At 27.8% G+C, this 57,671-nt stretch carries 63 protein-coding genes, 1 tRNA gene and 1 riboswitch; of the genes, 53 read left to right on the top strand and 11 right to left on the bottom strand.

Features of this window, described 5'->3' with window-relative positions:
- The first annotated feature begins 146 nt into the window (after nucleotides 1-146).
- On the top strand, nucleotides 147-1,055 hold the full coding sequence (locus QK892_RS01355; protein ID WP_317271723.1) for a PucR family transcriptional regulator: 909 nt from the start codon (nucleotides 147-149) through the stop codon (nucleotides 1,053-1,055).
- A 135-nt stretch (nucleotides 1,056-1,190) separates the two neighbouring features.
- On the opposite strand, the gene ade is transcribed toward QK892_RS01355, so the two are convergent.
- Complete coding sequence (ade, locus tag QK892_RS01350; RefSeq protein WP_317271722.1) at nucleotides 1,191-2,927, bottom strand: adenine deaminase; 1,737 nt, start codon at nucleotides 2,925-2,927, stop codon at nucleotides 1,191-1,193.
- A 42-nt stretch (nucleotides 2,928-2,969) separates the two neighbouring features.
- Nucleotides 2,970-3,071, bottom strand: a riboswitch (purine riboswitch).
- Nucleotides 3,072-3,237: 166 nt separating this feature from the next.
- On the opposite strand from ade, the gene QK892_RS01345 reads away from it, so the two are divergent.
- From QK892_RS01345 to QK892_RS01335, 3 genes are all read left to right on the top strand, one after another.
- On the top strand, nucleotides 3,238-3,732 hold the full coding sequence (locus QK892_RS01345; RefSeq protein ID WP_317271721.1) for an NAD-dependent dehydratase: 495 nt from the start codon (nucleotides 3,238-3,240) through the stop codon (nucleotides 3,730-3,732).
- A gap of 157 nt (nucleotides 3,733-3,889) precedes the next feature.
- On the top strand, nucleotides 3,890-4,288 hold the full coding sequence (locus QK892_RS01340; RefSeq protein WP_317271720.1) for a DUF2871 domain-containing protein: 399 nt from the start codon (nucleotides 3,890-3,892) through the stop codon (nucleotides 4,286-4,288).
- 96 nt (nucleotides 4,289-4,384) lie between these two features.
- Entirely contained in the window at nucleotides 4,385-5,080 is a 696-nt protein-coding gene (locus tag QK892_RS01335) for a Crp/Fnr family transcriptional regulator (RefSeq protein ID WP_317271719.1), read from the top strand.
- A gap of 104 nt (nucleotides 5,081-5,184) precedes the next feature.
- Here the strand turns inward: QK892_RS01335 and QK892_RS01330 are convergent, their stop codons facing one another.
- Nucleotides 5,185-6,417 carry an MFS transporter gene (locus QK892_RS01330; protein ID WP_317271718.1) on the bottom strand — a complete coding sequence of 411 codons (1,233 nt, stop codon included), beginning with the start codon at nucleotides 6,415-6,417 and terminating at the stop codon, nucleotides 5,185-5,187.
- A 532-nt stretch (nucleotides 6,418-6,949) separates the two neighbouring features.
- On the opposite strand from QK892_RS01330, the gene asrA reads away from it, so the two are divergent.
- From asrA to QK892_RS01260, 14 genes are all read left to right on the top strand, one after another.
- Entirely contained in the window at nucleotides 6,950-7,957 is a 1,008-nt protein-coding gene (asrA, locus tag QK892_RS01325; RefSeq protein ID WP_317271717.1) for an anaerobic sulfite reductase subunit AsrA, read from the top strand.
- A gap of 1 nt (nucleotide 7,958) precedes the next feature.
- On the top strand, nucleotides 7,959-8,753 hold the full coding sequence (gene asrB, locus QK892_RS01320; protein WP_317271716.1) for an anaerobic sulfite reductase subunit AsrB: 795 nt from the start codon (nucleotides 7,959-7,961) through the stop codon (nucleotides 8,751-8,753).
- A gap of 11 nt (nucleotides 8,754-8,764) precedes the next feature.
- Entirely contained in the window at nucleotides 8,765-9,727 is a 963-nt protein-coding gene (asrC, locus tag QK892_RS01315; RefSeq protein ID WP_317271715.1) for a sulfite reductase subunit C, read from the top strand.
- 236 nt (nucleotides 9,728-9,963) lie between these two features.
- Complete coding sequence (gene hemA, locus QK892_RS01310) at nucleotides 9,964-11,169, top strand: glutamyl-tRNA reductase (RefSeq protein ID WP_317271714.1); 1,206 nt, start codon at nucleotides 9,964-9,966, stop codon at nucleotides 11,167-11,169.
- Entirely contained in the window at nucleotides 11,127-11,795 is a 669-nt protein-coding gene (locus QK892_RS01305) for an NAD(P)-dependent oxidoreductase (RefSeq protein ID WP_317271713.1), read from the top strand. Before hemA ends, QK892_RS01305 begins: the two co-directional genes overlap by 43 nt.
- 11 nt (nucleotides 11,796-11,806) lie before the next feature.
- Nucleotides 11,807-12,682 (top strand): hydroxymethylbilane synthase, encoded by an 876-nt coding sequence (gene hemC / locus QK892_RS01300; protein ID WP_317271712.1) that lies wholly within the window; start codon nucleotides 11,807-11,809, stop codon nucleotides 12,680-12,682.
- A gap of 4 nt (nucleotides 12,683-12,686) precedes the next feature.
- Nucleotides 12,687-14,174 (top strand): uroporphyrinogen-III C-methyltransferase, encoded by a 1,488-nt coding sequence (gene cobA, locus QK892_RS01295; protein WP_317271711.1) that lies wholly within the window; start codon nucleotides 12,687-12,689, stop codon nucleotides 14,172-14,174.
- A 1-nt stretch (nucleotide 14,175) separates the two neighbouring features.
- On the top strand, nucleotides 14,176-15,147 hold the full coding sequence (gene hemB, locus QK892_RS01290) for a porphobilinogen synthase (RefSeq protein WP_317271710.1): 972 nt from the start codon (nucleotides 14,176-14,178) through the stop codon (nucleotides 15,145-15,147).
- Nucleotides 15,148-15,150: 3 nt separating this feature from the next.
- A complete protein-coding gene (hemL, locus tag QK892_RS01285; protein WP_317271709.1) occupies nucleotides 15,151-16,428 on the top strand; it encodes a glutamate-1-semialdehyde 2,1-aminomutase in 1,278 nt (425 codons plus the stop codon).
- 18 nt (nucleotides 16,429-16,446) lie between these two features.
- The gene (locus tag QK892_RS01280; protein ID WP_317271708.1) at nucleotides 16,447-17,229 is read left to right on the top strand and encodes a sirohydrochlorin cobaltochelatase; all 783 of its coding nucleotides are present in this window, start codon (nucleotides 16,447-16,449) and stop codon (nucleotides 17,227-17,229) included.
- Between the two features lie 114 nt (nucleotides 17,230-17,343).
- Nucleotides 17,344-18,126 carry a formate/nitrite transporter family protein gene (locus QK892_RS01275; protein WP_317271707.1) on the top strand — a complete coding sequence of 261 codons (783 nt, stop codon included), beginning with the start codon at nucleotides 17,344-17,346 and terminating at the stop codon, nucleotides 18,124-18,126.
- 217 nt (nucleotides 18,127-18,343) lie between these two features.
- Nucleotides 18,344-19,036 (top strand): response regulator transcription factor, encoded by a 693-nt coding sequence (locus QK892_RS01270; RefSeq protein ID WP_317271706.1) that lies wholly within the window; start codon nucleotides 18,344-18,346, stop codon nucleotides 19,034-19,036.
- Nucleotides 19,026-20,084, top strand: coding sequence for a sensor histidine kinase (locus tag QK892_RS01265; protein ID WP_317271705.1), 1,059 nt, complete (start codon nucleotides 19,026-19,028; stop codon nucleotides 20,082-20,084). The genes QK892_RS01270 and QK892_RS01265 overlap by 11 nt, the downstream gene beginning before the upstream one ends.
- The gene (locus QK892_RS01260) at nucleotides 20,084-21,508 is read left to right on the top strand and encodes a sensor histidine kinase (RefSeq protein ID WP_317271704.1); all 1,425 of its coding nucleotides are present in this window, start codon (nucleotides 20,084-20,086) and stop codon (nucleotides 21,506-21,508) included. The genes QK892_RS01265 and QK892_RS01260 overlap by 1 nt, the downstream gene beginning before the upstream one ends.
- Before the next feature lie 64 nt (nucleotides 21,509-21,572).
- Here the strand turns inward: QK892_RS01260 and QK892_RS01255 are convergent, their stop codons facing one another.
- The gene (locus QK892_RS01255; protein ID WP_317271703.1) at nucleotides 21,573-22,595 is read right to left on the bottom strand and encodes a branched-chain amino acid aminotransferase; all 1,023 of its coding nucleotides are present in this window, start codon (nucleotides 22,593-22,595) and stop codon (nucleotides 21,573-21,575) included.
- Between the two features lie 208 nt (nucleotides 22,596-22,803).
- Between QK892_RS01255 and QK892_RS01250 the strand changes: the two genes are divergently transcribed.
- Nucleotides 22,804-23,181, top strand: coding sequence for a RidA family protein (locus tag QK892_RS01250; RefSeq protein WP_317271702.1), 378 nt, complete (start codon nucleotides 22,804-22,806; stop codon nucleotides 23,179-23,181).
- 130 nt (nucleotides 23,182-23,311) lie between these two features.
- On the opposite strand, the gene QK892_RS01245 is transcribed toward QK892_RS01250, so the two are convergent.
- Together QK892_RS01245 and QK892_RS01240 are read right to left on the bottom strand one after the other, a co-directional pair.
- Complete coding sequence (locus QK892_RS01245) at nucleotides 23,312-24,055, bottom strand: TIGR03915 family putative DNA repair protein (RefSeq protein ID WP_317271701.1); 744 nt, start codon at nucleotides 24,053-24,055, stop codon at nucleotides 23,312-23,314.
- 12 nt (nucleotides 24,056-24,067) lie between these two features.
- On the bottom strand, nucleotides 24,068-25,417 hold the full coding sequence (locus tag QK892_RS01240; RefSeq protein WP_317271700.1) for a putative DNA modification/repair radical SAM protein: 1,350 nt from the start codon (nucleotides 25,415-25,417) through the stop codon (nucleotides 24,068-24,070).
- A gap of 215 nt (nucleotides 25,418-25,632) precedes the next feature.
- On the opposite strand from QK892_RS01240, the gene QK892_RS01235 reads away from it, so the two are divergent.
- The 4 genes from QK892_RS01235 (at nucleotide 25,633) to QK892_RS01220 (ending at nucleotide 29,604) form a co-directional block, all read left to right on the top strand.
- On the top strand, nucleotides 25,633-26,688 hold the full coding sequence (locus tag QK892_RS01235) for an ABC transporter substrate-binding protein (protein WP_317271699.1): 1,056 nt from the start codon (nucleotides 25,633-25,635) through the stop codon (nucleotides 26,686-26,688).
- Between the two features lie 103 nt (nucleotides 26,689-26,791).
- Nucleotides 26,792-27,352, top strand: a complete 561-nt coding sequence (locus QK892_RS01230) for a DUF3867 domain-containing protein (RefSeq protein WP_317271862.1) — start codon at nucleotides 26,792-26,794, stop codon at nucleotides 27,350-27,352.
- Nucleotides 27,353-27,493: 141 nt separating this feature from the next.
- Complete coding sequence (locus QK892_RS01225; RefSeq protein WP_317271698.1) at nucleotides 27,494-29,050, top strand: ABC-F family ATP-binding cassette domain-containing protein; 1,557 nt, start codon at nucleotides 27,494-27,496, stop codon at nucleotides 29,048-29,050.
- Between the two features lie 161 nt (nucleotides 29,051-29,211).
- A complete protein-coding gene (locus tag QK892_RS01220; RefSeq protein WP_317271697.1) occupies nucleotides 29,212-29,604 on the top strand; it encodes a bleomycin resistance protein in 393 nt (130 codons plus the stop codon).
- Nucleotides 29,605-29,812: 208 nt separating this feature from the next.
- Here the strand turns inward: QK892_RS01220 and QK892_RS01215 are convergent, their stop codons facing one another.
- Nucleotides 29,813-30,331 (bottom strand): hypothetical protein, encoded by a 519-nt coding sequence (locus QK892_RS01215; RefSeq protein WP_317271696.1) that lies wholly within the window; start codon nucleotides 30,329-30,331, stop codon nucleotides 29,813-29,815.
- Between the two features lie 547 nt (nucleotides 30,332-30,878).
- Here QK892_RS01215 and QK892_RS01210 point away from each other — a divergent pair.
- From QK892_RS01210 to QK892_RS01180, 7 genes are all read left to right on the top strand, one after another.
- Nucleotides 30,879-31,088 carry a helix-turn-helix transcriptional regulator gene (locus QK892_RS01210; protein WP_317271695.1) on the top strand — a complete coding sequence of 70 codons (210 nt, stop codon included), beginning with the start codon at nucleotides 30,879-30,881 and terminating at the stop codon, nucleotides 31,086-31,088.
- Nucleotides 31,085-31,435 (top strand): hypothetical protein, encoded by a 351-nt coding sequence (locus QK892_RS01205; protein WP_317271694.1) that lies wholly within the window; start codon nucleotides 31,085-31,087, stop codon nucleotides 31,433-31,435. The genes QK892_RS01210 and QK892_RS01205 overlap by 4 nt, the downstream gene beginning before the upstream one ends.
- 13 nt (nucleotides 31,436-31,448) lie before the next feature.
- Nucleotides 31,449-31,622, top strand: a complete 174-nt coding sequence (locus QK892_RS01200) for a KOW domain-containing RNA-binding protein (protein WP_317271693.1) — start codon at nucleotides 31,449-31,451, stop codon at nucleotides 31,620-31,622.
- Between the two features lie 29 nt (nucleotides 31,623-31,651).
- Nucleotides 31,652-32,500, top strand: coding sequence for an ABC transporter ATP-binding protein (locus tag QK892_RS01195; RefSeq protein ID WP_317271692.1), 849 nt, complete (start codon nucleotides 31,652-31,654; stop codon nucleotides 32,498-32,500).
- The gene (locus QK892_RS01190) at nucleotides 32,497-33,240 is read left to right on the top strand and encodes an ABC transporter permease (RefSeq protein WP_317271691.1); all 744 of its coding nucleotides are present in this window, start codon (nucleotides 32,497-32,499) and stop codon (nucleotides 33,238-33,240) included. The genes QK892_RS01195 and QK892_RS01190 overlap by 4 nt, the downstream gene beginning before the upstream one ends.
- 116 nt (nucleotides 33,241-33,356) lie before the next feature.
- Nucleotides 33,357-33,656, top strand: coding sequence for a hypothetical protein (locus QK892_RS01185; RefSeq protein WP_317271690.1), 300 nt, complete (start codon nucleotides 33,357-33,359; stop codon nucleotides 33,654-33,656).
- A 101-nt stretch (nucleotides 33,657-33,757) separates the two neighbouring features.
- On the top strand, nucleotides 33,758-34,291 hold the full coding sequence (locus QK892_RS01180; protein WP_317271689.1) for a DUF4269 domain-containing protein: 534 nt from the start codon (nucleotides 33,758-33,760) through the stop codon (nucleotides 34,289-34,291).
- A gap of 236 nt (nucleotides 34,292-34,527) precedes the next feature.
- Here QK892_RS01180 and QK892_RS01175 read toward each other — a convergent pair whose 3' ends face one another.
- Nucleotides 34,528-34,719, bottom strand: a complete 192-nt coding sequence (locus QK892_RS01175) for a hypothetical protein (protein ID WP_317271688.1) — start codon at nucleotides 34,717-34,719, stop codon at nucleotides 34,528-34,530.
- A gap of 356 nt (nucleotides 34,720-35,075) precedes the next feature.
- Here QK892_RS01175 and QK892_RS01170 point away from each other — a divergent pair, with 356 nt between their 5' ends.
- Nucleotides 35,076-35,375, top strand: coding sequence for an HNH endonuclease (locus QK892_RS01170; RefSeq protein ID WP_317271687.1), 300 nt, complete (start codon nucleotides 35,076-35,078; stop codon nucleotides 35,373-35,375).
- 19 nt (nucleotides 35,376-35,394) lie between these two features.
- On the opposite strand, the gene QK892_RS01165 is transcribed toward QK892_RS01170, so the two are convergent.
- From QK892_RS01165 to QK892_RS01155, 3 genes are all read right to left on the bottom strand, one after another.
- On the bottom strand, nucleotides 35,395-35,634 hold the full coding sequence (locus QK892_RS01165; RefSeq protein WP_317271686.1) for a hypothetical protein: 240 nt from the start codon (nucleotides 35,632-35,634) through the stop codon (nucleotides 35,395-35,397).
- Between the two features lie 93 nt (nucleotides 35,635-35,727).
- Nucleotides 35,728-36,363, bottom strand: coding sequence for an HNH endonuclease family protein (locus QK892_RS01160; RefSeq protein WP_317271685.1), 636 nt, complete (start codon nucleotides 36,361-36,363; stop codon nucleotides 35,728-35,730).
- Nucleotides 36,364-36,458: 95 nt separating this feature from the next.
- Nucleotides 36,459-36,534: transfer RNA gene (locus tag QK892_RS01155), tRNA-Met, on the bottom strand.
- Between the two features lie 283 nt (nucleotides 36,535-36,817).
- Here QK892_RS01155 and QK892_RS01150 point away from each other — a divergent pair.
- The 19 genes from QK892_RS01150 (at nucleotide 36,818) to QK892_RS01060 (ending at nucleotide 54,504) form a co-directional block, all read left to right on the top strand.
- Nucleotides 36,818-37,555 carry an SDR family oxidoreductase gene (locus QK892_RS01150; RefSeq protein ID WP_317271684.1) on the top strand — a complete coding sequence of 246 codons (738 nt, stop codon included), beginning with the start codon at nucleotides 36,818-36,820 and terminating at the stop codon, nucleotides 37,553-37,555.
- 118 nt (nucleotides 37,556-37,673) lie between these two features.
- Entirely contained in the window at nucleotides 37,674-38,663 is a 990-nt protein-coding gene (locus tag QK892_RS01145) for a questin oxidase family protein (RefSeq protein ID WP_317271683.1), read from the top strand.
- Nucleotides 38,664-39,233: 570 nt separating this feature from the next.
- Complete coding sequence (locus QK892_RS01140) at nucleotides 39,234-40,592, top strand: PTS sugar transporter subunit IIC (protein ID WP_317271682.1); 1,359 nt, start codon at nucleotides 39,234-39,236, stop codon at nucleotides 40,590-40,592.
- A gap of 222 nt (nucleotides 40,593-40,814) precedes the next feature.
- A complete protein-coding gene (locus QK892_RS01135) occupies nucleotides 40,815-41,573 on the top strand; it encodes an IclR family transcriptional regulator (protein WP_317271681.1) in 759 nt (252 codons plus the stop codon).
- A gap of 13 nt (nucleotides 41,574-41,586) precedes the next feature.
- Nucleotides 41,587-42,624, top strand: a complete 1,038-nt coding sequence (uxuA, locus tag QK892_RS01130; protein WP_317271680.1) for a mannonate dehydratase — start codon at nucleotides 41,587-41,589, stop codon at nucleotides 42,622-42,624.
- Nucleotides 42,624-44,060: a glycoside hydrolase family 1 protein gene (locus QK892_RS01125; protein WP_317271679.1), complete on the top strand. Its 1,437-nt coding sequence runs from the start codon at nucleotides 42,624-42,626 to the stop codon at nucleotides 44,058-44,060. The genes uxuA and QK892_RS01125 overlap by 1 nt, the downstream gene beginning before the upstream one ends.
- 11 nt (nucleotides 44,061-44,071) lie before the next feature.
- Nucleotides 44,072-45,787, top strand: coding sequence for a dihydroxy-acid dehydratase (ilvD, locus tag QK892_RS01120; protein ID WP_317271678.1), 1,716 nt, complete (start codon nucleotides 44,072-44,074; stop codon nucleotides 45,785-45,787).
- The gene (locus QK892_RS01115) at nucleotides 45,787-46,056 is read left to right on the top strand and encodes a hypothetical protein (protein WP_317271677.1); all 270 of its coding nucleotides are present in this window, start codon (nucleotides 45,787-45,789) and stop codon (nucleotides 46,054-46,056) included. The genes ilvD and QK892_RS01115 overlap by 1 nt, the downstream gene beginning before the upstream one ends.
- Before the next feature lie 66 nt (nucleotides 46,057-46,122).
- Entirely contained in the window at nucleotides 46,123-47,538 is a 1,416-nt protein-coding gene (ascB, locus tag QK892_RS01110; RefSeq protein ID WP_317271676.1) for a 6-phospho-beta-glucosidase, read from the top strand.
- 45 nt (nucleotides 47,539-47,583) lie between these two features.
- Nucleotides 47,584-47,886, top strand: coding sequence for a PTS sugar transporter subunit IIB (locus QK892_RS01105; RefSeq protein ID WP_317271675.1), 303 nt, complete (start codon nucleotides 47,584-47,586; stop codon nucleotides 47,884-47,886).
- Between the two features lie 169 nt (nucleotides 47,887-48,055).
- On the top strand, nucleotides 48,056-48,829 hold the full coding sequence (locus QK892_RS01100; RefSeq protein WP_317271674.1) for a molecular chaperone DnaJ: 774 nt from the start codon (nucleotides 48,056-48,058) through the stop codon (nucleotides 48,827-48,829).
- A 177-nt stretch (nucleotides 48,830-49,006) separates the two neighbouring features.
- Nucleotides 49,007-49,759 (top strand): GNAT family N-acetyltransferase, encoded by a 753-nt coding sequence (locus QK892_RS01095; protein WP_317271673.1) that lies wholly within the window; start codon nucleotides 49,007-49,009, stop codon nucleotides 49,757-49,759.
- 18 nt (nucleotides 49,760-49,777) lie between these two features.
- Nucleotides 49,778-50,164 carry an ACT domain-containing protein gene (locus QK892_RS01090; protein ID WP_394854994.1) on the top strand — a complete coding sequence of 129 codons (387 nt, stop codon included), beginning with the start codon at nucleotides 49,778-49,780 and terminating at the stop codon, nucleotides 50,162-50,164.
- Nucleotides 50,165-50,780: 616 nt separating this feature from the next.
- Nucleotides 50,781-51,104 carry a hypothetical protein gene (locus QK892_RS01085; protein WP_317271672.1) on the top strand — a complete coding sequence of 108 codons (324 nt, stop codon included), beginning with the start codon at nucleotides 50,781-50,783 and terminating at the stop codon, nucleotides 51,102-51,104.
- Between the two features lie 220 nt (nucleotides 51,105-51,324).
- The gene (locus QK892_RS01080) at nucleotides 51,325-51,939 is read left to right on the top strand and encodes a TraR/DksA C4-type zinc finger protein (RefSeq protein WP_317271671.1); all 615 of its coding nucleotides are present in this window, start codon (nucleotides 51,325-51,327) and stop codon (nucleotides 51,937-51,939) included.
- Between the two features lie 255 nt (nucleotides 51,940-52,194).
- Nucleotides 52,195-53,184 (top strand): hypothetical protein, encoded by a 990-nt coding sequence (locus QK892_RS01075; protein ID WP_317271670.1) that lies wholly within the window; start codon nucleotides 52,195-52,197, stop codon nucleotides 53,182-53,184.
- A 15-nt stretch (nucleotides 53,185-53,199) separates the two neighbouring features.
- Nucleotides 53,200-53,469: a helix-turn-helix domain-containing protein gene (locus tag QK892_RS01070; RefSeq protein WP_317271669.1), complete on the top strand. Its 270-nt coding sequence runs from the start codon at nucleotides 53,200-53,202 to the stop codon at nucleotides 53,467-53,469.
- Nucleotides 53,470-53,505: 36 nt separating this feature from the next.
- Nucleotides 53,506-54,189 carry a 5'-methylthioadenosine/adenosylhomocysteine nucleosidase gene (locus tag QK892_RS01065; protein WP_317271668.1) on the top strand — a complete coding sequence of 228 codons (684 nt, stop codon included), beginning with the start codon at nucleotides 53,506-53,508 and terminating at the stop codon, nucleotides 54,187-54,189.
- Nucleotides 54,190-54,279: 90 nt separating this feature from the next.
- Entirely contained in the window at nucleotides 54,280-54,504 is a 225-nt protein-coding gene (locus QK892_RS01060) for a DUF4318 domain-containing protein (protein WP_317271667.1), read from the top strand.
- A 75-nt stretch (nucleotides 54,505-54,579) separates the two neighbouring features.
- On the opposite strand, the gene QK892_RS01055 is transcribed toward QK892_RS01060, so the two are convergent.
- Nucleotides 54,580-55,059, bottom strand: coding sequence for a DUF6241 domain-containing protein (locus QK892_RS01055; protein ID WP_317271666.1), 480 nt, complete (start codon nucleotides 55,057-55,059; stop codon nucleotides 54,580-54,582).
- A 164-nt stretch (nucleotides 55,060-55,223) separates the two neighbouring features.
- Here QK892_RS01055 and QK892_RS01050 point away from each other — a divergent pair, with 164 nt between their 5' ends.
- From QK892_RS01050 to QK892_RS01040, 3 genes are all read left to right on the top strand, one after another.
- Entirely contained in the window at nucleotides 55,224-56,114 is an 891-nt protein-coding gene (locus QK892_RS01050) for an ABC transporter ATP-binding protein (RefSeq protein WP_317271665.1), read from the top strand.
- Nucleotides 56,107-56,907: an ABC transporter permease subunit gene (locus QK892_RS01045; protein ID WP_317271664.1), complete on the top strand. Its 801-nt coding sequence runs from the start codon at nucleotides 56,107-56,109 to the stop codon at nucleotides 56,905-56,907. The genes QK892_RS01050 and QK892_RS01045 overlap by 8 nt, the downstream gene beginning before the upstream one ends.
- Before the next feature lie 21 nt (nucleotides 56,908-56,928).
- Nucleotides 56,929-57,671 (top strand): DUF2812 domain-containing protein (locus QK892_RS01040; RefSeq protein WP_317271663.1); only part of this gene is annotated, 743 nt, incomplete at its 3' end.

Here is a 57,671-nt window from a genome sequence, read left to right as displayed (position 1 = left end):
TTTAATAATTTAAATAACATGATAAATAGTTATTATATGTAAATAAAGATAATTTTCAAAGTATTATTTCGAAAAATATTTAATTATCTGAATTTTAATATATAATATATATATGAAAAGGATTTATCGGTGAGGTGGAGAATTTTATGGGAGCAATAGTAGAATTATTAGATGAAGTATGTAAAAAAACTAATATAAAAATTAGATTGTTAGATTCCAATAACAATGAGATATATGATAATTTACCTACAACAGAATCTAAAGTTATGAGAAAAATATCTGTAAATAATAGAGAACATAAAATTATATTAGAAAAAGATGATATTAAAATAATACCTATGGTGGAATATGTATTAAATAAATGTATTATTAATGAAAATATAATCCTTGAGTTATTAGAAGGAAAAAAACAATGGGATGTCTTAAGTGAATCATTATTAACTAAATCAGATAAAATGCTATTAATAGAAACTAATAAGGAAGAGGAAGCGTTAGAGATAGTTAGAGATACATATATAAATACAGATATTTATGTTGGAGAGATATATGACAGAATAATTGTTATAGGGAACTTGGAGGATGAAAAAGATCATGCATTTTCATTGAAAGAAACAATACTACAAACTTTAGGGGTAAAGGCAAAAATAAGCATAAGCGATTTAGACTATACATTTGATGGGTTTAAAAATGGTTATAATGGAGCTGTACAAGCCTTGGAGATAGGTAAACTATTTGAAATTAAACCTGAAATATATTGTCTTAAAGATATGTACTTAGAAAAGGCAATATTTAATTTATCAAGTGAATATTCACAAGAACTTAAGGAAAAGTATAAGGACATATTTAAAGGATTTAACTATGAACTAATACAAACACTAGAGGAAATATTAAGATGTGATTTATCATTAACTAAAGCTTCTAAAAACTTATATGTTCATAGAAATACATTAATGTATAGAATTGAAAAGATTAAAAAAGAAACTGGATTTGATATACGTAACTTCAAAGAAGCTACCTTCCTTTATATCTTGTATATGAACAACAAAAGAAATTAATCAAAGAAAAATAATGGAGCTGCAACGAAACAGCCCCGAATATAAATAATCATTTTAGAAACTCCGAAAGGAGTTTTTTCCTTAATTATGCATTATGCACTGTGCATTGTGCATTGTGTATAGTATGTCAGCACACTAATCTGCTGTATCTATAAATTTAAAATTAGTTACATCAAACAATCCTTTATCAGTTATTTTTAGATCAGGAATAACTGGTAGTGATAAGAATGATAAAGTTAAAAATGGATTAAAATTAATATCTGGAGCAATTTCTCTTAGAGATAAGTGAAGTTTTTCTAAATCAGAAATAACTTCCCTAGACTCTCTAGAAGTTATTAGACCTGCAATCTCTAGTTGAATAGATGCTAATACTTTGCCGTTTTTAACAACTATGATACCACCATTTATTTTTTTAAGCTCTTCTATTGCAAATAATATATCTTCATCAGAAGTTCCACAAACTATTAAATTATGAGAATCGTGAGCAATAGTTGTAGCAATAGCCCCAGACTTTAGATTAAGTCCTTCTATTACTCCGAGTCCAATATTACCTGTATTGTTATGTCTTTCAATTACAGCTATTTTTAACAAATCTAAATCAACATCTGATTCAAAGACTTTTGAATTTTTTAAAGTATTTATATCAACTTTTTTATGGTTACTTTCGAGTTTATTTGGATTAATTTTTATTACATTAAGTTTTGTTTTTCTTTCTATATTTATTTCTAAATCTTTAGAAGTTAAGTTATTTATATTAATATTGTTTAATTTAGGGAATTCAAATTCTGTTTTTTCTGAGTTATATACTAATTTATTATCTTTAACTACTAATTTACCATTTTTATATACAGAGTTTATCTTAAAATCAGACAATTCATCTAGTATTACAAAGTCAGCAGTATAGCCCGGTGCAATAGCGCCTTTGTTTTTTAAGTTATAACATTCTGAAGGGTTTAATGTACACATTTGAATAGCTGTTTCAGGTGCTAGACCATAAGAAATAGCAGTTCTTATAGAACTATCCATACTTCCGTTTTCTATTAAGTCGTCTATATGTTTATCATCTGTGCAAAAACAAATTCTTCTACTATTAGAAATTGAAGCTACTTTTATTAAATCATTCAAGTTTTTAGCTACAGATCCTTCTCTAAGATGAACGTACATACCTCTTCTTAGCTTTTCAATAACTTGTTCAGCTAAATTTGATTCATGATCAGTAGAAACATTTGCTGTAGCATATACATTTAACATATCATTTGTGAATCCAGCACAATGACCATCGATAATAAAACCATTAGTTTTTGCGTCCCAAAGTTTATTAATCATATCTTCAGAACAGTTTTCAACAGCAGGAAAGTTCATAATTTCAGCTAATCCTAATACATTAGTCTCCTTATATAATGGATGCAAATCCTCACTTCCTAATATGGCGCCAGAAGTTTCAAAAGAAGTAGCTGGAACGCAGGAAGGAAGCATAAAGTAATAATCAAATGGTGTATCTTTAGCAAGATTCATGATAAGTCTAATGCCTTTAACTCCTAGTACATTAGCAATTTCGTGTGGGTCAATTACTATAGATGTGATTCCGTGTAATAATGCAGCTTTATAGTATTCCCTAGGAGTTACTAGTGATGATTCGATATGAGCATGGGCATCTATAAGACCAGGACAAATAAATTTACCAGTACCATCAATCTCAACTTGTCCTCTATAATTGCCAAAGCCTATAATAACTCCATTTTTTATAGCTACATTATCTATAAAAGAACTGTTTTGAAATACGTCAACAATAGTTATGTTATTAATAACTAAGTCACATATTTCGGCTTTACTTGAAGCCTTAATTTGTAATATAAAATCTTTTTTATTCATAAATCCACCTCTGAGTATATTTAAATATAATAATAAACAACCTCACCTGGATTAAAACTTCATAGTTATACTATTTACGGTAGTATAGTAGAGACGCCTGAACCATATTATCAAGCTTATAGGAAGGTTATTTTTATTTATTATATGCAATTACGGACAAGCTGTCAAAGGTAAAGTTATATTAATATAATATTATTTAATGCTAAATAAAGTACAAAGTATCCTTAAAGAACTGCATTTAATTCATAAAGTCACTTTTTTTATCTAAAATACTATAATAATTATATAAGCCATAAAAAATGGAGGAACTATGAAAGCTAGAATAATGGTAGTTGGAGATAATGATGGATTTTCAGTAGAACTTTGTAAATATCTTATTTCTAGGGATTTGGAAGTCTATTTGGCAGTGAAAAAAAATCAAGATCTAACTAAATTTCATGAAATAGAAAAATTTATTACAATAATAAAATATAATGATGATTTAGATGAAATAAAATTCATATTACAATCAATTGAGCCTAACTTTATATATACTCTATATGGATTACAACATAAGACTGATATTAAGAATTTAATAGAAAAAAGCTATTTTAAAAATATACTTTTATTAGAATCATTAAAGACATTTAAGAGTATAGTTTTGATTAATTTAATTGAAAGAACAGAAAGAGATGAGAAGGGGAATCCCTTAAATATATATACAGCAATTGTAGATTCTTTTAGTAAAGTAGCCTTATTTTATAAGAATATATATAAAATTGAGACTATAACAACATACAAGGATGAATATAGAAATATTATATAAATATAAAGTGTTACATCAACATTAGTGGATAAATATGATTAATTTGCTAAATTATAAAATATTTATCCATTATAATATTGTTAAAGTATTAGAAAGTAATTATAATATATAAATATAATGTTTATTAAGAAATAATTTATATTGATAGGAGGATATTATGAAAAAGTATTTTAATATAGCTACGATATATTTGGTTTTAGGACTAGCTATGGGCGTATTTTATAGGGAATTTACAAAGATTAATGAATTTGAGGGACAAACTGTTCTAGCAGGAGTACATACTCATACATTAACTTTAGGATTTATGTTCTTTATTTTAGTTTTACTTTTAGAAAAGAATTTCAGCATATCAAATGGGAAGGGCTTTAAAGGTTGGTGTATTCTTTATAATATTTCATTAATATATTTATTAGTGACGTTAACAATAAGAGGAGTATTACAAGTATTAGGCAATGATTTTACTGGATTTAGTCATATAGCAGGACTTGGACATGTTATTCTTTCAGTTTCATTAGTGTGGTTTGTAGTTTTGGTGAATAAGGCTATAAAAGAATAGAATTTATATAAAAATATTTAATAATTTTAAATTTCATTTGTTTTCTTTGGCTTAAATTCATATAATATAGTTTATATATTATAGGTTGGTGTGAAAATGAAACAATTAGTAAAAGATCAATTAAACAAAATGGAGTTATTTAATACTATAAGTGAAGATACAAAAGAAGCCTTATCTGATTTTGCAGAATCTAGATGTTACGTAAAAGGAAGTCACATATTTAGAGATAAGGAAAAGGTAAATAAGATATATATAATTTATAGTGGGAAAGTATCTCTCTATAAATTAAATGAATCTGCTCAAAAGAAGATAGTATTTATTTTAGGTAAAGATTCTATAATAAATGCAGTTGTTTTAGATGATTTACCTGCATCTATAAATTGTGAGGTTTTTGAGAAGGCAGAGATATTGGCTTTTGATAAAGGCAAATTTGAAGAGGTAATGAAAAGAGATTTTGAATTAACAAAAATAATCATTTCATCTCTAACAATTAAAGTAAGAAGACTTTATAGACAATTAAAGAATTCTACACCAATTAAGGTAGAAAAAAGGGTTGCTGCAAAGCTATGGAAATTATCTAAAGACTATGGGATTGATGTTGAAAATGGAACTTTAATTGATTTAAAGATTAGTATAACATACCTAGCAGATATGTTTGGAACACCTAGAGAAACTATTTCTAGAGCATTAAAGCATCTTCAAGAAAAAGATTTAATAATATTTGAAAAAAAGAAGATTATTGTAACTGATATGGATAAACTTGCAAGTTTCTTTAAGGGCACTTATAAATAGTAAAATTACTAATAAAACTGCTACACATAAAAACATATGATTAAAATAGTTGTAAAATAGGTTAAATTATGTAAAAAATAGGATTCAAATTTGAATCCTATTTTCTATTCATAAATTGACTTTTTATATTGTATTATTGAATATCCAATTAATAAATATCCCAGTAAACCTATTATTAAAAATATACCTGCTGCTACTGATACATTCATATTATTGGATAAAATTGTAAATAATAAAGGGGAAAATGCACTACCTATAGCATAAAATATACCGACTAATGCGAACTTTTTAGTACTATCTTTAGTTCCAAATACATCTACAGGAGTAAATGCTGGTGCAGATGTTAATGTAAAGATTGCTAATCCAGCAAAAAATGGAATAGCAAACCCTATAAAACTTCCATTTGGCATAAAAATCATAATTACTAAACCTATTGTTACAAATATACACGATATAATCATAGCTTTAAAAGTACCTAAATTATCAAATAGTTTTCCTCCTCCAACGTTACCTATTAAACAAGTAATTCCATATACTGAACCTGCTAAGCCTATTTTCGTATCTGTAAAACCTTTAATAGTTAAATAAGGAATAGATTGAGTTGCTAATGCAACACCTGCAAAGCATATAAGTAATGATGCTATACAGAATATTACAAAATATTTATTTTTAAGAAGCTCCTCATTTGATAGACCTTGGAAGTTTACTTTATGGGTATTATTTTCACTATCAATATGGTCTACTTCTATTTCGTCTTTTTTAGGATCTCTTATAAATAATAGCGCTATTGGTACACCTATAACGGCAATAACTATACCTAATATAATATAAGTCTTTTGCCATCCATATCTACTTAATAAATTAACTACAATTGGTTGCAAAAATACATTACCAACAGATCCACCTGATAATGCTATACCTAAGGCAGTACCTCTTCCACTATAGGGGAACCATCTACCTATAATTACAGGTAATGATAAGCCTACAACTAATACTGCTCCTAATTGTGTAATAATTGCACTTATATTAAACATAATATTATTTTTTGCAAGCCCAAATGAACCGAATCCAATTGCAGATAAAATTAAACCTGCAACATAGATATACTTTATTTTATATTTATCATATATTTTTGCAGTAAGTCCATTAAATAATACAGGAATAGTTCCTGTAAAATATATCATTGTAAATCCTACATCAGAAATAATCCCTGAATGTGATACGGGGATTTGCATTTGGGGTTGCAAATTTTGCGATATACAATAAGGTATTGCTCCAATTAAAAAGCAAATGAATACTATAAAATATTTTCCTTTATTTTTTTGTTTTTCTGGCATTTAATTCACTCCATTTTTTTGTAAAATATGTAATCTATAAAATATATTATTTAATATATCCAATTGTATATAATATATCCGTTCATAATACTAACTCCAATTACATAACTATAAGAAAAGTTAATTACGTTATGTATAGCATCTTATATAAAATACTGTAATACTTAACACTCAAGTCTTTTATTACGTTTCTTTGTGATTTTATATCAAATTTCTTAATGCACATAGAATTAAAAAATAATAAAAAAATTTTTTAATTGTGATTTTTATCACAGTTTTTATTTTTGTTTCAGATTATAATAAAGTCACAGATTGTTATTATTATAACAATTTTGGAAGGGGAAATAGATACTGAATGAAGAAATTATAGAAAACTTCAGAATTAGAAAATACCTTCTAGATTGTTATATATTCTATTAGAAGAATAATGAGTAATAAGTTAGTTTGATTAGCAGTATGGTGTAGTTTATTTGTAGCAATACCATATTTTATTATGTCAAGAAAGAAAAAAAGTAAACTAAGAGGTGTTAAAATGGGATATAAACTTAAAGTAGATGAATTCAACAAGGCTTTAGAAGAGCTTTCAAAAAAATACAAGATATATGCACCAAAGGTTTTTGAAGGACAAGGAAAATTTTCAGACACAGATATTGTAAGATATGGTGAAGTATCAAAAATAGAAGAAATAGAGTTTAATCAAAAGTCTAATTTTTCATATAAAGAAGTACTTCTTCCAATAACTCAAACCTTATTCTTCTTCACAGAAGATGAGACTAAGGAACCTAATATAGATGAAAAATCAATATTAATATTTTTAAGAAGCTGTGATATGAATTCTTTAAGAAGAATTGATGATATTTATTTAAGAAATGGCTTTGAAGATCCTTATTACAAAAAACTAAGAGAAAAAGCTAAATTTGTACTAATAGGATGTGAAAAAAGCTTTGATAATTGTTTCTGTGTAAGCATGGGAACTAATAAAACTGATGAATATAATGCTTATGTTAAACAAGATGGCAATGAAGTTTATATAGATATAAAAGACGAAGAGTTTGAAGGATTATTTAATAAATTAAATAATGAATCTGTAGAAGTTAATCCAGATTTCGTTGAAAATAATGATATTAAAGTGAATATTCCAGATAATATAGATTTAAATATTATTAAGTCTAAGGTATGGGATGAATACTCAGAAAGATGCATAGCTTGCGGAAGATGTAATTTTGTATGTCCTACATGTACTTGCTTTACTATGCAAGATATCTTTTATAAGGATAATGGAAAAGTAGGAGAGAGAAGAAGAGTTTGGGCATCTTGTCAAGTAGATGGATATACAGATATGGCTGGAGGTCATAGCTTTAGAAAAGAAAAAGGACAAAGAATGAGATTTAAGGTTCTTCATAAGGTTTATGATTACAAAAAGAGATGGGGATATCATATGTGTGTAGGATGTGGAAGATGTGATGATGCATGTCCTGAATATATTTCATTCTCAAATTGTGTAAACAAATTAGAAAAAGCTATGGATGAGGTGAAGTAATATGATTAAAAATGAATATATACCATTTATTTCAGAAATATTAGAAGTTATTAAGCATACAGAAATTGAATATACTTTCAGAATGGAATTTAAAGGTGATGTTAAGCCAGGTCAATTCTTTGAAGTATCACTACCAAAGTATGGGGAAGCACCTATATCAGTAAGTGGAATAGGTGAGAACTATGTTGACTTAACAATAAGAAGAGTTGGAAAGGTAACAGATGAAATCTTTAATAACTACGTTGGTGACAAGCTATTCTTAAGAGGACCTTATGGAAATGGCTTTGATATAAATAATTATAAAGATAAAGAAGTTATAGTAGTAGCTGGAGGAACAGGACTTTCACCAGTTAAGGGAATAGTAGATTATTTCTCAAACAATACTCAAGATTGCAAGAACTTCACTTTAATATCAGGATTTAAATCTCCTAAAGATATTCTTTTTAAAGAGGATATAAAGGAATGGGAGAAAAATATAAATCTTATATTAACAGTTGATGGTGCTGAAGAAGGGTATGAAGGAAAAGTTGGACTTGTAACTAAATATGTACCAGAACTTGAAATTAAAGATATGGAAAATGTACAAGTAGTTGTTGTAGGGCCACCTATGATGATGAAATTTACAGTTTTAGAATTCTTAAAGCTTGGAATTAAAGAAGAAAATATATGGATTTCACAAGAAAGAAAAATGTGTTGTGGAATAGGTAAATGTGGTCACTGTAAAATAGACGATACTTATATTTGTTTAGATGGTCCTGTATTTAACTATACAAAAGGAAAAGAATTAATAGATTAGGAGGAGACACTATGGATATCAATACTAAAAAGCTGAAAAAGAACGCCTTTAGAGTTACTAAAAGAAGAGGGATAACAGCTTCTAGAATAAGAGTTCCAGGTGGATTCTTAAAGGCAGAATACTTAGGATTAATTCAAGAAATTGCAGATAAATATGGTGATGGAACAGTTCATTTAACTACAAGACAAGGTTTTGAAATTCCAGGGATAGATATGGAAGATATTGCAGAGGTTAACATTCTCCTTCAACCTATAATTGAAGGATTAGAAATAAATCAAGAAGTTCCAGGTAAGGGATATACAGCAGCAGGAACAAGAAATGTATCAGCTTGTATAGGAAATAAAGTTTGTCCGTTTGCAAATTATAATACTACTAATTTTGCAAAAAAAATTGAAAAAGCAATCTTTCCAAATGATTTACATTTCAAAATAGCATTAACAGGTTGCCCTAATGATTGTATTAAATCAAGAATGCATGACTTTGGTATTATAGGAATGACTGAACCTCAATTTGATAAGGATAAATGTGTATCTTGTGGAGCTTGTGTTAAGGCATGCACTAAAAAGTCAACTGGAGCTTTACATGCAGAAAACTATAGACCAGTTAGAAATCATAGCAAGTGCATAGGTTGTGGAGAATGTGTAATTAATTGCCCAACTGGAGCATGGACAAGAAGCAAAGAAAAATATTATAGATTAGCTATTATGGGTAGAACAGGAAAGAAAAATCCTAGATTAGCAGAAGATTTTATAGTATGGGTTGATGAAGAAAGTATAATCAAAATTATTTTAAATACCTACAAATACGTTACAGAATATATAGCTAAAGATGCACCAGGTGGAAAGGAGCATATTGGATATATAGTAGATAGAACTGGTTTTATGGAATTTAAAAAATGGGCTCTTGATGGAGTTGAACTTTCAGATAAGGCTATACTTAAAGATAATATTTATTGGAGTGGTATAAGATACTAATATAAGTAAATACCTATAAATAAAATTTAAATTACCTATTAGACAATTATGATGTTAAATATGTAAAATAAGTATATGTAGTTTTAAGACCGCTATAATTAAATAGCGGTCTTATATATTAGCTAAAAATAATATAAATTTGTTAGAATCAATAAAATGAAAATTATAATTAATAGGAGTATAATAAGGGTAATATAATAAAAAGACATAATTATATTAAGTTTAGGAGTAAAATTATGATTCAGCTTTTAGGAATTAAGAAGAATACTGGAGTAGAAATAAGAGAAAAGCTAACTTTAGCTCCCAAAAAGAGAAAAGAATATACAAGAAAATTACTTGATTACTTTGATGAAGTAGTCATTTTAAGTACATGTAATAGAACAGAAATTTATTATAATGGCTCATTATTAGGTGAAGAGAGTATATATAAGATTTTTGAAATATTAGATTGGGATATTGCTCTTAAAGAAAATTGCTTTTATTTAGAAGAAGCAGATACAGTAAGACACCTAATGGAGGTAGTTTGTGGTTTCCACTCTAAAATATTAGGGGAAGATCAAATACTAGGTCAAATAAAAGATGCATATTCTTTATCAATGGAAGTTGAATCTATAGACTATGAATTACAAAGATTATTCCAAGAAGCTATTACGTGTGGTAAAAAGTTTAGGACAGAAGGAAAATTATATGAAATACCAGTATCATCTGCATCAATTTCAGTAAATGAAGCAATTAAAAATAATGCAAGAAAATTAATGGTTATTGGATATGGTGAAGTTGGAAGTCTTGTAGTAAAGTATGCACTTTCAAATGATATAGAAGTTTTAAATCTTGTAGTTAGAAATATAGATAAGGTTATAGGTATAGATGATAAAAGAGTAAAAGTTATGACATATGAAGATGCTAGAAAAATAGTAAATGATATGGATTGTGTTATATCATGTACATCGGCACCACATTTAGTTATAGAAAAGAAGCATATTAATGAAATAGGTAAAGAAATCATTATATTTGATTTAGCTATGCCTAGAGATATAGATGAAAGAATTAAGGAATATACTAGAGTAAAGCTTTATGACATAGATGAAATAAGTTCTATAGATGATGAAAATAAGAACTTGAGAAAAGAAAGAATGTTAGAGTTTAAGAATATAATTAAAGAATATATAGATAATTATTTTGAATGGAAAAATTTAAGAGAAGTATCTACCATAATAAAGGATATAAAAAATAATAGTTCTAGAGTGATTAAAGAGAGACAAAAAACATTGCAGAATAAATGCAGAGATGAAAAAGATAAGGAAATTGCTGAAATGCTTATAAAAAGCACTTCAGATTACTACGTCAATAGAGCCATAGAAGTTTTGAAGGAAGAGCAATTAAAGGGGAAAGGAAAAGAATGTGTAAAAATATTAGAGAAGATATTCCTAAAGAAAATATAGACTATACTTATCTTTCCTTGATTTCTAGAAAGACTAATATTGGGGTAATAGGTGGAGGTAAGGTTGGATACATAAAAAGTAAAAATTTCTTATCTAAAAATTGTAATGTAGAAGTATTATCCATAGATTTTATAGAAGAGTTTAAGAAATTAGATAATATTAAACTTATAAAAAATAGTTATTATAAAGATTTTATAAAAGATAAACATATAATTGTAATAGCAACTAATGATACGTTCTTAAATCAAAGAATAAAAGAAGATTGTGAAGAAGCCTATAAAATATACGTATATGTAGAAGATTATTTAGAGAGCATGGCAATAGTGCCTGTACAGAGAAATTTAAATAATATAAGCTTTGCTGTTAACACTAATTATGGAAATCCAAAAGGATCATTAATGATAGCGGAAAAAGTAATTGATACTTTAAGAGAATATGATGAATTTGTTGGCTATTCATCTTTAATTAGAAAGTCAGCTAAGGGTATAGTTGAAAAGAAAAAAGATATTATTAACTTTGTATGTAGTGAAGACTTTAAATATATTTATGAAAAGAAAAAAGATAAAATAGTTTTAGAGATGTTTTTTGGAAAAGAAGTTTTAAATGAAATATATAGGAATTTATAGGAGATATTTTTATGGAGATAATAATTGCAACTAGAAAAAGTAAATTGGCTCAAGTTCAAGCTGACAGAGTAATAGAGCTTATTAAGGAGAAAAATAATATAAATTCAAAAAAGCTATTAGTTGTAACTGAAGGAGATAGGAGATTAGATGTAACTTTAGATAAAATAGGAGGGAAAGGATTATTTGTAAAGGAAATAGAATATGCGCTTTTAAATAAAGAAGCACATGCAGCAGTTCATAGTATGAAGGATGTTCCATTTGAGTTACCTAATGGTTTTAAGCTTATTGCAATTCCAGAAAGAGAAGATATAAGAGATGTTTTTGTATCAAGAAACAATATTCATTTTGAAGATTTAAAAGAGGGGGCAGTTATAGGCACTAGTAGCATTAGAAGAGCTGCAATGCTTAGAAATCTAAGAAAAGATTTAAAAATAGTTCCTATAAGAGGAAATGTTCAAACAAGACTTCAAAAGATGGAAAATGAAAATATGGACGGTATTATTTTAGCTGCTGCTGGATTAAAAAGATTGAACATGGAAAGTTATATTACAGATTACTTTGATCCTAAAATATTCTTACCAGCCATAGGGCAAGGAGCTTTAGGTATAGAAGCACTTGAAAATGGAGAATTTAATTCTTATTTAAAAAAATTAGATAATACTGAAGTAAGAATAGCTTTGGAAGCAGAAAGAAGTTTTATGAAGGAATTAAATGGAGGATGTCATACTGTTATAGGTGTATATTCTGAAATTAAGGGTAAAGATTTATATATGATAGGTACTTATGATTTAGGTGATGGAAGAATAATAAAGAAAGATATCTTAGGTAATAAAGAAAACCACATTGAAATAGGTACTAAATTAGCAAAGGAAATAATGAAAGGATAACAAAATGAGTAAGGTTTATATTATTGGTACTGGACCAGGGGATGAGAATTTACTAACTTTAAAAGCAGTAGATTCTTTAAAAAAATGTACAGCAGTACTATATGATAGATTAGTTTCAAATAATATATTAAATTACTTAAGTGATACTTGTGAAATATATTATTGTGGGAAAGAACCAGGGGCTCATTATAAAACTCAAGAAGAGATTAATGAGTCTTTGATTAAATTAGCTAAGAAAGGTCATATAGTTGGAAGGATAAAAGGTGGAGATCCATATGTTTTTGGAAGAGGTGGAGAGGAAGTATTGGCCTTAATAGATGAAAACATAGAATTTGAAGTTATTCCAGGTGTAACTTCACCTATAGCTGTTTTAAATTATGCAGGTATTCCAATTACTCAAAGAGGAATGGCTCAGAGTTTTCATATAATTACAGGTATGACTGCTGGAGTGCAGACTATAAATTGGGAAGCTGTTGCAAAGGAAAAAGGAACCTTAGTATTTATGATGGGACTTAATAATCTTAATGAAATAATAAAAAATTTAATAGCTAATGGTAAAAATGAGAATACTAATGTAGCTGTCGTGATGAGGGGAACTTCATCTAAACAAAAAAAAGTAGCTGGAACATTAATAGATATAGAAGAAAAAGTTAAAGAAGCTAAATTACAATCTCCATGTATTATAGTTATGGGAGAGGTAGTAACTTTAAGTGATAAACTTAATTGGTATGAAAAGAAGCCTCTATTTGGATTAAATGTTTGTGTTACAAGGTCAAGAGAGCAATCTTCCAATTTAAAAAAGAAGTTAAGAGAATTAGGGGCCGAAGTAACAGAAGTAAATTCTATAAAAATTCAATCAACAAAAGAGAATTTGAAGGTAGTAGAAGAGAAGCTTTGTCATTATGATCATATTATTTTAACATCAGTTAATGGAGTAAATATATTCTTTGATTACATAATAGAAAATAAGATAGACATAAGATCCTTAAAAGCTAAATTTTCTGTAGTGGGTAAAGCTACTAGAAAAGCCCTTGAGAAAAGAGGAATTCAAGCCTTTATTATGGGAAGAGAGTTCGTTGGAGAAGGATTATTAAAAGAATTAAAGCCATATTTATTAAAGGAAGAAGAAGTATTAATTCCATGTTCCTCAGAAAGCAGAAGCTATCTGAAAGATGAGATTGAAAACTTAGGTTTAAATGTAGACAGAATTCATACATATAATACAGTTTGTGGTACAGTAAAAAATGCAAGAGCATTTGAAGAGGTTGATTATATTTTATATACTAGTCCAAGTACAGTTAATAATATGATAGCTTTATTTGGAGTAGATAAAATTAAAGAAAAATATAATATAGCTATTGGACCTCAAACTTTTAAATCATTAAAAGAAAATGGAGTAGACGCCTATACTTGCAGAAAACATTCAGAGGATGGTTTCTTAGATGAGATAGTAGATATATATAAAGCAAATAAAGAAAGCAAAGGTGAATAAAATGATTAAAAGGGGAAGAAGATTAAGAGCAACCTCAGCAATTAGAGATTTAGTAAGAGAAAATATATTAAGTTCAAATGATTTTATTTTCCCAATTTTTGTTGTTGAAGGAAATAATAAAAAAGAAGAAATATCGTCTATGAAAGGCAATTATCATTGGTCCTTAGATAGGCTTCCAGAAATAATTAACGAAGTTACTCAAAATAATATTAGAGGAATAATTCTTTTCGGAGTCCCAAATCATAAGGATGATTGTGGCTCAGAAAGCTATAATGATAATGGCATTGTGCAACAAGCAATAAGAAAAATGAGAGAAATTTCTAAAGATTTATACATAATTGCGGATGTTTGTATGTGTCAATATACTAGCCATGGCCATTGTGGAATATTAAATGGAAACGAAGTAGATAACGATAAAACTCTTGAAATACTAGGAAAGATATCTTTGTCTTATGCAAATGCTGGTGCAAATATGGTAGCTCCTTCTGATATGATGGATGGCAGAATAGGATATATAAGAGAAGTTTTAGATAAAAATCATTATGAAAATGTAGCTATTATGAGTTATGCAGCTAAATATTCTTCAGCTTTTTATGGACCTTTTAGAGAAGCAGCTCATTCTGCACCTCAATTTGGAGATAGAAAAACTTATCAAATGGACCCAGCAAATTCAGAAGAAGCTATAAAAGAAATAGAATGGGATATTAATGAAGGTGCGGATATAATTATGGTTAAACCAGCTATGTCTTATTTGGATATTATAAGAAGGGCAAAAGAAAAGGTGAATGTACCTATTTGTGCTTATAATGTTAGTGGAGAATTTGCTATGGTTAAAGCAGCAGCCGAAGCAGGTTTAATAAATGAAAAATCTGTAGCATTGGAAATGCTTCTTTCAATGAAGAGGGCTGGAGCAGATATAATAATTACATACTTTGCTTTAGATGCAGTAAGATGGTTAAAGGAGAATAATTAAGCTATGAGAAATGAAGTAATATTCCATGAGTCTAAAAAGTATATGCCAGGGGGAGTTAACTCCCCAGTTAGATCTTATAAAAATACTGGAATGACACCACCTATTATAAAAAGTGGTAAAGGTGCAATAATAGTAGATGAAGAAGGAAAGGAATATCTTGATTTTGTATTAGCATGGGGACCTATGATATTAGGTCATTGTGATAAAGAGGTTGTAACTTCTATTAAAGAGATTTCTGAATCAGCTATAGCTTTTGGAGCTCCTACAGAGCTAGAACTTATTATGGCTAAATTTTTATGTAAAAACTTAGAAAACATTGAGATGGTAAGAATGGTTAATTCAGGAACAGAAGCAACAATGAGTGCAATAAAGCTCGCTAGAGGCTATACTAAAAAAGATAAAATAATAAAATTTGCTGGATGTTATCATGGACATTTTGATGGCTTTTTAGTAGAAGCAGGATCAGGAGTATTAACTAATGGGATACCAGGTTCATTAGGTGTGCCAGAAGATAGTATAAAAAATACTTTAATTGCAGTTTATAATGATAAAGAAAGCATAAAAGCTTTATTTAGGGAATATGGTGATGATATAGCAGGAGTTATTATAGAGCCAGTTGCAGGTAATATGGGAGTAATTAAAGCAGAAGATGATTTCATGAATCTTTTAAGGGAACTTTGTGATAAACATGGGGCTTTATTAATATTTGATGAAGTAATGAGTGGATTTAGAGTATCATATGAAGGAGCACAAAAGTTATTCAATGTGAAGCCTGATTTAGTAACATATGCAAAGATAATAGGAGGGGGTCTTCCTTGTGGCGCATATGGTGGTAAAAAGCAAATAATGGAAAGTTTATCACCGGTAGGAGAAGTGTATCAGGCAGGAACTATGTCAGGAAATCCAATAGTTATGGCTGCTGGACTTGCAACATTAAATAAGTTAAAAAATAATAATAAAGAGTATTATGAGAAAATTAATTACTTAGGTAAGCTACTAGAAGATGGAGTAACTGAAATAGCAAAGGAAAAAGAAATTCCAATAATTGTGAATAGGTATGGTGGAATGTTTACTATTTTCTTTACAGATTTAAAAGAAGTTAAAACATATGCTGATGTTAAAACTTGTAATGAAGAGATATTTATAAAATACTTTAAACATATGATAGAAAGTGGAATTAATATACCACCATCACAGTATGAAGCATTATTTTTAAGTGTTACCCATACGGAAGAACATATTAATAGGTTCTTAGAGGCTTTCAAAAATTTTAAAAAATAATAGAAGAGAGAGTGTCATATGGCAAAAGCAATTGTAATTGTTTCTTTTGGAACAGCTAATTTAGAAGGATTAAAAATATTAGAAGACTTTGAAAATAAAATAAGAGAAAGTTTTAATGGAAAATATCATGTGTGTAAGGCATTTACATCTAGTATGATATCTAATATTTTGTTTACTAAATACGGTAAATCAGTTCCTAGGTTAGAAGAAGTATTATTTAATTTAAGTAATGACAGATATAAGGAGGTATATATTCAACCTCTACACATAATAGAAGGTAGTGAGTACTTATCAATAGTAAAAACTATAGAAGAATACGATTATTCATTTTCAAAAATAACCTTAGGTAGGGTTATTATGGGGGAGAATGAAGGGCGACTAATGGAAGGATGTAACTTAATAGTTGATTCCATGGAAGAAGATTTAAATAAGTCCAAAAATTTAGTATTAGTAGGTCATGGATCAAAGGTTATGGACACAGAAGGATATAACTTATTAAAAAATACTTTTCTAGAAAGAGGTTTCAAAAGTGTTTTTATAGGAACTTTGGATGGTGAAAATAAAAGGGAAGATGTAGTAAATGCTCTTATAGATAATAAGATAAATGAGACTATAATGGCACCTATACTAATGCTTCCAGGAAATCATATAGTAAAAGATATTTTTGGTAATAAAAATTCTTGGAAGTCACTATTTCAGGAAAACAATATAACAGTAGAATCTAGTGAGAAATCTTTGTTAGAATATGATGAAATAAGAAATTTTTATATTGAATTAATAGATAATAATATTAATAGGTAAGTAAGAGCGAAGTTTTGTTTGCAAAACTTTGCTTTTCATTGTAAAATATTTTAAGTATAAATAGAAGTTACTTATGGTAAAGGTTATTAAGATTAACGATAAGAGGAGAGCATTATGTACAGTAAAGAAATTCATAGTTTAGCCCATTCAGCAGAAGTTAAAAGAAATTTATTAAAAAGGAGCAAAGCAAGATATATTATAAGTGCAATGCTTGGTAGTCTATTTGTAAGTTTAGGTATTATGTTAATTTATTCAATAGGTGGAATAATGCATCATAATGGTGTTGATACTTATAAAATTTTAATGGGAGCATCTTTTGGTGTCGCTCTTAGTTTAGTTCTAATGGCAGGTGGAGATTTATTTACTAGTAATGCCATGATTATGACTATGGGAGCTTTAGAAAAAACAGTAACATGGATAGATGCAATTAAGATATGGTTCGCAAGTTGGATTGGAAATATATTAGGCGGAATACTTGGAGCAGTTCTATTCGTTGGTGCAGGTTTAACAAGTGGAAAGAGTGAATACATAGGAGAATTTATTGTAAGTAATGCTTTAGCTAAGGTAAATGCTCCAGCAGGACAGTTAATTATAAAGGGAATATTATGTAACATATTAGTATGCTTAGCAGTTTGGATGTGTTATAAACTAAAAGAAGAAACTGCAAAGATATTAATGATATTTTGGTGTTTATTTACCTTTATAACAGCAGGATTTGAACATAGTGTAGCTAATATGAGTTTTTTAGCTATGGGATACTTAATAGATCCTTCTACAATAACTTTAGGAGGATATGCATATAACATAATTTTAGTTTCACTTGGTAACTTTATCGGTGGAGTATTATTTTTAGCTTTACCATACTACTTTATTACTAGTGGAAGTCAAGAAAAGTAATAATTATAAATTAATATATTAAATTTTGAAGTAGATAAAAAATATATTGTGTTGACTATGAGCTTTAGTTAGTACAAGCAATATATTTTTATCTACTTATTTTTTTAAGAATTTTGTTAGAAAGTATATAGATTAATTTTAGGATTTTAAATTATTATTAAAGAGTAGATGCTATAATTTATATATAACATTAATAAAGAGGAAGAAGTGGATATTTATGGGGAAGTATAAGGTTTTAGTAGTGGATGATGAAAAGGAAATAACTGATGCTATAGAAATATATTTAAAAAATGAAAATATAGATGTAATTAAGGCTTATGACGGAATTGAAGCTCTTAATATAATAAAGAAAGAAGATATACATTTAGTTATAATGGATTTAATGATGCCTAAAATGGATGGAATGAGGACAACTATGAATATAAGAGAAGATAAAAATATACCAATTATAATTTTATCTGCAAAGTCACAAGATACAGATAAAATTTTAGGGCTTAACATAGGTGCAGATGATTATATAACTAAACCTTTTAATCCTTTAGAGCTTATTGCAAGAGTTAAATCTCAACTTAGAAGATATGTAGATTTAGGAAACTATCCAAAAGAAGAAAATGATATTTTAGTTTATGGAATAATAAAGTTAGATAGAAATAAGAAATTACTTGAGGTGGATGGCAAAGAGGTAAAAATAACTAAAACAGAATATGGAATTTTAGATTTACTGTTAAGTAGTCCAGGAAGAGTATTTTCTTCAAAGGAAATATATGGAATAGTCTGGAATGAACCTTGTTTTAATGCTGATACAGTAATGGTTCACGTAAGAAGAATAAGAGAAAAGATAGAAGTAGATCCTAAAAAACCAAGATATATAAAAGTAGTATGGGGAGTGGGATATAAGTTTGAAAAATAATATAAACATATTAAAATATATTTTACTTTCCTTAATGTTATTTAGTAGCGTTCTAATAATGAGCATATTACCAGAACATAGAGGGTTAATATTAATTATTTCTATATTATTGATAATAAATATAATAATGTTTACTAAGCTTATAAGGAATAATCAAATGACTTCTTATATTTGGAGAAAAATTGAAGAGTGGATAATAAACTTTAAAAAAGAGGAAAAGGATAGTATTTATATCAAAAGGGAAGTGTTTAATAGTGTGGATATTAATTTTCCTTTGGATAAAAAATATTTAGAATTAGTAAAGAAGATTAATTACATATCTTTAAATTCAAAAAAATCTGCAATGAATATTAAAAGAAATGAAAAAGTTAATATGGAGCTTATAAATAATTTAACAAGAAAATTAAATAAACCTATAGAAGATATTATTGAAAATATAAGTAAACTTGAGACTGATGAAAAGAGTTTTGATACAATAAATACTTTGAAGATTAAATCCAATAACTTAAATAAACTAGTTGAAGAATTATTTGAGGCTTCGAAAACTGCAAATGGTGATATGAAAGTAGAACTTAATGAAATAGAAATAGTTGAATTTTTAAAACAAGCTATAGTAGAAATTGAAGATAAAATGTTAGAGAACTCAATAATTTTAAAAAATAGTTTTCCTAATGAAGCAATATATATAAATTCTAGCGGGGAAATGCTATGGAGAGTATTCGAAATACTGTTTGACAATATTTCAAAACACTCTTTAGAGAAAACCAGAGCTTATTTAGATGTTAAAAGAGTAGATAAAAAAATATATATTATATTAAAAAATACTTCAAGAAAGGAACTAAATATAGAGCCTAAGGATTTAGTTTATTTAATTAATGAAAACACAAGTGAAGATGTTTCTGGACTAGGTTTAGAAATTGCTAAAAACTTAGTTTTATTGCAAAAAGGTGAGTTTAAAATAAATATAGATGGTGATTTATTTAAAGTAATTATTAGTTTTGATATTAGTTCTTTATCAGAAGCACCTTTAGATAAGGTGGTGAATTAATGTTATTAGATAAGATGATATTAAAGGAGAAGATTACCTGGCTTAAGGATGAAGAAATAAAAAACTTAGGGTTAATTAATGAAAATGTATTTATAGAAACAATAATAGGGAAGATTTTAGTATTAATCAATTATTTTGTAGTGAAAAAGTTAGTTAATACTACAGGAGGAGAGTTTTTACCTAATTATACCTCCGAAGGTCCAAAGTATATAGTTTTACTAACTTGGATTGTATTTTCCATAATAGTAGCTATATCGGTAATGCAAATAGTTTTGAAATGTAGAGTATATAATAAAAGTGATATAGAAGAATATGAAAAAGATTTCTATAAAATTAAAGTATTTGACAGGTTTGTAAAAGTGGTTATTTTAGTAGTTCTTTATATGATTATGTATCAAATTATCTTTCAGTTAGAAATGAAAGAAATAGATATAAAGAATACCATACTAGTATGGGTTGTAATATTAAATACTATAATTGCAATATATCTTTTTATAAGCTTAATGAAAAATAGAATAATTGTAGATAAATTAAATCTAGTGTTAAATGAAACTATTAAGAGTTTAGAAAATGGAAATTTTAATGAGGTATTTAGTTTACTAAATAAAATAAAATTTAAGTATGCATTACTTAATGGTATTGAATTCAACATAATGAATAGAGCAATTTATGATATTATTTCTTTAGCAAAGGAAATGGAGGATAGAGAATCATTTTCAAACTTAAATAAAGTAGATCTAATTACTAATATTTCTCATGATTTAAGAACTCCTCTAACTTCAGTTATTAATTATGTTGACTTCCTTGGGAAGGATTGCTTAAGTCGTGAAGAAAAATTAAAATATTTAGATGTATTAGAGAGAAAAGCAAAAAGAATAAAAGTTTTAATAGATGATTTAAAAGAATCTCTCATGGCTAATTCAAGTGATATTGTATTAGATATAAAGGAAGTGGATTTAAGAGAAGTTTTGAATCAAACACTCTTAGAAGTTAAGGATAAGCTTTTAGAAGAACAGTTTACAATTAATTTAAAACAATTTATTAATTCAAAAGAAGTAGATATAAATGATGAAAGGAAAATAGTAGTTAGAGGTGACTACAATAAGATTCTCAGAATATATCAGAATTTAATTTCCAATATTATCAAATATTCATATAAGCCTTCGGAAGTCTTCATTATAATAGAATATTATGAAAATAAGGTAAATAAAAAGAGTAGAGTTATATTTATTAACGAGGTAGAAAAAGATATAAATATTGATGCAGATAAGCTGATTGAAAGATTTAGAAGAGGCGATATATCAAGAAATACAGAAGGTACTGGTCTTGGGTTAGATATTGCAAAAGGTTTAACAGAGGCACATGGCGGGGACCTAACTGTTGAAATTAAAGATAATATGTTTATTGTAAATGTTAGCTTATAATAAAGAAATCCATAGAAACTAATGATGTTAATACTTAGTTTCTATGGATTTTTATTGAAGGAAACTATACTTCAAAAACCCAACCTTCAGGACCTTCAATATCACCAAATTGAATTCCACAAAGGATTCTATAGAGCTCTTTTGTAACAGGGCCAACTTCTTTTTCACTATAGAAAACATGAAGCTTATCCTTATATTCTATCCCTCCAATTGGTGTTATAACAGCAGCTGTACCACAAGCACCAGCTTCTTTGAACTCATCAATATTATCTATATAAACATCTCTTTCATAAACAGGCATTTTCAAATAATCTCTAGCTATATCCATTAGAGAATATTTAGTTATACTTGGAAGGATTGATGGTGATTTCGGTGTAATAAACTCATCATTCTTAGTTATACCAAAGAAATTAGCAGCACCAACTTCCTCTATTTTAGTGTGAGTTGCAGGATCAAGATATATACAATCTGCAAATCCTCTTTCTGCAGCTATTAAATGAGGGTGTAATGAAGCAGCATAGTTACCACCAACTTTTTGTCCACCTGTTCCATATGGGGCAGCTCTATCATAATCAGATATCATAAAGTTACATGGTGATAATCCATCTTTAAAATATGGACCTACTGGAACTGCAAATATAGAGAAAATGTATTCAGGTGCAGGTTTTACTCCAATATTATCTCCAACACCTATCATAAATGGTCTTAAATATAAAGTAGCACCACTTCCATAAGGTGGAACGTAATGCTCATTAGCTCTTACAACTTGCATACAAGCATCGATAAACTTTTCAACTGGTATTTCAGGCATAAGTAGCCTCTTTGTACTTTCATTCATTCTATTTGCATTTCTATCAACTCTAAATAATTGAATTTTACCGTCTTTTCGCCTGTATGCCTTTAGTCCTTCGAAGCATTGTTGACCGTAATGTAAAGCAGTAGATGCTTCACTTATTCTTAGCATATTATCTTTAGTAAGTTTTCCCTTGTCCCATTTCCCATTTTTCCAAACTGATATATATCTATAATCAGTTTTGATATAATTAAAACCAAGGTTATCCCAATCAATTTTAACATGTTTACTCATAAATGTACCTCCCTTATGTTTTTATACTATTTTAACATTTGTTAATATAATAATAAACTTTTTATAAAAAAATAAATAAATTAATTTAATATATAGGTTTTAATAAAAAACATATAGTTAACTTAAGGAAAATAATGTATGATAATTATTATATGATTAATTTTAATGGTGTTTATAATTTTTATATATAGAAAGGATGTACATTATTATGCAAAAAGAAATTATTTCAACAAGTAAGGCTCCATCAGCAATAGGCCCATATTCTCAAGGAATTAAAATAGGAAATATGGTATTTACATCAGGTCAAATTCCAGTTAATCCTGCAACAGGAGAAGTTGTAACTGAAATTAAAGCAGCTACTAAACAATCATTAGAAAATGTTAAGGCGGTTTTAGAAGAGGCAGGAAGTAGCTTAGACAAAGTAGTAAAAGTAGTAGTATTTATTAAAGATATGAATGATTTTGCTCAAGTTAATGAAGTTTACGGACAGTACTTTACAGAAAATCCACCAGCAAGGAGCTGTGTGGAAGTTGCTAGACTTCCAAAAGATTGCGTTATTGAAATAGAAGCAGTAGCAACTGTTTAGGAATGAAAGAATGAAATTTTGGCTTACGCCAAATTAAAGAATGAAAAAATGAAATAAATGAGATAATAAATAATTTCGTGTAATTAGCTATTATCTCATTTATTACTTATTTATTTTTATTCATTACCTTTTATTTATCTTCTATTTCAGTTAAGTGTTTCCAATATCTTTTTGGCATAAATTGTTTTTGAAGTTTTGGATTAGTTCTTTCTTTTATAGCTGTAGATATAAAGTAATTTTTCCAAAGATCTTCGAATTCATCATTATAATTCTTTAAAGAATTATATATTTCACTATTCATTTCTGTTATTTCCCAGGCAATTTTATTGTAAACAGAAGCAATATTCCTTTTAGTATCGTGAATAATCCAGTATTCATTAGAAAATCTATTAGCAAAATGATTAGAAATAAGTTCTAATATATTATTATCAGGTTCAATAGAGGAATATAAGAATTTATCATTAATTAGAGAAAATCTAACAAACCCAACAAATCTATGAGCCTCCATAGAAACTCTTTTTTCTATTAAATCTAATTCACGAACTATATCTAAATATAAGTGCTTATGTACGTTACTACCAAGTTTAAAAGCAGTTTTTAAATATTTGTAGCATAGAATTCCTTTTTTCTTATGATTAGATAAATAAAGTTTATATATTTTATTTAGTGCAAGAGGGTCGATTTTAGTAACAATAGAATCTTTAACTTTTTTGTATTTTTCTACATCAGTTTTTAAATATTCAATGGTAGTTAACATATCAATATCAGATGAATTATCTGCCTCTATAGAAATTATTTCATCTTTTGAGTAAAAAGCATAATAAATCGCAGTTAGAAATCCTTCAAAAGAATCTTCGTAAATCAGTTTTAACATTATTTCACCACCTTATATTTCCCCAGTTATAGATGTGTTTTTATCCTTAGGTAAGATAATTTGCTTAGCTTCAGGAAGATAAATATTACTTTTAGAATTAGTATAAATATTATCAAAAAAAGATATTTGTTCTGAATTTTCATCATCTAACTTTGGTTTATCTATATAAAGTAATCTTGTTCTTATTATCTCATCGTTAAAAGGTACATCACCATAATATTTTCCTCTGCAGGTAATAAAATATTTAGCTCTTTTTAGAACTACACCAATCTTTTTCAAATCATCAAATGAAAGGGAATGAACCCTTCTTGCAATGGCTATTTTTCTTGCAGAACGGACTCCTATACCTGGGATTCTTAGTAATTCATCATAGGATACCTTATTTACTTCCATAGGGAAATTATTAATATTATTTAAAGCCCAAGAAGTTTTAGGATCAAAATTTAAATCAAAGTTTTCATTTTCATCTTTTAATAATTCTTTTGCTTTAAAACCATAAAATCTAAGTAGCCAATCTGCTTGATAAAGTCTATGTTCTCGAACTAAAGGTGGATGTATTATGTCTGGAAGAGCTTTTTCATTTTTAACTACAGGAACATAGGCAGAATAATAAACTCTTTTTAAATCAAATTTGTTATATAAATTTTCCGATAAATTTAATATTTTATAATCACTTTCTGGAGTTGCACCAACTATTAATTGAGTACTTTGTCCTCCAGGAACAAAAAGTGGGGTTGATTTTATATTTCTTTTTAAATCTTTATGTTCTATTATAGAATTTTTAATAATACCCATAGGAGCTAGAATATTTTCCTTGGTCTTTTGAGGGGCAAGAAGCTTTAAACTTGAAGCAGATGGTAGTTCTATATTTACGCTCATTCTATCAACATACTTACCAGCTTCTTTTATTAACGCTTCATCAGCACCAGGAATAGCTTTAAGATGGATATATCCATTAAAGTTTTCTTCAAGACGCAATTTCTTTACAACTGAAAGCAAAAGCTCCATTGTGTGATTTGGGTTCTTGAAGATGGCAGAACTTAAGAAAAGCCCTTCTATATAATTTCTTTTATAAAAGTTAATAGTTAAATCTACCACTTCCTCAGGTGTAAAAGCAGCTCTAGGTACATCTTTTGAAGAAGCATTAATACAATACTTACAGTTGTAAATACAGTAATTAGTCAATAGTATTTTTAAAAGAGAAATACAGCGACCATCAGCAGCAAAACTATGACATATACCACTACTAGCTGCATCTCCTAAACCATTATGTGTATTTTTTCTCTTAGAACCTGAAGATGAACAAGAAACATCATATTTAGCTGCAGCTGAAAGAATATTAAGTTTTTCTTTTATATTCATAAAATCACCTACTTAAAGAACTTAATATAATTATTATACAGAACATATGTTCTGAATTCAATATCAATACATATATAATTTTTGTATTTAATGAATTTAAATGCATAATTTTTTTGCAATTTAGTATATTTCAATATATAATTTACTTGCAATTAAGGAAGAAATATTATGATAATATTGCCATAACTTTACAGAGTATGAAAGGAAGATGATAAATGAATAAATTAACTAAAATATTTGCTGTATCACTAAGTTTAATTTTAACTTTTGGACTTTTTACAGGATGTAAAAAAAGTGATAAGAAGACTATAAATGTATTAAATTATGGAGAAAATATAGCAGAAGGAATTATAGAAGAATTTGAAGATAAGTACAATGTAACAGTAAATGAAAGATATTTTGATGACATGGAAACAATGTATATAGAAGTTGCTTCAGGAAAAACTACTTGGGATGCTGTTTTGGTAGCTGATTATATGGCTGATAGAATGATACAAGAAGGGTTACTTCAAAAAATTAACAAAGACAATATTCCTAATTTAGAACAAATGAATGAGAGCGATATGGGGCAACCTTTTGATCCAAACAATGAATATACTGTACCTTATATGAATGGAACTATAGGTATTATATATAATAAAGACTTAGTAGATGAGCCAGTTGATAGCTGGGATGCAATGTGGGATGAAAAATATAAAAAGCAGATTTTCGTCTTAGATGCACAAAGAGATGCTATAGGTATGGCATTAAAGAAATTAGGATATTCATTAAATTCAACTGATGAAAAAGAACTTGAAGAAGCTAAGAACTTATTAATAGAGCAAAAACCTTTAGTATTAAAATATGGTGCTGATGAAGTAAAAGATTTAATGATATCGGGTGAAGCTTCTATAGCTATGATATGGTCAGGTGAAGGATTAAATTTAGCTGATGAATATGATAATTTAGAGTATGTAATACCAAAAGAGGGAGCTAACTATTGGTTAGATTCTTGGGCAATACCAACAAATGCAAATGATAAGGAAACAGCTGAAGAATTTATAAATTTTGTTAGTGATAAGGATAATGCTTATAAAATTGCAGAAGAAATTGGTTATACAACTCCAAATAAATTAGCTATGGAAGAGCAGCCAGATGAAGTAAGAAACAATGAAGGTGCATATATGCCTAAGGAAGTTATGGATAGATGTGAAATATATAAATACTTACCTCAAGATAAACTAAAATTATACGAAGAAGTTTGGAATACAGTAAAAACAGCTGATTATTAAAAATTGATAAAAAATTATTAATATTACATTAATTAATAGAATATAGAAAACAATAATAGTATAATATTAATAACATCTATTAAGGATATAGGAGTTGATTGGTATTATGGATAGAATTATAGATTTTAATGAAATTAAAAACAGAGTGAATGATAAAGATGTAGATAAATTTGAATCTTATATTTATAACTTATATTATGATATGTCTTCAGGAAAACTAAATATGGCAGACTTTACAAAAAAGATGATGGAGTATATGGAGGAAAATAACATATCTCAAGATAAGTTTCTTAAGATGCAAACAATGCTTATGGAAAGATACGGCTTTGATGCTTCAGGTATTGAGGCACAACTTAAGACATTAGGATTAAATAATGTTATTCCAGGTGCTGAAGATATAGAAAAAATCAGAAAAAGTATGAGTTTTCAAGAAAAGTATAAGGATAAATTAAGAGTTTCAACAGTAAATAATTATTCTATTGCTAATGATAAAAATAACTTAAAAATTTTAACTGAAGGTGAAAAAGTTATTTTAACAAGTGAAGGCAAGATAGATTTAAATGATTTAGAGTTAAATGAGTTTTTATGTTCTTATAAGAAGGTAGTTGAAGATAAAAATTTAATTATTACTATCTGTGAAAATATTAAAGAATATGAATACTAAAATTACTAAAAAAAATCTATTTATTTTCTAAGATTATAGTTTATAATAAGTAAGGTATGAGTTATCATGCCTTATTTTTGTGTGAAAGAAATTATTATGAAAACTAATTATCTTATAGATATAAACACAGGAGGATAATAAATGAGTGTATTAACAGTTAAAGATATGAGTCATGGTTTTGGAGATAGAGCCATTTTTGAAGATGTATCCTTTAGACTATTAAAGGGGGAGCATGTTGGCTTAATTGGTGCTAATGGGGAAGGGAAATCAACTTTCATGAGTATAGTTACTGATAAGCTTATGCCAGATGAAGGAAAAGTTATTTGGTCAAATAATGTTAGAGTTGGATATATGGATCAGCATGCAGCATTAGAAAAGGGACAAAGTATAAGAGATGCATTAAGAGATGCATTTAAATATCTTTTTGATTTAGAAACAGAAATGAATTCTCTTTATGAGAAAATGGGTGATTGTACACCAGAAGAATTAGAAAAAATGCTAGATAGAACTGCAGTTATTCAAGATCTATTAGATCATAATGGATTTTATATAATAGATGCAAAGGTAGAAGAAGTTGCAAAGGGACTTGGACTATTAGACTTAGGTTTAGATAGAGATGTAGATGATTTATCAGGGGGACAAAGAACAAAGATACTTTTAGGTAAGTTATTACTACAAAATCCTGATATATTACTTCTAGATGAGCCTACTAACTACTTAGATGAAGAACATATAGAATGGCTTAAGAGATACCTTCAAAATTATGAAAATGCATTTATTTTAATTTCTCACGATATACCATTCTTAAATTCAGTAGTTAATTTAATATATCATGTTGAAGAAAGAAAACTTACTAGATATGTTGGTGATTACAATGAATTCAGGAGATTATATGAAGAAAATAAAAAGAGATTAGAGGCTGCTTATGAAAAGCAACAAAAAGAAATAGCTAGATTAGAAGACTTCGTTGCAAGAAATAAAGCAAATGTTGCAACAGCTAATATGGCTAAGTCAAGACAAAAGAAATTAGACAAAATGGAAGTTATAGAGCTGTCTAAAGAAAAACCAAAGCCAGAGTTTAACTTCAAAATAGCAAGAACTTCAGGTAAGACAATCTTTGAAACTAAAGATTTAGTTATAGGATATGATTCACCACTTACTAAGCCTTTAAATCTTTATATGGAAAGAGGACAAAAAATAGCATTAGTTGGTGCTAATGGACTTGGTAAATCTACATTATTAAAAAGCTTACTTGGAAAAATACAGCCTTTAAGTGGAGAAGTTCATCTAGGTGACTATCAACATATAGGATACTTCGAACAAGAAGATAGAGATAAAAATACAAACACTTGTATAGAAGAAGTATGGCAAGAGTTCCCAAGTAAAACTCAATACGAAATCAGAGCAGCTTTAGCTAAATGTGGATTAACAACTAAGCAATTAGAATCAAAGATAATGGTATTATCAGGTGGAGAAGCTGCAAAGGTTAGACTATGTAAGATATTAAATACAGAGACAAATATATTAATCCTAGACGAGCCTACAAATCACTTAGACGTAGATGCCAAAGAAGAATTAAAGAGAGCCTTAAAAGAATACAAGGGCTCAATATTACTAGTATCACACGAACCAGAATTCTATAGAGATGTAGTAACTGAAATATGGAACTGTGAGGATTGGACTACTAAAATCGTGTAACGATTTAGTGAATAAGTAAGAAGTAAAAGTGAAGAGTTTTGGAGGAAATTCATTCTGAATTTCTTTTAATTGTTGAAGAGTTAGTGTAAAAGCTAACTCTTTTTTATAAGAGTTTTATTATATGATAATATAAGTATATATTGGCTAGGGGGATAAGAATAATGAAGTTTAATAGTTTAATACCAGAATTATCAGTGATGAATATTGAAGAATCTAAGAAATTCTATATGGATATTTTAGGGTTTAAGTTAGAGTATGAAAGAGTAGAAGATAAATTTGCTTTTTTATCATTGGAAGACGTACAAATTATGATAGAAGAGGTAAATGGATATTGGAATACAGGTGAGCTTGAATATCCATTTGGGAGGGGAATCAATTTTCAGATTGAAGTACCTAATGTTGATGAAATAAGAGAGAATCTTGTTAAAAATAATATTGAATTATTTAGAGATATAACTATAAGTGAATATGAATGTAATGGAAAAATAATATTACAAAAAGAATTTCTTGTACAAGATTTAAATGGATATTTACTAAGATTTTGTTCAGAATAAGTAGTTCGTTAGAATATAGACTAAAGGCAAAATAGATATTAAAGTTGGATACAATCTTGAGTAATTTTTTATGGGTTGTCATAAAGGTATGAAGATTGGACTACAAAAATTGTTTAATGATTAGTTAAGAACTAAGATGTAAAAGTGAAGAGTTTTGTAGGAAATTCATTCTGAATTTCTTTTAATTGTTGAAGAGTTAGTGTAAAAGCTAACTCTTTTTCATTTTAGATAATTTAAAATTAATAATTAATAATGACATAAATAAAAATAAAATTACAATAGGAAGAAGTAAAAAATAGAGAGCGTTTTTTCCTACATATGTGTCGTCTCTAAATATTGGAGGGAGGGCTGCATCTGAATATTTAACATCAAATAGTGGGATTTCACCTTCTGTATCATCAATATATGTTCCAATTATTTCTCCATATAGATTGAAGTCTCCTAACATAACAGGATCATTTACGGCATGATTTGGAGTATTTCCAGTAATTTTGATATATCTAGGATTAGAATTTGGGTAAGTATCTTTAATAATATCCCAAACTTTATCTTTATCTTCCTTTAAAAAATAAAGTGGTCCAGTTGTAACCTGTAAATGAACTCTTATTTTTATATCATTTTCCGAGAGAGTTTCTTTAGGTGTAATTCTAGTAGGGGTAAAGCAATAGATTGCTATTAATATAGATAATACTAAAAATGTAATAATAACTCTTTTAATTTTCTTCATAATATAAATCCTCCTGAAATAAGCATAATAATAGTGTACAGTTAATGGGAAAATATTACAAGTTGAATTAATTCATCAAAATGAAATAATATGATAGTATTCAAAATGAATGGATACATGAGAAGTGAAGAATTAAGAGAGAAAAGTGAAGAGTTTTGGAGGAAATTCATTCTGAATTTCTTTTAATTGTTGAAGAGTTAGCGTAAAAGCTAGCTCTTTTTCATTTTAGATAATTTAAAACTAATAATTAATAATGACATTTGTATATTTATTATATATGGGGACACTAAAGGTAGATATACATTACTGAATTAATTTTTATAATCTTCATTAAAAAAATATAAGAAGATTATTAGTTAAATTCTTATTGAATAAATTAAATAGCTATAGTTAAAAGTAGTAAGCTTTTAGTTGTAAGGCTAAAGTTACCATTCTTTTTAAGTTATGGACTATTGACAAAATGTAATCATGTAGTTACAATTAGAGATGTAATGAGGTGGTTACATAAAGAAAATAAAACATTACATTAAGAAAGGAATGAGTTATATTGATAAAAAATCGGCTTAAGGTGTTGAGAGCTGAAAGAAACTGGACACAGGCAGATTTAGCTGAAAAAGTCGGGATATCTAGGCAAGCAGTGATTTCAATAGAAAAATATAAATATACTCCATCATTAGAGTTAGCTTTTAATATTGCAAAAGCTTTTGGAGTTGAAATTAATGATGTATTCGAACAAGAGGAGGAAGAAAATAGATGAGTTATATTATTAAAACTGGCATATTTATATCATTAGCTGCTATAGCAATTTTGGGAAACTATTATGAAGCTAGAAAGAGAAATGAGTATAAAAATGATGAACGTTGGAAAATGATTGTTAGTAAATCTAATAATTTTACATTAAATCTACTAGTTGGGTTATCAACCATAATTTTATTCATATCCATAGTCTATGATAATGATTTCCTTCTTCAATTTACTTTCTTTAAAGAATACTTTTTCCAAGATAATATTTTTAAATTACTTTATGTATGGGGAATAGCAACACCATATATATTAATTACTTCAAAAACTATTGCATTATATGTTTATGATAAAAGAATATAAAAGGAGAATGAAAATGGGAAAATTTAAAGTTGGCGATGGAGTTACTGTTATTGATGGACCTATGAAAGGAATTTATGGTACAGTTATTTATTTAAATAAGAAAAAAGAACAATATTTAATTCGTTTTACAGCAAACCAGCAGTTTTATTATTATGAGGATCAAATCAAACTTTGGGAAAGTAAATAATCCAAAAATATTGACAAGGGGGAATTGCAATGGGAAAATTGCTAGAATTAAATAATATTTCTAAGAAATTTGGACATAAAGAAGCTTTAAAGGATATTAGTATAACTATTAAAGAAGGTGAGATTTTAGGCTTTTTAGGGCCATCTGGATCAGGAAAAACTACCACTATCAAAATTATAACTGGACAATTGATGCAGTCAGGAGGTTCAGCTTTTATTTTAGGAATAGATACTCGTAACATAGATGAAAAAATATATGAGAAAGTTGGAATTGTCACAGATACAAGTGGATTTTATGAAGAGTTCACGGTTTATGATAATCTTAAATTATTTGCAAAGTTATTAAATGTTGGATTAAAAGAAGTTGATATTCTATTGAGACGTGTTGGCTTAGAAGAACAAAAAAACTTAGTTGCCAGTAAACTTTCTAAAGGACAAGGACAACGGTTAGTTTTAGCCAGAGCTATTTTACATCGTCCTCAATTATTATTTCTTGATGAACCTACTTCTGGATTAGATCCATCTACAGCACTGGAAATTCATAAATTATTACTGGAATTACGTGACCAGGGTATGGGAATATTTTTAACTACTCATAATATGGAAGAGGCAACGAAACTTTGTAATTATGTGGCATTATTGAATGAAGGACGAATTGTTGAATTTGGCACTCCACAAGATATTTGTTTGCGCTACAACAACAATAAGCAATATGATGTGTTATTAGAGTCCAAAGAAAAAGTAGTGTTGGATCAATCCAGTAGTTCAGCAGAAAAAATTAAAGAATGGTTATTAGCGGATGAAATTGCTGCAATCCATTCATGTGAACCAACATTAGAAGATGTCTTTTTGACTGTTACGGGGAGGGAATTACAGTGAAACGTTCATTAATAAAAATAAGCTCATTAACAGAATTTAAAATAAAAGAAATCATGAAAAATAAAACATTTCTATTTTCGTTAGTTACTGCACCTTTGATTATTTTGATTTACAGATTTGCTTTTGCAGAAATGATGGGTGGAAAACTAGATAGCAATATGATAGGGGTACTAGTGAAGCTTGGTTCATCTGTATCGATGGCAACAGTGGCATTAACATTTCCAGCAACCCTTTTAGCAAAAGATAAAGAGAAGAATACATTAAGAACTTTGATGACTTCTTCAGTAACGGGTATAGAATATTTAATTAGTGTACTTGTTCCAGTGGTAATTTTATCAATTATAGTCAATGTAGCAATTCTCTTTATTAGTGGTATCGAACTACAAAATATTAATATTCCATATTTTCTTCTAGCTATTAGTTTTGGATGTTTAGCTTCAGCAATTTTAGGTACAATTGTCGGGATCTTTTCAAAGAATCAAATGGCGGCAACATCTAATTTAACAAGTTTTATACTGTTGCTAACAATGATTCCAGTGTTCTCAGATTCAGTGAGCTCCTTGAAAAAAATAAATGATTTTTTATTTACAGGAATAATTACAAATATGTTTTCTGGATTTGTAGAAGGTAATAAAAATCCCTTAACTATATTAAATTGGAGTGTTTTGGTAGGGAGTTGTGTAGTGCTGATAATAGCTTTTGCAGTTTGTTACAAGCGTAATGGATTTGAGAATGATTAAATTATAGTTGAATATAAGAAAATTCATTATGAATTTCTTCTGATTTTTGAAGAGTTAGTGTAAAAGCTAACTCTTTTTGTTATAATTTCATTAAAATGTTTATTTAAGAGGTGAATATGGATAAAAAGGAAGTAATAAGAAAGGTTAAAAGCTTAAATTTAGATTTGAATGAAGTATGGGTTACCTCAAGTGCTGTATTAGTTTTGCATGGAGTTAAAAATATTGCAAGAGATATAGATTTAGGGTGTTCACTTAATTTATGGAATGAGTTAATTTTGGAGGGGTATAATTACAAGCAATTTGAAGATAGATCTCTTGCAATAGAATTAGGGTCAGATATAGAAATAATTAAAGAATATTATGTGGATGATATAGTAGAAATAGAAGGAATTAAAGTTGGAAGCCTAGAAGCATAAAGAAGCAAAAAGTAAGGTTAGGAAGAGAAAAGGACTTAAAAGATATAGAATTAATAGATAAGTATTTAAACAAAACTCAAAATTTTATAAATATGGATTATTTGAAATTTGGAAATAGGAAACAACAAAGTGCTTTCAAATTATTAAATACTATACATATATTTGATATTCTTAAAAAGTATAATCCTATTTTAGTAGGGACTATACCCATAGGAATTGATATAGACAGTAGTGATCTGGATATTATATGTGAAGTGTATAACTTAGAAGAATTTGAGAGATTGATGAAAGAAAACTTTTCATGCTTTAATAAATTTAAGATAAAAAAAGTAAATGATGAAATTTTAATAGTTAATTTTCTTATAGATGAGTTTGAAATAGAAGTATATGCACAAAATATAAAAACTACAGATCAAAATGGATATAGGCATATGATAATTGAAAATAGAGTATTAAAACTAGGAGAAGATTTAGTAAGGGAAAAAGTTATAGATTTAAAGAAAAGTGGACTGAAGACTGAGCCAGCATTTGCTAAGCTTCTAAACTTGCCAGGAAATCCATATGATGAACTATTAAAACTTGAAGAGTTGAATGATGCAGAAATAAGAAATTTATTAGATTTTACTATAGAATAATCATAAATATTAGAAATAGATTAACTTATAAAGGATTTAGAAATTAGCAGTTAATGTTTTAAATACAAATGTAATTAAAATAGTATATAAAATAAGTGGTGGTGTTATTAGTATATTGTGAAATAGTAGAATTTGCTTAATAACAAATTGAATTGAGTATAATATAAATGATGAAGGAAGATTTAAATATAAAAGCATTACTGGAATTTGTTAGTTCCAGTAATGACCATTAAGAATTAATTGTTTTTTACATTTAAATTAGCATTAGCATCTATTTCGCTTTCATTTTCAGTTTCAGCTTCATTTTCGGTTTCAGTTTCAGTATCGGTGCTAACATTTGTTCCGTTAACAGTGATATTTAAAGTTATTGTGTTACCGTTACTAGTAGTATCAGTATTAGAAGTTTCTTGAGCCTGAAGTTGAGCCAATATTTGATATATCAATCTTAAATAATTGTAGTCGTCTAAGTCATTGAGACCATCATAACGATAGCTACCAAAACTACTATCGTTATATGAATTATTATTTTGATTTTCAAAATTAGGGTTTTCTTAATATTTACCCATATAAATTCCTCCATATAATTTTATCATTATATTTAAGCACAATTAATAGCACACTGTATAATATTCTATACAGTGTAAATACGATACATATATTTATTTATGTAATTAAAAATTTATAAGAGTTAGTGTTATTGATAATTCTTTTTTTGAGATAATAGGAATCATATATTGGGCATAATAAATTATAAATATATAATTTGATTGTAGGAATGATAATTATGGAAAATAAATATATATGTAAATTATGTAGAAGAGAAGGAGTACCAAAAGTTACAGAACATCATCTTATTCCAAGAGAAGAGGGAGGTAAAGATGGTGAAGTAGCTTGGCTATGTGAGAGTTGCCATAAACAAATACATGCATTATACACTAATAAGGAACTTGCTATAAGATTAAATACATTAGATAGTTTAGAAAATGATGATAAGATAAGTAAATATTTAAAATATATAAGGAAACAACCAGCAAGTAAAAAAGTGAAAGTAAAAAAATCTAAAAATGTACGTAAAAAGGTATGAGAAAAATCTCATACCTTAATTAATAATTAATACCTGCATCTTTTATGTTATTTATATCATTTTGAGAACATGGAGTGATTGCATAAGTCATTTTACAATTTTGACACACAGTTACAAAAGTCTCCATTGTAACACTATCTCCACATGAACATTTTATTTCATAAGGAGTATTTAATTTTAAATTTGCTTTTCCCTTTTCTCTTAATCTATCAACAATTGCTTTCCCATCTTTACTACTTGTTCCACAGCCACAACTCATATTTTTACCTCCTGAAGTTTTAATTAATAGTTCCTATTAACAATTATACACAAAAAAATTAATTTAGTATGTAACAATAGTTACCAAGGAGTACTATTCAATTATTTTCTTTTCTAAGTTACTACGTCTACAATCTAGAGGATTTAAGTTTATGTGATGCACAATTTCAGATTCATTAGGGCTCATTATAAGTTTATCTAAATGAATTCTACCTTGTGGAGTATTTGCGATAACAGTAATAGTACCATTTTTCTTATATTCAACCCAACTAAACTCATCAGTTATAACGGTATTTAAATCTTCAAAAGAAATTAATGCCTTAGACTGTGGGATATCGTATTTATTAGTTAGAATTATAGCAATAGTGTTATCATCAACTTTTTCGTATTGATTCTTTTGAGCTCTTTGTACTATTTCTAAATTGGACTTTCTGTTATCTAGCTTATTTCCATTGATATGTTTAACAGGAGCTTTTGAGCTGGTATTTAAAACAACTGTTTGAAGACTTTGCTTTAATGGCTTAGTTCCTTTTGAATTACTTATGTTTTGAATTATGTAAGCATTAAAATCCTTATGCCATTCAGCAAACCAAGTTCCCATAGCTTCTATTCTTTCAACGTCTTCAGCATCTATTTCAAAAACTAATTCACTTCCATCTTTCTTTAAAACGGTGCCATAAGCAATAGGACCTTTAACTTCAAATTTATTTTTAAAAGTTTTATAATTCATTAAATATTTCCCTCTTTCATAATGATCTAAATGATTTAAAATTTTTATACACTTTTTTAAATAATAAAAAAACCTTACAGTAAGAGTAAGGTTTTTGGTAGCGGGAGCAGGACTTGAACCTACGACCTTTGGGTTATGAGCCCAACGAGCTGCCAACTGCTCCATCCCGCGATATTAAGTTTACATATTAGTTTTGCTAACTTGTATCCTTAGTATATGCTTAGCAAGGCTTAATGTCAAAATGATATTACATCATATTATGGCATATGATGACAAGAGGTGTCTTAGGGTATCATATCATGCTAAATACTACAAAATAAGAAAAGTTAAATTGAAATATAATATCTTTAAGGATACTTAATAAGTGTATAATAATAATTAGTAATAAATATATTAGGGTGATATTTAGAAAAGATTAAAAAAGAAATTAAAGCTAATGAGAGGAGAGAGGTATATGCAAAGAGGCGTTATAGTAACTGGTGGGGGACATGGTATTGGAAAACAAATATGTTTGGATTTCTTATCTAAAGGAGATAAGGTTTGTTTTATTGATATTGATAAAAAAAACTCAAGAGAATTTGAAAGTGGTCATGAAAATTTATTTTATTATTATGGTGACGTAGCTAATCCAGATAGTTTAAAAAACTTTGTTGATTTTTCAATGGAAAAGTTAGATAGAATTGATGTACTTGTAAACAAGGCGTGTAAGGGGAATAATGGTATTATATCTAATTTAGATTATAATGGCTTTGATTATGTTCTTTCAGTAGGTTTAAAAGCTCCTTATGAATTAAGTCGTCTATGCAAAGATGAGCTAATAAAGAATAAGGGGAGAATCATAAATATTGCATCTTCAAGAGCCTTCCAATCAGAACCTGATAGTAAGGCTTATGCTAGTGCAAAGGGGGGGATAGTTGCATTAACACATTCTTTAGCTATTTCCCTAGGACCAGATGTATTAGTAAATTGTATAGCACCTGGATGGATAAATGTCAATGAAGAGGAAAATTATACTGAAACAGATAAAGCTGCAATTCCAGCTGGAAAGGTCGGAAATCCAAAGGATATTTCAAACATGGTTATGTATCTTTGTAATAGTGATTTTATTACTGGAGAAACTATAACCATAGATGGTGGTATGAATAAGAGAATGATATATCATGGTGATTGGAATTGGGAATATAATAAATAGAGATAAATATAAGAGTTAGAAAATGTCTAGCTCTTTTTTATTTATTAAATAAATTATTTGACAAGTATTACCAGTATAGTAAAATATAATTGAAAATAATTTTCAATGGGAGGAGATTATGTTTAAACAATTTTTTAACAAATATAAGGATTACGCAAGTGATTATAATGGAGGATTATCTAGTCATATACCAATGGTTAGTTATTCACTTTATGAACTAGAAGTGCCTTTTAATGAGATAGAAAAATATTTAGATGACACAATCGGAAGAATAAAGATTTCTAAAGAGAATTTTATAAAGATATATAATATAAATGATGATAATTTTGAAGAATATTTAGGTCTTAATGATTCTTTTGCCTCATATTATGAGTATTTTTCAAAAAAAATAAATGAATCTAATTATTTAGATGTGATAGGAGAATTTTTGCCCCAATTAATTAAAGGAGTTGCAGCACGCGCTTTCCATCCTTTAATTAGGTTATCTTTTGCTGTAAGAAGTGAAAATGAAGAAGAGGTTATAAGATCACTAAGCTATTTTGCTGAGACCTTTATAACAAACGAATTTGATATTTTACCTCCTAAGTCAGAAAATCTATTAGAAGATTTAAAAGTGCTAGTAGAATCAATTAAAAATGAGGATTATAGTGGGAATTTAATTGCAGATAGAATAAGAAATATCTATGGATTTGATGGCTTTAAGAAAAATGCTTTTACTTTAAAAGGAAATTATGAAGATATAGTATTACAATTAGATAAAATTATAAATAAATTATTTGTTCAAACTAAGAATTTTACAATATTACATGGAGTGACATCTAAAGAAGCTATTAAAACTTTATTACCTTTAGTTAAAGATAAGGAATATGTGTTGCAAAATTATTGGATAGCAATTTTAGGAGCTTATATTTCAATAGGTAGTCCTGAAATTAAAGATTTAAATATTGATATTCCTAAGAATTTGCCTGACTTTAAAGAAATAATAAGAGCTAACATTAATTCTAATAATGATCATTCAATTAAACTTGCAAATACTTGTAGGATCGAATTTGAAAGATCAGGAGATTCAGTATATAAATATATGGCGTTTTTAAGAGCATATAGTTAAAGATAGGAGCTGCCTAGGCTCCTTAATTAAAAGTGTAGAATTATTGATATAATTCCAAACGAATTACTAAAAATATATATATTTTAGAAACTCTTAGCAGAGTTTCTTTTTTATTTTACATTTTAAGAATATAGTAAGCATATTAAATGTTAAGTAAAATTAGGCAATATATTAAGTGCATGCTATATGTATATTATAAAAATTTCTGAAAATAATATTAGTGTAGAGTAAATTCAAATGTATTAATAAGAATAAAAGTTAACAGATAGTATTTGTCTTTTATAGGTTTTTTATTTATATAAAACAATATATTTGATATTAAAAAAATATTAATTATAAATGAATTTACTAAATAAATCCTAAAGGAAACTAATGTATTAAGAGCCATATAAAAGTAAAAATATATAAAGAAATTCGCAATTACAAACAGAATTATTCGTAAATATGGACAATTCAAAAAATATAAAAAATTTAAAAAAACATGTTGACAATGTTTACATTTTCGGAGTAAACTGTGCTTGTACAAAATAATGAACGCAATACGAATATGCGGATAAAGGGGAGTTTAAAATGAACATTTCAGAAGTAGCAACTGAGAAGTTGCTTATGATTGCTAATAAAATTAGTAATCAAAAACATATGAGTGCAATAAAAAATGCATTCTCTGCATTAATGCCAGTAATAATAACTGGAGCATTCTGTACACTTATTACTAATGTTGTATTATCAACAACTACAACAGGAATATCTCTTGCAAAAGTAAATGGTTTTGCTTGGTTAGAGTATTTAACACCTATATTTAGTGCTGCAAATTATGCAACGTTAAATTTCTTTACAATGGGAGCTGTAGTGTTAATTGGTCTTGAATTGGGGAAAAAGAATGGGGTCAACCACTATACAGCAGCTATTATAGCAATGTGTTCATTTGTTGCTTGTTTACCAACTTTTGTTAACTTTACACAAGCTGATGGAGTTGTTGTTGCTATAAATAATGTTATAGGTAAAGACTATACAGCAGCAAGAGGATTATTCCTTGGAATGATTATAGCTTTAATATCAGTAGAAATTTTCTCAGCAATTGTTAAATCAGGAAAATTAAAAATTACAATGCCAGAATCAGTACCATCAAATGTTGCCACATCATTTAATGTTTTGTTCCCATTCATGGTTACAATTATATTAATGGCAGCAATAAACTTTGGAGTAACAAAACTTACAGGACTAAATTTATACGATATTATTTATACTATGTTACAAAAACCTTTAGAAGCAGTTATGCAAGGATTACCAGGACTACTAATTTTAATGTTAGTATCACAATTATTCTGGATAATCGGAATTCATGGTAACCAAATAATTAAACCAGTTAGAGAGCCATTACTAAATGCAGCTATTTTAGCAAATACTGATTTAGTTCAACAAGGAGTAACTGAGCTTAGTAAATTAAACATAATCAATATGTCTTTCTGGGACGTTTATATGTCAATAGGAGGATCAGGAGTTACAATAGGTCTTGTTGTTGCAATCTTCGTATTTAGTAGGAGAGAAGATTACAGAGGAATAGCAAAACTATCAGCGGCTCCAGCTATTTTTAACATAAATGAAACTATGACATTTGGATTACCAATAATGTTAAATCCAATTATGGCAATTCCATTTGTTATTACACCACTTATAACAGGAACTATTGCATATGTACTTACAGCTATAGGTTTTGCAGACGTACTTGTTTATGCAATCCCTTGGACAACTCCACCTATATTAAGTGCATGGCTTGCTAGTGGTGGAAGTTTAACAGCAGTTATTACTCAAGTAATATGTATAGCAGTTTCAATACTTATATATATTCCATTTGTAATGATGGCTAATAAACAATTAAATCCATATGCAGATACAGATTTAGATAATAAAGAAGCTATGACAAAATAATTAAATAAAAAATGAGTTATATCATAACTCTAAATGCAAAATGTAAAATATATCCATTCAAGAAACTCCTTAGGGAGTTTCTTCCTTAATTTTACATTTTACATTATTAATTTTATATTTATTACAGCACATTTTTTAAAATATGAAATGTTCGATTTGATTTAAAGTGTTATATTTAATATAGAATATTTTTAATATTATAAGCAGTAGAGGATGAGAGAAATGAAATTAAATCGTACATTATTAAGATCAATAGAAATTTTAGAATTAATATCTAAAAGTAAAGATGGATACACTTTAGCTGAAATAGTTGAAATTGTGCAGGCACCTAAATCAAGTGTTTTTGATATTTTGAAAACTTTAGTTCACACTAGTATGTTAGAAGAGGAATTTTCTAATGGAAAGTTTAGATACAAAATAGGTTTGCATAGCTTTTTAATAGGAAGCAATTATGTAAATGGGGTAGATACTGTTAAGGTAGCCAAAAGATATCTAAATCCATTAGCAGATAGAATGAAGGCAACGACTTTTATGGCTATATTAGATGATTATAAGGTTACATATTTATATAAATATGAATCTAAAGATAGTATTATAACAACAGCTAATATAGGGAGTAGAAGGGAGCTTCATAGTGCATCACTTGGAAAAATAATGTTAGCATATTCAAGTCAAGAATTTGTAGATGAAGCTATAAAGCACATAAATTTTGAGCCTTATACTGAATATACAATAACTTCGATAGAAAAATATTATGAAGTGTTAAAAGAAGCGAAAATAAAGGGATATGCAAAGAGTGATCGTGAAGATGCACTACATCAAATAGCAGTAGCAGCACCAATCTTTGATCATACTGGACAAGTTATTGCAGCAATAAGTTGTGTTGGTCTTTATCAAGAAAGCATAGATCTAGATGAATTAGGAGAAATAGTCAAAAAGGAAGCTAAGAATATTTCCTATAGACTAGGTTATTTGAAATAAGGAGGGATACACTATGAAAATGACTTTTCGATGGTATGGCGAAGATGATCCAGTAAAGTTAGAGTATATTAAACAAATACCTAATGTTACAGGAATTGTTAGCGCAATATATGATATACCTGTTGGAGAGGTTTGGCCAGTAGATAGAATAGAGAAATTAAAAGAAGACATAAATTCAAACGGATTAGAATTAGAAGTAATAGAGAGTGTACCTGTACATGAAGATATAAAATTAGGAAGAAATAACTATAAAAAATATATTGAAAACTATAAAGAAACTATTAGAAATTTATCTAAGTGCGGTATTAAAACTATTTGTTATAATTTTATGCCAGTATTTGATTGGACTAGATCCTCAATAGATCATTTATTAGAAGATGGTTCAAGTGCATTAGTGTATTACAAGAATGAAATAGATAAGCTAGACCCAACTAAATTATCACTTCCAGGTTGGGATTCATCTTATTCTGTAGATGAAGTTACAGAATTAATAGAAGAATATAAAGCTCTCGGAGAAGAGGGACTATGGGAAAATTTAAAAAACTTTATAAATGAAATAATTCCAGTAGCTATTGAATCAGGAATTAATATGGCAATACATCCAGATGATCCACCTTGGTCAATATTTGGAATACCAAGAATAATTACAAATGAAGAAAATCTTGATAGATTTTTAAATCTATATGATAGTGTTAATCATGGATTAACTTTATGTAGTGGATCTTTAGGTTGCTCAAGAAATAATGATGTAGCACATCTTATCAGAAAGTATGGGAAAATGAAAAGAATACATTTTGGACATATAAGAAATGTGAAAATACTAGAAGATGGATCATTTGAAGAATCAGCTCATTACTCAACATGTGGGTCTCTAGATATAGTAGATATAATAAAAGCATATGTAGAAATAGGCTTTGAAGGACATGTTAGACCAGATCATGGAAGAATGATATGGGGAGAAGAAGGTAGAGCAGGTTATGGTTTATATGATCGTGGATTAGGAGCAATGTATATAGGTGGAATATATGATGCATTTAAGGAGAGAAAATAATGAAGAAGAAAGTTAATTTACCAGAAGGCTTCTTTTTGGGAGCAGCAGCAAGCGCTTGGCAGACAGAAGGTTGGGACGGTAAAAAAGAGTTTCAAGATTCTTATATAGATTTATGGTACAAAGAGAATAAAAATGTTTGGCATAATGGATATGGACCAGCAATTGCAACAGACTATTTTAATAGATATAAAGAAGACATAGTTAATATGAAAGAGATTGGATTAAATTGCTATAGAACTTCTTTAAATTGGTCAAGGTTTTTAACTGATTATGAAAATGTAATAGTGGATGAAGATTATGCTAAATATTATGGAAACATGTTAGATGAAATGATTGCAAATGGAATTGAACCTATGGTTTGTTTAGAACATTATGAAATTCCAGGAGAATTATTTAAGAAATATGATGGATTTAATAGCAAGCATGTTGTTGATTTATTTGTAAAGTATGCAACAAAAGCCTTTGAAAGGTTTGGAGATAAGGTCAAGTATTGGTTTGCTTTTAATGAGCCAGTTGTAGTACAAACAAGAATACATTTAGATGCTTTAAGATATCCTTTCTATCAAGATAGTAAAGCTTGGATGCAATGGAATTATAATAAGGCACTAGCAACAAATATGATTATGAAGGTTTATAAGGAAGGTGGATTTAGAAAAGAGGGAGGTAAGTTTGGAACAATCGTAAATATTGAAACAGCTTATCCAAGAGGAAATTCACCTAGAGATTTACAAGCAGCTGATATGTATGATCTTTTCTATAACCGTGTTTTCTTAGATCCTGCAATACTTGGACAATATGAAGATGGATTCTTTGAATTATTAGAAAAGCATGGAATTTTGATGGATTATACTTTAGAAGAATTAGAAATTATTAAAGATAATACTTTAGATTGGATAGGAATAAATCTATATCATCCAAATAGAGTTAAGGAAAGAACAACAGCTGTTCATCCAGAAGCGCCTTTCCATCCAGATTTCTATTATGAAGACTTTAATATGCCAGGTAAGAAAATGAATCCGCATAGAGGATGGGAGATATATCCTAAAATAATGTATGATATGGCTATTAAAATGAGAGATAAATATAATAATTTTGAATGGTTTGTGGCTGAAAGTGGAATGGGCGTTGAAAATGAAAAAAGATATAAAGATGAATCAGGAATAATACAAGATGATTATCGAATTGAATTTATATCAATGCATTTAGATTGGTTAATAAAAGGTATTAATGAAGGTTCAAATTGTAAGGGATATATGTTATGGGCTTTTACAGACAATGTATCACCAATGAATGCTTTTAAAAATAGATATGGTCTTGTGGAGATAGATTTAGAAAATAATCGTAATCGTAATCTTAAAAAGTCTGCTTATTTTTATAAAGAGTTAATTAAAAATAAAGTTTTCGAAGTAGAAGATAGCGAGAATGATTATAAGTAAGGAGAAGTAAAATGAAGAGTCAAGATTTAAGAAAAATAGCTCCTGAATTAGATCCTCTTAGAATAGGAGCAGGATGGAAGGTCGAAGACTTAAGTAAAATGCAAATTTTTATAGAGAGTACATATGGCGATTCACATCCTGGAAGTGTTCATTTAAATGAATTAGTTCATTTAGTGGAAAAAAGCCTTTATGAAGTTAATGCAAAGGGAGCTAAATATTATGTAACAGATATGTGTGATGGAGAATCACAAGGGCATGATGGAATTAATTATTCTTTATGTTCAAGAGAGATGATTTGTAACATGATAGAAATACAATATAGTGCAACTCCTTTTGATGGAGGAGTATTTTTAGCAACTTGTGATAAAGCAATGCCAGCTCATTTAATGGCAATTGCAAGACTTAATACACCTTCAATTATAATTTCAGGTGGAGTAATGAGTGCAGGTCCAGATTTACTAACTTTAGAGCAAATTGGAAAATACTCAGCTCAGTATGAAAAAAATGAAATTACTTTAGATAAATTTAATTACTATAAACATAATGCATGCCCGAGTTGTGGAGCTTGTAGTTTTATTGGAACTGCAACAACAATGCAAATTATGGCAGAAGTATTAGGATTATCATTACCTGGAACTTCAGTACTTCCTGCAACTAGTATAGAACTTAAGGAAGTAGCGAATAATATAGGCAAGAGTATTAGAAATATAGTGGAAAAGGACATCAAACCTTCAGATATACTGACTAAAAAAGCATTTGAAAATGCAATAATGGTCCATGCCGCAATTGCAGGATCTAGTAATGCACTACTTCATATTCCAGCAATTGCTCATGAAGTAGGGATTGAACTGACAGGAGAAGATTTTGATAGAATCCATAGAAAGATTCCATTTATATTAAATATTCGACCAAGTGGTTTTTATCCTGCTGAATATTATCATTATGCAGGCGGAACTCCAGCTATAATGGAAGCTATTAGAGAGCATTTACACTTAGATGTTTTAACAGTTACAGGAAAAACTCTAGGAGAAAATTTAGATGATTTAAAAAATAGCGGATATTATGAGAAATGTTATAATCACTTAAAAAGATTAAATTTAAAGAAGGAAGACGTAATTTATCCTATTGAAAAGCCTTTAAATAAAGAAGGTGCTATTGCTGTATTAAAGGGTAATCTTGCACCAGAGGGCTCTGTAGTTAAGCATTCAGCAGTTTCAAAGAAGATGCAAGAAGTAGTTTTAAAGGCAAGAGTATTTGATCGTGAGGAAGATGCTATTTCAGCTATATTAAAAGATAATATAAATCCAGGAGAGGCTGTTTTCATAAGATATGAAGGACCAAAGGGAAGTGGAATGCCTGAGATGTTCTATACAACTGAGGCAATTGCAAGCAATCCAATTCTTTCAGAATCAGTTGCACTTTTAACAGATGGTAGATTTTCAGGAGCGAGCAGAGGTCCAGCTATAGGTCATATATCACCTGAAGCTGCAAGCGGAGGTCCTATTGCTTTAGTGGAAGATGGAGATTTAATTGAAATAAGTGTTAAAAACAGAAGTCTTAATATTATTGGAATTAAGAATAAAAAAATGTCTTTAGAAGAAATTGAAGAAATTCTTAATGAAAGAAAAAGCAACTGGACTATGCCAAAGAGTAAATTTAAACGAGGAGCTCTAGCATTATATACGAAACATGCAGTATCACCAATGAAAGGGGGGTACATGGAATAATGAAAACTAATGTTAATCCTTCTATTACTTTAACTGAAAGACAAAAAAATATTAAAAGACTTAGAGAAAATTTAAATAAAAAGAATCCAAATGATATTAATGTTTTTACTAAATATAAAATTTTAACTTATGTGTTAAATATTGTTTGTACTCCTTATGCATTATATAGAATTTGGAATAAAAAATCACCATTTAGCACAAATGAAAAAATAACTCAGACAGGAGTTTGTGTTATTTATATAGTTTCATTAATATCAACAGTAATTTAGAGAAGAAGCTATAGAATAAATTTATAAGTAAATGTGCATATAAAATAAGTAGATAGGAGAAAGATTATGGCGTTTCCGAAGAATTTTTTGTGGGGAGGGGCAATTGCAGCAAATCAAGCTGAAGGAGCCTACTTAGAGGATGGTAAAGGACTTACTAATATTGATATGATTCCACATGGGAAAAATAGAATGTATGTCAAACTTGGTGATATGTATCCAGTTGAATTTATTGATGGGGAAAACTATCCAAGCCATGAAGCTATAGATTTTTATCATAATTACAAAGAGGATATAAAACTTATGGCTGAAATGGGATTTAAATGCTTCAGAACGAGTATTGCTTGGGCAAGAATATTGCCAGATGGTGAAGGTGAAGTAAATGAAGCAGGAATCGATTTTTATAAGAGTATGTTTGAAGAATGTAAAAAATATGGAATAGAGCCTTTAGTTACACTTTGTCATTTTGATGTTCCAATGGCACTAGTAAGAAGATACGATTCATGGAAAAGCAGAGAAATGATTGACTGCTTCGTAAATTATGCGAAGATATGCTTTGAAAGATTTGATGGTCTAGTTAAGTATTGGTTAACATTTAATGAAATAAACATTCTACTTCATTCACCATTTTCAGGAGCAGGTCTAGCATTTAAAGATGGAGAAAATAGAGAACAATCTAAATATCAAGCAGCTCATCATGAGTTAGTAGCAAGTGCACTTGTTACTAAAATAGCTCATGAGACAAATCCTGAAAATTTAATTGGATGTATGCTAGCTGGAGGACAATTCTATCCTTATAGTTGTGATCCAAATGATGTTTTTATGGCTATGAATAAGGATAGAGAAAATTTATTATTTATAGATGTTCAAGCAAGAGGATATTATCCTAGCTATAGTAAAAGGGTATTTAAAGAGAAGAATGTTGAATTGAAAATAGAAGAAGGCGATCTGGAAATATTAAGAAAATATCCAGTTGACTTTGTTTCATTTAGTTATTATTCATCTCGTTGTGCAAGTTCAAATCCAGAACATAATATTTCAGATGGAAATGTGGTTAAATCTGTGAAGAATCCATATTTAAAAGCAAGTGAGTGGGGATGGCAAATAGATCCATTAGGATTAAGAATAACATTAAATTCACTATATGATAGATATCAAAAACCTTTGTTTATTGTTGAAAATGGACTAGGAGCAAAGGACATCATTGAAGAGGATGGCTCTATAAATGACGATTATAGGATAGATTACTTAAGAGAGCATATAGTAGCAATGAATGAAGCAATTGAAGATGGAGTGGATTTGTTAGGATATACATCTTGGGGATGCATAGATTTAGTAGCTGCATCAACTGGAGAAATGTCAAAGAGATATGGGTTTATTTATGTAGATAAAGACGATAAAGGAAATGGTACATTAAAAAGATATAAGAAGAAATCATTTTATTGGTATAAAAAGGTGATTGAATCTAATGGGGATAATTTGTAAATAGTAATATTTAAATATAAATTAAAATTAAAGGAGAGATATGATATGAAAAATATATTATTGGTATGTTCAGCAGGAATGTCAACAAGTTTATTAGTAAACAAAATGAAGGATGCTGCAAAAGAAAAAGGAATAGAAGTAACTATAAATGCAATGCCATTTTCAGAGTGTGCAAGTGTAATCGACACAGTTGATATTGTTTTACTTGGACCACAAGTTAGATTCCAAAAGTCACAAATTGAATCACTAGTTAATGGAAGAATTCCAGTAGAAGTAATAGATGTTAGATATTATGGAACTATGAATGGAAAAGCAGTTCTTGAAACTGCATTAGGTTTAATAGGATAATATATAAATTAGTAAAAGTCTAGGTGAGATTATTTATCTTCCCTAGGCTTTTTACATATCATTAGATATAGGATAGAATTACCTTTTTATTAATTTGTAAATATTGATATAATTAGGTTTAACAAAAGATAGGAGGATATTATGTTTATATAATATGGAGTGAAAATATATGGAGAAATACGAAATTTTAAGTGTTGATGAAAATTCATCAATGGAAGAGATAAGACAAGCTTATGAAAATAAGGTTAATGAAATAAAAAAAGAGATAGTAGATGAACGAAGAGCCAAGGCTTTTATAAAAGTATTTGATAAAGCTTTTGAAGAAATAAAGTTAGAAAAAGAAAAAATTCAAAATCAAGAAACTATGCTTATAAATTTTAAGAATACTAATTTAGATAATTATGCAAAAGATAAATTAGATATAGAGGAAATTGATAAATATGAAGATTTTGATGAATATAAAGAGATTACAAGAAAGAATAAAGAAAAGAAGAAGTCACCTTCAAGAAGTTCAACAAGAAAGAAACAAAATAATAATAGAAAGAAAGTATATAAAGACAATGATATAGATAAGAAAAAAAGGAAAAATAATAATCAAAAGATAAGGTCTAAAGAAAGATTATCAAAAGAAAGTTCACTAATAAAATTACCATTTAAAATATTAGCAGTACCGATAATAGTAGTGCTATCTATATTAATATTTTTACTTAAGACAATTAATTTAATTTCTTGGATTGCAACTAAGGTTTTGATTGTAGCAGCAATTTCAGTTTCATCTATTCATGGGTATCAAGTTTATATTGGACAACCTATGTATTATGAGGTATTTGTATTATGTGCTGTTGTATTTGTAATTTCTTTATTTTTACCAAGTATATTAAAAGTAGTTCCATCTGCTTTATCATCAATTAATAACAAAATTAAGAAATTTGTATTTAATTAGTTAAAGATCTTTTCACTATATTTGAATTAATAAAGCAAAATGTTAAACTTGTAAAATAGTAATGCTTGGAATGTAAGAATAATAAGTTAAGGAGTTAGTATAAGGCTAACTCCTTAATTTATTGTTGATGTCTATAATTTAGAATTATATAATCTAGGTGTAAGGGGTTGAAAAAATATGGAAAAAGAAAATATTCTAGTTAAAGTGAAAGAACAATTCGCCAAGGATTATAATTGTGCAATTGAAGACTTTGACAACAATGAAAATTTAATAACTGATTTAAAAGTAATAGATGGTAGTAGAAAATACAATGATGATAAGGATATTTTGAAAGTACTTGTATTCAATGGGAAAATAGTAATGTCTGCTGATAGATGCATAAAGGAGTGGTGTAAGGAGAATTTTGAAAAGTTTCCAGGAGAATGGTTATTTTTATATTCAGTATTAAGAAGAATAGATAAGAAGTTAAATGAGTTTGGTTACGAGATAGAAGATACTCATCATTACTATTTACCAAAGGAGTATAATTATGAAGAACCTAAGAATGTCAAATTAAAATGGTATGAAAAAGATAATATATTACAATTCAAAGGTGATGATAGATTTGATGAAGCCTTTGCTTTTAATAAGAATTATCCAGATATTCTAGCAGTTGCAGCTGTAGATGATAAAGGAGATATTTTAGGGATGGCTGGAGCTAGTGAGGATTCTAATATTATGTGGCAAATTGGGGTAAATGTTTTACCAGAGGCTAAGAATAAAGGGGTCGCAAGCATAATAGTACAATCTTTAAAAAATGAAATATTAAGAAGAGGAAAAGTACCTTTTTACGGTACTGTAGAATCTCATATAGTATCTCAAAAGCTTGCAATAAAATCAGGATTTTATCCTGCATTTGGAGAGATTAAGATAAGAAAGATACAAAGGTAGATTATAGGGGGCAAGATTATGGAAGAAAAATTAAATTTAAAGTTATTAAAAGGTAAGTATTCAGTTTGTAGATTATATAAAAATGATGAAATACCAAACTGGATTTTTAATGAGGAATTCTTTTCGATAACTAGAACTGAAGATGAAGTATCTATTGTTTGCTTACAAGACAAGGTTAAAGAAGAGATAAAGTGTGAAAGAGATTGGAAAGTATTAAAAATAGAAGGACCTCTAGACTTTTCTTTGATAGGTATATTAGCAAGGATAAGTACATTAATGGCAAATAATGATATAAGTATATTTGCAATTTCAACATATGATACAGATTATATTCTTATAAAAGAAGAGATGATAGATAGAGCAATAGCTGTTTTAGAAAATAATAATTATAAAATAAATATGTAAAAGAAAAAAGGAACTGAATATAAGAACAATGGATTTATTTTAGATTGTATAAAGTATAAAATATATGAAAAATAACCTGAAATCTTTATAATATAAGGATTTTAGGTTATTTTTTTATGTTTTTAAAAAAGTATATCATAGGAATTAAAGTAAATATAAATTGAATAATAAAGGCAATAACTAACCATATTTGTAGACTTGAAGGCCATGCCCAGATGATTTGAATTATATAACTCTTGATAACCATACCAAAACAAAGAATACATAAAATAGCGTTAATTCTTTAGAATTATTAAATAATCGCCTTTGCATTATTAGTAATAATAAACTATATCCTGCTAATAAGAAGGAAAAACAAAAATTTATATAGTTAATTGATTGATATATTTCAATTGGGGCGCTCGGTATATATGAATACCATTTAAAAGAATAAGGTGCAAAAAAATGTACTAGCCCAACTATACAGCTAATAATACAAGCAATATTAAAAAATATAGTGGTAAAATTTAGGAAAAGGAGTATGATTAATATATAGATTAACAAATATTAGTAATATTAGTAAATAAAAGAATTTAAAGTTATGGAGATGGTAAATATGTATTTCATGGGAGATATTATGCAAAAAGTTATTGTTAAAAATTTAACTAATGATACTTTAACTAATATACAGCTAACACATGATGGTGAATGGAACGGCGACTATAAATCATCAATAAAGAAGCTTAAAAATAATGATTTTAAAGAAGTTTCATTGTACACACAGAAAGTAAATAACTTCTGTAATTTAATTCTAACTTATACCTATAAAGATATAAGTAATACTATTGTAGTATATGATAAACTTAGTCGAAAAGATTTAAGCTTAATTATACTTGAAATTAAAGAAGTTGATGGAGAAATTATCATTAATACAATAAGAGATAATGATATGTGGTCGTAATTCTTATTAAAAATTGTTAATCTATGCATAGATATATGAATGAATATAAATAACTTGTGGAATTATAAAAAACAGAAATTAAAATTTTCTGTTTTTTTATTTATTTTTAATATTAATATACTTGTTAATTAAAGGAAAATAAATGTTATAAATTAGTCTATTAAAAATACGATCTTTTAGGAAGAATATAAATAAGCTTTATTTTGAAAGGATGGTTTATATGAATAACGAAGAACTTAAACATTTTAAAAATAAACTTAATAAAGAAAAAAATAGAATTACAGCACTTATTAAACAGTTAGATGAAAATGGGATGACTAAATTTAATTCTGAAACTGCTAGTGAATTATCATTTTATGATAATCATCCTGCTGATACAGCTAGTGAAACCTTTGAAGTAGAGAAGGGAAGAGCACTTGAAGCTAATGAGATGTCATTAATAGATAAGATTGATGATGCATTAAAGGCTATAGATGAAGGTAGCTATGGTAAGTGTAAAACATGTGGAAAAGATATAGCTAAAGAAAGATTGGAATTTTTACCTTATGCAGTAAACTGTATTGACTGTCAAGATGTTATTAGTGATATAAAAACTTATAATTCTAATCAAAGAGTAGTAGAAGAAAGTGTAATAGGAAAACCTTTTGGACATAAATCAAGATATGGCGATAAAGATGAAGTAGGCTTTGATGAAGAAGATAGTTACCAAGCTGTAGGAAGATTTAATGAAATGAGAAATTCAGCAGATTATGAATATGATTATGATGATAATAGTTATGTTGAAGAAATTGAAGGAATAAGTAATCAAATGTATAAGAATCAATTGCCTGATTAGTTTATATAGTAAAGTTAATTTAGTTGTTAATTATAATTAATGACTTTAATCTATTATGAAGATAGATACTATAAAATAGTAGCTAAATTTTTTTATATAAAATTAGCTACTATTTTTATTAGTACTAAAAATTAAAATCATAAATATACACAATAAAAGTTTACAAATATATACAAGAAGCATATACTAAAGAATAAGTAGTAAGTGATAAGTAGTAAGTAAATGTAAAATATTAACTTAAAGGGGTGTTTATTTATGAGAGAACTAAAATTATCACAAAGCTTTTCAATGATTGCTTTAAATGCACAGGATAGCATTAATATGACAACAGTAAAAAAAGTTTCGCTTCGTTGTATAGCTGCCGCTGTTGTACTTGAGACTTATTTAGAGAGTGAATTTACTAATGTAAATGGCAAACTATCTTTGAAAAAGTCTATTTTAGATGATTCTAATATAACCTTATATCAAGAAGTTATTTTTAAGACTATTTTTAATAAAAGTGAAGAGGTAGAGGGAGATTTAAATTGGTGGTTAACTAAAGCTTCTAATATATCAAAAAAACATTTAAAAGAACTTGAGAGGGCTATGGCTGATTCTTTAAAAGGCTATGACTATATGGAGGAGATTCCAAATTTATTAGGATGTGATATGTATTATAAAACTGCGGGGCTATCACTTAAAGAGTATAGAAGCAATATTAATGAATATTCTAGAATAGTTGAAGGACTTAAAGCAGAAGTTCTTGAAGAAGGAGAATTAAGTGATGAAAGTATATTTATTCTATGGCTTCTTAGAGAAAGTGGATGTATGCAAGATGTATTTTCTAAAGGAGATTTAGAATTAATATCTGAAAAGATTCATAATTTAGCTGTAAAAGATAAGCTTTCAAAGAAACTTTATGATATTCATATTTATCATGGTGTTGAAATGGCTGTAAAAGGATTTTTAAATATTAAGAAAAATGCTGTTAAAACACCAACTGGAACAGGTATTAATTTCTTATTACCGGAAATCGAAAGATCTCAATCTATATTTATTGATACTGAAGAATGGTTTCCTAATGCAAAAGAAAGATTTGAAGAAGTAAAAAAAAGATTAGAGGAAAATGGACACTTATATACTATAGTACGTGCAGGAGATGTACCTTTAATTAAAATAGATAATATTTTGTATGAGGCTATACCTGAAGCTGTAAGAGGAAGAATTCCAATACATGGAGTACGCCTTAGAAGATATCCAATTTAAAGGAGTTGAAAACTAATGTCTAGACAACGTTCTATGGAGAAAATTTTAGAATCTGAGTATGTCACAATTGGGGAACTTGTTAGAATCACCAATTCAAGATACAGTACTCTTAAATTTTATACTGAAGAAGGAATGTTGCCTTTCGAACAGGAAGAAGAAAGATTAACCAGAAGGTTTAAAAGAGAAGAGGCCGTAAATAGAATTGAAGAAATAAAAGAATTAAAAAGGAAAGGATATAGGGTAGAAGAGATTAAGAGTAAGTTATTAGAGAATAATGAAAAATAAGACGAAGTTATGCAATAAAAAATAGGTGGGGAGATAATGAGAATTGGAGTAATAGGTCCTTCAGAAGATGAAATTAAGCCTTTTATTGAGAAAATACAAAATAAAAGGATAGAGTCTGCCGCAATGATAAAATTTTATATGGGAAATATTTATAATATTGATGTAGTAGCTTTATATTGTGGGGTATGTAAAGTTAATGCTGCAATTGCTACACAGATACTAATAGATAGATTCAATGTAACTCATATTTTTGTGACTGGTGTAGCAGGAGCAATTAATAATATATTAAATATTGGTGATACAATTATTTCAACAGAAGTAGCATATCATGATGTTGACGAAGGAATATTAACAGAATATCATCCATGGATGGATAGTATTTATTTTAAATGTGATAGTAATCTTTTATCATTATGTAGACAGGTGTTAGGGAAAAATACATTTGCTCAAAAAATCTATTTTGGGAAAATTGTAACTGGTGAAGCCTTTATAAGTGAAAAGGGTAGAAAAGAAATAATTGAAAAATATAATCCACTTTGTGTAGATATGGAAACTGCAAGTGTTGCGCATGTATGTTATGTGAATAATATTCCATTTATTTCTATAAGGTCAATAACAGATACAGAAAGCAAATGCGGTGTAGAAAATTTTGAGCTTAATTGCGTGTCAGCAGCAAATAATTCTATAGATATACTAGAAAAAGTACTAAAGAGTATTTAAGAATAATTATGGCATTTCTTAAATATTAATATTTTAAATAAATAATATACATTAATTAACAATTGTAATATATTATAAGGAGAGATTTTTATGGGGAAATTTTTTAGAAAAAGTTTTAATATTGATTTAAAAGATTCACTAACGTATCCATCTGCAAAGACCATTTGCGATATTATAGAGAAAGAACAAAAGAATATTGAATTTATAAGTAAAGAAAAGCCTATAATTTTTAAAATAGAAGATGGAACCTATGAAGTTAATATTGAAATGGCTCGTGGTGGTTATTATTTATGTTGCAGAGAAGTCAAAAAATAAATTATTATATTCTTTACAATATAGCAATTTTAGAAGGAACTATTAATGGGTCCTTCTAAAATTATATTTTAAACACTATTCTTTTAAGGAAGTTGCTTTTCCTACAGTCCCACCAAGCTTTTTCCAAAAGTAATTATGCTCATCTACAGCTTGAGAAAAATCATTATTTTCCCATCTAGTAAGAACTTCTAGCATATAGTCTTTATCTTCATAGTCAATTTTTTCAATGAGGCTTTTTAATGATGCTATATATTCAGAGTCCATTTCTATTTTACCCCAAATTTGGTTGTCCTCTGCGATTATTTTAGTATTACTCATTCTATGAATGATGTCATAAATATTTTCAATAGGATAATAATCACTATCTTTTATTTCAGTTGAATCTTCACTAGAAAGTTCCTTATCTATTTTTTCAATATCAGATATGTTCGATTTAGCACTTAAATTACCGGAGTCAATTTGCTTATAAAGTAAAAATGAAAAAGTACCAATAGCTATGATTAATATAATAACTAAGATAGTAATAAATATTTTACTTTTAAATAAATTTTTCATGAAAATCACCTCTCCATCAATTATTGTAATTACAGTATATTCTAAAAACTGTATAATTAAAATATATATACAAAAATTAACAAATATAATTGAGAATGGAATCAGTATGCGGTATAATATAACTTATTAAATGGTACTATAACAAACTCTTTGGAGGGGTTAAAATGAATGTAATAGAAATTAATAATCTTACTAAAGACTATGGTGATAGAAAAGGGATTTTTAGTATAAATTTTTCAGTTAAGAAGGGGGAAGTTCTTGGATTTCTAGGACCAAATGGAGCAGGAAAAACAACAACAATTCGTCATTTAATGGGTTTTTCAAAGGCTGATAAAGGGAGTTGTTCAATTAATGGATCAAATTGCTTCGATAATTCTAGTGAAATTCAAAAGTATCTTGGATATTTACCAGGAGAAATTGCTTTTTTAGATGATATGACAGGTATTAAGTTTATAAAGTTTGTTGCGGAAATGAAGGGGATTAAAGATTTATCTAGGGCTAAGGAGCTTATAGAAAGGTTTGAGCTAAATCCTAAAGGTAAAATTAAAAAGATGTCTAAGGGAATGAAACAAAAAATTGGTATTGTATGTGCATTTATGCAAGAACCTGAAATTTTAATATTAGACGAACCTACTAGTGGATTAGATCCATTAATGCAAAATGAATTTATAAAGTTAATAGCAGAAGAAAAGGAAAAGGGAAGAACTATATTAATGTCTTCTCATAATTTTGAAGAGGTAGAAAAAGCCTGTGATAGAGCAGCTATTATTAAAGAAGGAAAAATTGTAGCTGTTGAGAATATATCTACATTAAAAGAATCTAAGCAAAAGATATATAATGTAACATTTGAAAACTCAAATATAGCAAATAAATTTGGAACTGAAGGATTTAAAGTAAAAGAAATTAAAGATAATAATGTAACAGTATCTATAAAAGGAGATATTACACCTTTTATTAAGGCATTAGGAAAGTATAAAATTTTAAATTTAGAATCTTATACTCAAAGTCTAGAAGACTTATTTATGCATTATTATGGAGGTGAAAATAATGATTAGTATTCCACTATTAAAAAGAGAAGTCAAGTCAAATTATAAACTTTTTATAATTTTTGCAGCAGTATTAACTATGTATATATCAGTAATAATTCCAATGTTTGATCCAGAAATAGGGGAAGCATTAGCTGAATTTGAAAAAGCTATACCTGAAATGATGGCTGCTTTTGGAATGAGTAATCCTGGAGCTACATTAATAGAGTTTATAAATACCTATTTATTTGGATTTCTATTTATTATTTTTCCAATGATATTTGAGATAATAATAGCCAACAAGTTAATAGCAAAATATGTTGATAGTGGCTCAATGGCTTATCTTTTAGCAACTCCAAATAAAAAAAGTAAAATTGCTATAACACAAGCACTTTTCATGTTGATTTCAATTGGAATTTTAATATTCTTTATTACTTTAGTTGGAATAATATCTAGTGAAGTTAATTTCCCTGGTGAATTAGATATTAAGAAATATATATTAATGAATATAGGTCTATATTGTCTTCATATATCAATAAGTGGACTTGCATTTTTTGCTTCTTGTATTAGTAATGATACAAAGTTATCCTACTCAATAAGTGCTGGTGTACCAATTGGATTTTTTATAATTCAACTTTTAGCTAATATGGGAGGAAAGTTAGAGAATTTTAAATACTTTACTATTTTCACATTATTAGATACAGATAAGTTAATTAAGGGTAACGTTTCTGCAATATGGATGATTATAGTGTTATTAGTAGTAGGAATAATTTTATATATAGCTGGTATATTAAGATTTAATAAAAGGGATTTACCTTTATAAGATAACTGAGGGGGTATTTAATTGAGATTTGGGGATATAAATATAATTTTAATGGATTTTTATTCATATGAAATAGGAGCTTTGGAATCTTATTTTGAAGAGCTGGCTTTAAAAGGATGGATGCTTGAGAAGGTATCAAGATTATATATTAAGTTTAAGAAAATGGAGCCAAAGCAGATAAAATACACAATAGATGTAGTTGATGGAGTTTTGGAAAATGGAGAACTAGATAAGGAATTAGCATTAGAATATAGAGAAAAGCTTCAAGACTTAGGATGGAATTATTCTTGTGAATTTAATAAATTGCAAGTTTTTTATAAAGAAAATGAAGATAAAAAAAGTAGTATTAGTAAAAAAGGAATTCAAGAAATACAATGCCTATTTGATAACTCTTTAACTATATTAATTCTAAGAATATTATCTTTAACATTTATATTATTTACTCAAATATCATCAATATTTAGGGGAAGAAGTATAGATTATTTCGTGGATAACTCAGGTTTATTAAGTTCAGCTATCATAAGTATTTTTATAATAGTATGTATTATAGACTTATTTAAATTAATTAAATTTAAGGTAATTAATAATGAGAAAAGACAGTCTAGTTTATGGATAAGATTTAAGAGAGTAATTCTTGATATTATATTTTTAACTGCAGGAATTGGACTAATAACAATTCTCTTTGATGATAATAAAGAAGATTTCAGTATAAAAATTATTATATTATCATTAATAATTGGAATCTTATTATTGTGTTATTTTAT

It is taken from the genome of Clostridium lamae (assembly GCF_033043255.1).
GTDB lineage: Bacteria > Bacillota > Clostridia > Clostridiales > Clostridiaceae > Clostridium > Clostridium lamae.
This window is presented reverse-complemented; position numbering and strand designations above follow the sequence as displayed.

Bases quoted from the DNA above. Each gene is read 5' to 3' on its own strand.
- QK892_RS01330 (WP_317271718.1), bottom strand. From the start codon at position 6,417: ATGCCAGAAAAACAAAAAAATAAAGGAAAATATTTTATAGTATTCATT.
- QK892_RS01305 (WP_317271713.1), top strand. From the start codon at position 11,127: ATGTGTAAAAATATTAGAGAAGATATTCCTAAAGAAAATATAGACTAT.
- hemL (WP_317271709.1), top strand. From the start codon at position 15,151: ATGAGAAATGAAGTAATATTCCATGAGTCTAAAAAGTATATGCCAGGG.
- QK892_RS01085 (WP_317271672.1), top strand. From the start codon at position 50,781: ATGCAAAAAGTTATTGTTAAAAATTTAACTAATGATACTTTAACTAAT.
- ilvD (WP_317271678.1), top strand. From the start codon at position 44,072: ATGAAGAGTCAAGATTTAAGAAAAATAGCTCCTGAATTAGATCCTCTT.
- QK892_RS01070 (WP_317271669.1), top strand. From the start codon at position 53,200: ATGTCTAGACAACGTTCTATGGAGAAAATTTTAGAATCTGAGTATGTC.
- QK892_RS01335 (WP_317271719.1), top strand. From the start codon at position 4,385: ATGAAACAATTAGTAAAAGATCAATTAAACAAAATGGAGTTATTTAAT.
- QK892_RS01090 (WP_394854994.1), top strand. From the start codon at position 49,778: ATGGAAGAAAAATTAAATTTAAAGTTATTAAAAGGTAAGTATTCAGTT.
- QK892_RS01255 (WP_317271703.1), bottom strand. From the start codon at position 22,595: ATGAGTAAACATGTTAAAATTGATTGGGATAACCTTGGTTTTAATTAT.
- QK892_RS01235 (WP_317271699.1), top strand. From the start codon at position 25,633: ATGAATAAATTAACTAAAATATTTGCTGTATCACTAAGTTTAATTTTA.
- QK892_RS01095 (WP_317271673.1), top strand. From the start codon at position 49,007: ATGGAAAAAGAAAATATTCTAGTTAAAGTGAAAGAACAATTCGCCAAG.
- hemA (WP_317271714.1), top strand. From the start codon at position 9,964: ATGATTCAGCTTTTAGGAATTAAGAAGAATACTGGAGTAGAAATAAGA.
- QK892_RS01100 (WP_317271674.1), top strand. From the start codon at position 48,056: ATGGAGAAATACGAAATTTTAAGTGTTGATGAAAATTCATCAATGGAA.
- cobA (WP_317271711.1), top strand. From the start codon at position 12,687: ATGAGTAAGGTTTATATTATTGGTACTGGACCAGGGGATGAGAATTTA.
- QK892_RS01240 (WP_317271700.1), bottom strand. From the start codon at position 25,417: ATGAATATAAAAGAAAAACTTAATATTCTTTCAGCTGCAGCTAAATAT.
- QK892_RS01150 (WP_317271684.1), top strand. From the start codon at position 36,818: ATGCAAAGAGGCGTTATAGTAACTGGTGGGGGACATGGTATTGGAAAA.
- QK892_RS01345 (WP_317271721.1), top strand. From the start codon at position 3,238: ATGAAAGCTAGAATAATGGTAGTTGGAGATAATGATGGATTTTCAGTA.
- QK892_RS01200 (WP_317271693.1), top strand. From the start codon at position 31,449: ATGGGAAAATTTAAAGTTGGCGATGGAGTTACTGTTATTGATGGACCT.
- QK892_RS01060 (WP_317271667.1), top strand. From the start codon at position 54,280: ATGGGGAAATTTTTTAGAAAAAGTTTTAATATTGATTTAAAAGATTCA.
- QK892_RS01245 (WP_317271701.1), bottom strand. From the start codon at position 24,055: ATGTTAAAACTGATTTACGAAGATTCTTTTGAAGGATTTCTAACTGCG.
- QK892_RS01225 (WP_317271698.1), top strand. From the start codon at position 27,494: ATGAGTGTATTAACAGTTAAAGATATGAGTCATGGTTTTGGAGATAGA.
- QK892_RS01215 (WP_317271696.1), bottom strand. From the start codon at position 30,331: ATGAAGAAAATTAAAAGAGTTATTATTACATTTTTAGTATTATCTATA.
- QK892_RS01080 (WP_317271671.1), top strand. From the start codon at position 51,325: ATGAATAACGAAGAACTTAAACATTTTAAAAATAAACTTAATAAAGAA.
- QK892_RS01160 (WP_317271685.1), bottom strand. From the start codon at position 36,363: ATGAATTATAAAACTTTTAAAAATAAATTTGAAGTTAAAGGTCCTATT.
- QK892_RS01075 (WP_317271670.1), top strand. From the start codon at position 52,195: ATGAGAGAACTAAAATTATCACAAAGCTTTTCAATGATTGCTTTAAAT.
- asrA (WP_317271717.1), top strand. From the start codon at position 6,950: ATGGGATATAAACTTAAAGTAGATGAATTCAACAAGGCTTTAGAAGAG.
- QK892_RS01250 (WP_317271702.1), top strand. From the start codon at position 22,804: ATGCAAAAAGAAATTATTTCAACAAGTAAGGCTCCATCAGCAATAGGC.
- QK892_RS01280 (WP_317271708.1), top strand. From the start codon at position 16,447: ATGGCAAAAGCAATTGTAATTGTTTCTTTTGGAACAGCTAATTTAGAA.
- QK892_RS01220 (WP_317271697.1), top strand. From the start codon at position 29,212: ATGAAGTTTAATAGTTTAATACCAGAATTATCAGTGATGAATATTGAA.
- QK892_RS01115 (WP_317271677.1), top strand. From the start codon at position 45,787: ATGAAAACTAATGTTAATCCTTCTATTACTTTAACTGAAAGACAAAAA.
- ascB (WP_317271676.1), top strand. From the start codon at position 46,123: ATGGCGTTTCCGAAGAATTTTTTGTGGGGAGGGGCAATTGCAGCAAAT.
- QK892_RS01170 (WP_317271687.1), top strand. From the start codon at position 35,076: ATGGAAAATAAATATATATGTAAATTATGTAGAAGAGAAGGAGTACCA.
- QK892_RS01270 (WP_317271706.1), top strand. From the start codon at position 18,344: ATGGGGAAGTATAAGGTTTTAGTAGTGGATGATGAAAAGGAAATAACT.
- QK892_RS01140 (WP_317271682.1), top strand. From the start codon at position 39,234: ATGAACATTTCAGAAGTAGCAACTGAGAAGTTGCTTATGATTGCTAAT.
- uxuA (WP_317271680.1), top strand. From the start codon at position 41,587: ATGAAAATGACTTTTCGATGGTATGGCGAAGATGATCCAGTAAAGTTA.
- QK892_RS01105 (WP_317271675.1), top strand. From the start codon at position 47,584: ATGAAAAATATATTATTGGTATGTTCAGCAGGAATGTCAACAAGTTTA.
- QK892_RS01050 (WP_317271665.1), top strand. From the start codon at position 55,224: ATGAATGTAATAGAAATTAATAATCTTACTAAAGACTATGGTGATAGA.
- QK892_RS01165 (WP_317271686.1), bottom strand. From the start codon at position 35,634: ATGAGTTGTGGCTGTGGAACAAGTAGTAAAGATGGGAAAGCAATTGTT.
- asrC (WP_317271715.1), top strand. From the start codon at position 8,765: ATGGATATCAATACTAAAAAGCTGAAAAAGAACGCCTTTAGAGTTACT.
- ade (WP_317271722.1), bottom strand. From the start codon at position 2,927: ATGAATAAAAAAGATTTTATATTACAAATTAAGGCTTCAAGTAAAGCC.
- QK892_RS01125 (WP_317271679.1), top strand. From the start codon at position 42,624: ATGAAGAAGAAAGTTAATTTACCAGAAGGCTTCTTTTTGGGAGCAGCA.
- QK892_RS01065 (WP_317271668.1), top strand. From the start codon at position 53,506: ATGAGAATTGGAGTAATAGGTCCTTCAGAAGATGAAATTAAGCCTTTT.
- QK892_RS01275 (WP_317271707.1), top strand. From the start codon at position 17,344: ATGTACAGTAAAGAAATTCATAGTTTAGCCCATTCAGCAGAAGTTAAA.
- QK892_RS01135 (WP_317271681.1), top strand. From the start codon at position 40,815: ATGAAATTAAATCGTACATTATTAAGATCAATAGAAATTTTAGAATTA.
- QK892_RS01145 (WP_317271683.1), top strand. From the start codon at position 37,674: ATGTTTAAACAATTTTTTAACAAATATAAGGATTACGCAAGTGATTAT.
- asrB (WP_317271716.1), top strand. From the start codon at position 7,959: ATGATTAAAAATGAATATATACCATTTATTTCAGAAATATTAGAAGTT.
- QK892_RS01205 (WP_317271694.1), top strand. From the start codon at position 31,085: ATGAGTTATATTATTAAAACTGGCATATTTATATCATTAGCTGCTATA.
- QK892_RS01195 (WP_317271692.1), top strand. From the start codon at position 31,652: ATGGGAAAATTGCTAGAATTAAATAATATTTCTAAGAAATTTGGACAT.
- QK892_RS01055 (WP_317271666.1), bottom strand. From the start codon at position 55,059: ATGAAAAATTTATTTAAAAGTAAAATATTTATTACTATCTTAGTTATT.
- QK892_RS01185 (WP_317271690.1), top strand. From the start codon at position 33,357: ATGGATAAAAAGGAAGTAATAAGAAAGGTTAAAAGCTTAAATTTAGAT.
- QK892_RS01260 (WP_317271704.1), top strand. From the start codon at position 20,084: ATGTTATTAGATAAGATGATATTAAAGGAGAAGATTACCTGGCTTAAG.
- hemC (WP_317271712.1), top strand. From the start codon at position 11,807: ATGGAGATAATAATTGCAACTAGAAAAAGTAAATTGGCTCAAGTTCAA.
- QK892_RS01045 (WP_317271664.1), top strand. From the start codon at position 56,107: ATGATTAGTATTCCACTATTAAAAAGAGAAGTCAAGTCAAATTATAAA.
- QK892_RS01355 (WP_317271723.1), top strand. From the start codon at position 147: ATGGGAGCAATAGTAGAATTATTAGATGAAGTATGTAAAAAAACTAAT.
- QK892_RS01340 (WP_317271720.1), top strand. From the start codon at position 3,890: ATGAAAAAGTATTTTAATATAGCTACGATATATTTGGTTTTAGGACTA.
- hemB (WP_317271710.1), top strand. From the start codon at position 14,176: ATGATTAAAAGGGGAAGAAGATTAAGAGCAACCTCAGCAATTAGAGAT.